56 protein-coding genes and 1 pseudogene (2 of these 57 cut by a window edge) are annotated in these 54,919 nt (G+C 74.6%); 28 read left to right on the top strand and 29 right to left on the bottom strand.

Annotation, left to right across the window (positions count from 1 at the left end):
• Positions 1–747: the 5' portion of an ABC transporter substrate-binding protein gene (locus ACGF5G_RS10915; RefSeq protein ID WP_393261269.1), read on the bottom strand. Its footprint begins 585 nt before the window's first position; 747 of the gene's 1,332 nt are visible here — the first part of the coding sequence; the start codon lies at positions 745–747; its stop codon lies beyond the left edge, outside the window.
• 168 nt (positions 748–915) lie between these two features.
• Here ACGF5G_RS10915 and ACGF5G_RS10910 point away from each other — a divergent pair, with 168 nt between their 5' ends.
• From ACGF5G_RS10910 to ACGF5G_RS10900, 3 genes are read left to right on the top strand one after another with little or no spacing between them, the layout of a single operon-like run.
• On the top strand, positions 916–1,749 hold the full coding sequence (locus ACGF5G_RS10910; protein WP_393261267.1) for a phosphoribosylaminoimidazolesuccinocarboxamide synthase: 834 nt from the start codon (positions 916–918) through the stop codon (positions 1,747–1,749).
• A 57-nt stretch (positions 1,750–1,806) separates the two neighbouring features.
• Complete coding sequence (locus ACGF5G_RS10905; protein ID WP_350703809.1) at positions 1,807–2,304, top strand: SigE family RNA polymerase sigma factor; 498 nt, start codon at positions 1,807–1,809, stop codon at positions 2,302–2,304.
• Complete coding sequence (locus tag ACGF5G_RS10900) at positions 2,301–3,452, top strand: hypothetical protein (protein ID WP_393261265.1); 1,152 nt, start codon at positions 2,301–2,303, stop codon at positions 3,450–3,452. The genes ACGF5G_RS10905 and ACGF5G_RS10900 overlap by 4 nt, the downstream gene beginning before the upstream one ends.
• Positions 3,453–3,485: 33 nt before the next feature.
• Here the strand turns inward: ACGF5G_RS10900 and glpK are convergent, their stop codons facing one another.
• Positions 3,486–4,970 carry a glycerol kinase GlpK gene (gene glpK, locus ACGF5G_RS10895; protein WP_393261262.1) on the bottom strand — a complete coding sequence of 495 codons (1,485 nt, stop codon included), beginning with the start codon at positions 4,968–4,970 and terminating at the stop codon, positions 3,486–3,488.
• Positions 4,971–5,061: 91 nt separating this feature from the next.
• Between glpK and ACGF5G_RS10890 the strand changes: the two genes are divergently transcribed.
• Positions 5,062–6,000: a ribose-phosphate diphosphokinase gene (locus ACGF5G_RS10890; RefSeq protein ID WP_393261260.1), complete on the top strand. Its 939-nt coding sequence runs from the start codon at positions 5,062–5,064 to the stop codon at positions 5,998–6,000.
• A 137-nt stretch (positions 6,001–6,137) separates the two neighbouring features.
• Here ACGF5G_RS10890 and ACGF5G_RS10885 read toward each other — a convergent pair whose 3' ends face one another.
• Positions 6,138–6,605: an ATP-binding protein gene (locus ACGF5G_RS10885; RefSeq protein ID WP_393261257.1), complete on the bottom strand. Its 468-nt coding sequence runs from the start codon at positions 6,603–6,605 to the stop codon at positions 6,138–6,140.
• A gap of 120 nt (positions 6,606–6,725) precedes the next feature.
• Here ACGF5G_RS10885 and macS point away from each other — a divergent pair, with 120 nt between their 5' ends.
• A complete protein-coding gene (gene macS, locus ACGF5G_RS10880; RefSeq protein ID WP_393261254.1) occupies positions 6,726–7,868 on the top strand; it encodes a MacS family sensor histidine kinase in 1,143 nt (380 codons plus the stop codon).
• Between the two features lie 43 nt (positions 7,869–7,911).
• Complete coding sequence (locus ACGF5G_RS10875) at positions 7,912–8,577, top strand: response regulator (protein WP_393261252.1); 666 nt, start codon at positions 7,912–7,914, stop codon at positions 8,575–8,577.
• 37 nt (positions 8,578–8,614) lie between these two features.
• On the opposite strand, the gene ACGF5G_RS10870 is transcribed toward ACGF5G_RS10875, so the two are convergent.
• The 3 genes from ACGF5G_RS10870 to ACGF5G_RS10860 all read right to left on the bottom strand — a co-directional run bounded on the left by ACGF5G_RS10870 (position 8,615) and on the right by ACGF5G_RS10860 (position 11,075).
• Positions 8,615–9,187, bottom strand: a complete 573-nt coding sequence (locus ACGF5G_RS10870) for a DUF5709 domain-containing protein (RefSeq protein ID WP_393261250.1) — start codon at positions 9,185–9,187, stop codon at positions 8,615–8,617.
• A 104-nt stretch (positions 9,188–9,291) separates the two neighbouring features.
• On the bottom strand, positions 9,292–10,017 hold the full coding sequence (locus tag ACGF5G_RS10865) for an ATP-binding protein (RefSeq protein WP_393261248.1): 726 nt from the start codon (positions 10,015–10,017) through the stop codon (positions 9,292–9,294).
• Positions 10,018–10,076: 59 nt separating this feature from the next.
• Complete coding sequence (locus tag ACGF5G_RS10860) at positions 10,077–11,075, bottom strand: SDR family oxidoreductase (RefSeq protein ID WP_393261246.1); 999 nt, start codon at positions 11,073–11,075, stop codon at positions 10,077–10,079.
• Positions 11,076–11,288: 213 nt separating this feature from the next.
• Between ACGF5G_RS10860 and ACGF5G_RS10855 the strand changes: the two genes are divergently transcribed.
• A complete protein-coding gene (locus ACGF5G_RS10855; protein WP_393261244.1) occupies positions 11,289–12,488 on the top strand; it encodes a glycosyltransferase in 1,200 nt (399 codons plus the stop codon).
• On the opposite strand, the pseudogene ACGF5G_RS10850 reads toward ACGF5G_RS10855, so the two are convergent.
• From ACGF5G_RS10850 to aroA, 4 genes and pseudogenes are all read right to left on the bottom strand, one after another.
• Positions 12,443–13,367 (bottom strand): annotated as a pseudogene (locus tag ACGF5G_RS10850) (hypothetical protein). The gene ACGF5G_RS10855 and the pseudogene ACGF5G_RS10850 sit on opposite strands and share 46 nt — an antisense overlap.
• Before the next feature lie 59 nt (positions 13,368–13,426).
• Entirely contained in the window at positions 13,427–14,245 is an 819-nt protein-coding gene (gene hisN, locus ACGF5G_RS10845; protein WP_393261241.1) for a histidinol-phosphatase, read from the bottom strand.
• Positions 14,246–14,273: 28 nt separating this feature from the next.
• Entirely contained in the window at positions 14,274–15,215 is a 942-nt protein-coding gene (locus ACGF5G_RS10840; protein ID WP_393261681.1) for a ribosome small subunit-dependent GTPase A, read from the bottom strand.
• A 165-nt stretch (positions 15,216–15,380) separates the two neighbouring features.
• Positions 15,381–16,682 (bottom strand): 3-phosphoshikimate 1-carboxyvinyltransferase, encoded by a 1,302-nt coding sequence (aroA, locus tag ACGF5G_RS10835; protein WP_350703784.1) that lies wholly within the window; start codon positions 16,680–16,682, stop codon positions 15,381–15,383.
• A 101-nt stretch (positions 16,683–16,783) separates the two neighbouring features.
• On the opposite strand from aroA, the gene ACGF5G_RS10830 reads away from it, so the two are divergent.
• From ACGF5G_RS10830 to rsrA, 5 genes are all read left to right on the top strand, one after another.
• Entirely contained in the window at positions 16,784–17,494 is a 711-nt protein-coding gene (locus tag ACGF5G_RS10830) for an SOS response-associated peptidase (protein WP_393261238.1), read from the top strand.
• 196 nt (positions 17,495–17,690) lie between these two features.
• Positions 17,691–18,083: a WhiB family transcriptional regulator gene (locus tag ACGF5G_RS10825; protein WP_350683209.1), complete on the top strand. Its 393-nt coding sequence runs from the start codon at positions 17,691–17,693 to the stop codon at positions 18,081–18,083.
• A gap of 82 nt (positions 18,084–18,165) precedes the next feature.
• Positions 18,166–18,780 (top strand): alpha/beta family hydrolase, encoded by a 615-nt coding sequence (locus ACGF5G_RS10820; RefSeq protein WP_393261235.1) that lies wholly within the window; start codon positions 18,166–18,168, stop codon positions 18,778–18,780.
• A 369-nt stretch (positions 18,781–19,149) separates the two neighbouring features.
• A complete protein-coding gene (locus ACGF5G_RS10815; protein ID WP_393261232.1) occupies positions 19,150–19,974 on the top strand; it encodes a sigma-70 family RNA polymerase sigma factor in 825 nt (274 codons plus the stop codon).
• Position 19,975: 1 nt separating this feature from the next.
• Entirely contained in the window at positions 19,976–20,263 is a 288-nt protein-coding gene (gene rsrA / locus ACGF5G_RS10810) for a mycothiol system anti-sigma-R factor (RefSeq protein ID WP_350703776.1), read from the top strand.
• Between the two features lie 102 nt (positions 20,264–20,365).
• On the opposite strand, the gene ACGF5G_RS10805 is transcribed toward rsrA, so the two are convergent.
• Positions 20,366–20,440 (bottom strand): 50S ribosomal protein bL37, encoded by a 75-nt coding sequence (locus tag ACGF5G_RS10805; RefSeq protein WP_369700219.1) that lies wholly within the window; start codon positions 20,438–20,440, stop codon positions 20,366–20,368.
• 314 nt (positions 20,441–20,754) lie between these two features.
• On the opposite strand from ACGF5G_RS10805, the gene ACGF5G_RS10800 reads away from it, so the two are divergent.
• Both ACGF5G_RS10800 and ACGF5G_RS10795 read left to right on the top strand, forming a co-directional pair.
• Positions 20,755–20,976 carry a biotin/lipoyl-binding carrier protein gene (locus ACGF5G_RS10800; RefSeq protein ID WP_176737378.1) on the top strand — a complete coding sequence of 74 codons (222 nt, stop codon included), beginning with the start codon at positions 20,755–20,757 and terminating at the stop codon, positions 20,974–20,976.
• A complete protein-coding gene (locus ACGF5G_RS10795) occupies positions 20,973–21,482 on the top strand; it encodes a GNAT family N-acetyltransferase (RefSeq protein ID WP_393261230.1) in 510 nt (169 codons plus the stop codon). The genes ACGF5G_RS10800 and ACGF5G_RS10795 overlap by 4 nt, the downstream gene beginning before the upstream one ends.
• Before the next feature lie 48 nt (positions 21,483–21,530).
• Here ACGF5G_RS10795 and ACGF5G_RS10790 read toward each other — a convergent pair whose 3' ends face one another.
• Positions 21,531–22,124 carry a TetR/AcrR family transcriptional regulator gene (locus ACGF5G_RS10790; protein ID WP_393261228.1) on the bottom strand — a complete coding sequence of 198 codons (594 nt, stop codon included), beginning with the start codon at positions 22,122–22,124 and terminating at the stop codon, positions 21,531–21,533.
• A gap of 110 nt (positions 22,125–22,234) precedes the next feature.
• Here ACGF5G_RS10790 and ACGF5G_RS10785 point away from each other — a divergent pair, with 110 nt between their 5' ends.
• On the top strand, positions 22,235–23,824 hold the full coding sequence (locus ACGF5G_RS10785) for an MDR family MFS transporter (RefSeq protein ID WP_393261226.1): 1,590 nt from the start codon (positions 22,235–22,237) through the stop codon (positions 23,822–23,824).
• Positions 23,825–23,830: 6 nt separating this feature from the next.
• On the opposite strand, the gene ACGF5G_RS10780 is transcribed toward ACGF5G_RS10785, so the two are convergent.
• Entirely contained in the window at positions 23,831–25,657 is a 1,827-nt protein-coding gene (locus ACGF5G_RS10780) for a tetratricopeptide repeat protein (protein ID WP_393261224.1), read from the bottom strand.
• 188 nt (positions 25,658–25,845) lie between these two features.
• Between ACGF5G_RS10780 and ACGF5G_RS10775 the strand changes: the two genes are divergently transcribed.
• Positions 25,846–26,877: an SIS domain-containing protein gene (locus ACGF5G_RS10775; protein WP_350704155.1), complete on the top strand. Its 1,032-nt coding sequence runs from the start codon at positions 25,846–25,848 to the stop codon at positions 26,875–26,877.
• A gap of 25 nt (positions 26,878–26,902) precedes the next feature.
• Entirely contained in the window at positions 26,903–28,462 is a 1,560-nt protein-coding gene (locus ACGF5G_RS10770; protein ID WP_393261222.1) for a histidine kinase N-terminal domain-containing protein, read from the top strand.
• A gap of 51 nt (positions 28,463–28,513) precedes the next feature.
• On the opposite strand, the gene ACGF5G_RS10765 is transcribed toward ACGF5G_RS10770, so the two are convergent.
• Positions 28,514–29,968 (bottom strand): glycosyltransferase family 39 protein, encoded by a 1,455-nt coding sequence (locus ACGF5G_RS10765; RefSeq protein ID WP_393261678.1) that lies wholly within the window; start codon positions 29,966–29,968, stop codon positions 28,514–28,516.
• A 408-nt stretch (positions 29,969–30,376) separates the two neighbouring features.
• Here ACGF5G_RS10765 and ACGF5G_RS10760 point away from each other — a divergent pair, with 408 nt between their 5' ends.
• From ACGF5G_RS10760 to ACGF5G_RS10745, 4 genes are read left to right on the top strand one after another with little or no spacing between them, the layout of a single operon-like run.
• Positions 30,377–32,092, top strand: coding sequence for a nitrite/sulfite reductase (locus ACGF5G_RS10760; RefSeq protein WP_393261219.1), 1,716 nt, complete (start codon positions 30,377–30,379; stop codon positions 32,090–32,092).
• Positions 32,089–32,247: a hypothetical protein gene (locus tag ACGF5G_RS10755; protein ID WP_350703763.1), complete on the top strand. Its 159-nt coding sequence runs from the start codon at positions 32,089–32,091 to the stop codon at positions 32,245–32,247. The genes ACGF5G_RS10760 and ACGF5G_RS10755 overlap by 4 nt, the downstream gene beginning before the upstream one ends.
• Complete coding sequence (locus ACGF5G_RS10750) at positions 32,244–33,029, top strand: phosphoadenylyl-sulfate reductase (RefSeq protein WP_393261216.1); 786 nt, start codon at positions 32,244–32,246, stop codon at positions 33,027–33,029. Before ACGF5G_RS10755 ends, ACGF5G_RS10750 begins: the two co-directional genes overlap by 4 nt.
• Positions 33,011–33,832 (top strand): sirohydrochlorin chelatase, encoded by an 822-nt coding sequence (locus ACGF5G_RS10745; RefSeq protein ID WP_393261213.1) that lies wholly within the window; start codon positions 33,011–33,013, stop codon positions 33,830–33,832. Before ACGF5G_RS10750 ends, ACGF5G_RS10745 begins: the two co-directional genes overlap by 19 nt.
• Before the next feature lie 97 nt (positions 33,833–33,929).
• Here the strand turns inward: ACGF5G_RS10745 and ACGF5G_RS10740 are convergent, their stop codons facing one another.
• On the bottom strand, positions 33,930–34,187 hold the full coding sequence (locus ACGF5G_RS10740) for a WhiB family transcriptional regulator (protein WP_007072794.1): 258 nt from the start codon (positions 34,185–34,187) through the stop codon (positions 33,930–33,932).
• A gap of 449 nt (positions 34,188–34,636) precedes the next feature.
• Positions 34,637–35,587, bottom strand: coding sequence for a diacylglycerol kinase family protein (locus tag ACGF5G_RS10735; protein ID WP_350703759.1), 951 nt, complete (start codon positions 35,585–35,587; stop codon positions 34,637–34,639).
• A 43-nt stretch (positions 35,588–35,630) separates the two neighbouring features.
• Between ACGF5G_RS10735 and ACGF5G_RS10730 the strand changes: the two genes are divergently transcribed.
• Entirely contained in the window at positions 35,631–36,020 is a 390-nt protein-coding gene (locus ACGF5G_RS10730) for a hypothetical protein (RefSeq protein ID WP_357698147.1), read from the top strand.
• Between the two features lie 54 nt (positions 36,021–36,074).
• Here the strand turns inward: ACGF5G_RS10730 and ACGF5G_RS10725 are convergent, their stop codons facing one another.
• Genes ACGF5G_RS10725 through sodN form a run of 3 tightly spaced genes read right to left on the bottom strand, consistent with a single transcriptional unit; the run spans position 36,075 to position 37,492 of the window.
• Entirely contained in the window at positions 36,075–36,482 is a 408-nt protein-coding gene (locus ACGF5G_RS10725) for an ATP-binding protein (protein ID WP_350703755.1), read from the bottom strand.
• Positions 36,483–36,506: 24 nt separating this feature from the next.
• Positions 36,507–37,091 carry a GNAT family N-acetyltransferase gene (locus ACGF5G_RS10720; protein WP_393261210.1) on the bottom strand — a complete coding sequence of 195 codons (585 nt, stop codon included), beginning with the start codon at positions 37,089–37,091 and terminating at the stop codon, positions 36,507–36,509.
• Positions 37,088–37,492, bottom strand: a complete 405-nt coding sequence (gene sodN / locus ACGF5G_RS10715) for a superoxide dismutase, Ni (RefSeq protein WP_357462334.1) — start codon at positions 37,490–37,492, stop codon at positions 37,088–37,090. The genes ACGF5G_RS10720 and sodN overlap by 4 nt, the downstream gene beginning before the upstream one ends.
• An 85-nt stretch (positions 37,493–37,577) precedes the next feature.
• Between sodN and ACGF5G_RS10710 the strand changes: the two genes are divergently transcribed.
• From ACGF5G_RS10710 to ACGF5G_RS10700, 3 genes are all read left to right on the top strand, one after another.
• The gene (locus ACGF5G_RS10710) at positions 37,578–37,928 is read left to right on the top strand and encodes a S24/S26 family peptidase (protein WP_393261207.1); all 351 of its coding nucleotides are present in this window, start codon (positions 37,578–37,580) and stop codon (positions 37,926–37,928) included.
• Positions 37,929–38,068: 140 nt separating this feature from the next.
• The gene (locus tag ACGF5G_RS10705) at positions 38,069–39,244 is read left to right on the top strand and encodes an NADP-dependent malic enzyme (RefSeq protein ID WP_393261205.1); all 1,176 of its coding nucleotides are present in this window, start codon (positions 38,069–38,071) and stop codon (positions 39,242–39,244) included.
• 106 nt (positions 39,245–39,350) lie between these two features.
• Complete coding sequence (locus tag ACGF5G_RS10700) at positions 39,351–40,313, top strand: zinc-binding dehydrogenase (protein WP_393261203.1); 963 nt, start codon at positions 39,351–39,353, stop codon at positions 40,311–40,313.
• 48 nt (positions 40,314–40,361) lie between these two features.
• On the opposite strand, the gene ACGF5G_RS10695 is transcribed toward ACGF5G_RS10700, so the two are convergent.
• From ACGF5G_RS10695 to ACGF5G_RS10685, 3 genes are all read right to left on the bottom strand, one after another.
• Positions 40,362–41,330: an alpha/beta hydrolase family protein gene (locus ACGF5G_RS10695; RefSeq protein WP_393261200.1), complete on the bottom strand. Its 969-nt coding sequence runs from the start codon at positions 41,328–41,330 to the stop codon at positions 40,362–40,364.
• 170 nt (positions 41,331–41,500) lie between these two features.
• A complete protein-coding gene (locus tag ACGF5G_RS10690; protein WP_393261197.1) occupies positions 41,501–42,031 on the bottom strand; it encodes a nucleotidyltransferase domain-containing protein in 531 nt (176 codons plus the stop codon).
• A gap of 80 nt (positions 42,032–42,111) precedes the next feature.
• Complete coding sequence (locus tag ACGF5G_RS10685; RefSeq protein WP_393261195.1) at positions 42,112–43,002, bottom strand: alpha/beta hydrolase family protein; 891 nt, start codon at positions 43,000–43,002, stop codon at positions 42,112–42,114.
• A 157-nt stretch (positions 43,003–43,159) separates the two neighbouring features.
• Here ACGF5G_RS10685 and ACGF5G_RS10680 point away from each other — a divergent pair, with 157 nt between their 5' ends.
• Positions 43,160–43,330: a hypothetical protein gene (locus tag ACGF5G_RS10680; protein ID WP_350703739.1), complete on the top strand. Its 171-nt coding sequence runs from the start codon at positions 43,160–43,162 to the stop codon at positions 43,328–43,330.
• A 14-nt stretch (positions 43,331–43,344) separates the two neighbouring features.
• Here the strand turns inward: ACGF5G_RS10680 and ACGF5G_RS10675 are convergent, their stop codons facing one another.
• The 7 genes from ACGF5G_RS10675 to ACGF5G_RS10645 form a co-directional block, all read right to left on the bottom strand.
• Complete coding sequence (locus ACGF5G_RS10675) at positions 43,345–44,463, bottom strand: acetate/propionate family kinase (RefSeq protein WP_393261193.1); 1,119 nt, start codon at positions 44,461–44,463, stop codon at positions 43,345–43,347.
• Positions 44,464–44,583: 120 nt separating this feature from the next.
• A complete protein-coding gene (gene pta, locus ACGF5G_RS10670; RefSeq protein ID WP_393261191.1) occupies positions 44,584–46,653 on the bottom strand; it encodes a phosphate acetyltransferase in 2,070 nt (689 codons plus the stop codon).
• A gap of 141 nt (positions 46,654–46,794) precedes the next feature.
• Entirely contained in the window at positions 46,795–46,974 is a 180-nt protein-coding gene (locus ACGF5G_RS10665) for a DUF6104 family protein (protein ID WP_393261189.1), read from the bottom strand.
• Between the two features lie 136 nt (positions 46,975–47,110).
• Entirely contained in the window at positions 47,111–50,845 is a 3,735-nt protein-coding gene (locus tag ACGF5G_RS10660) for a multifunctional oxoglutarate decarboxylase/oxoglutarate dehydrogenase thiamine pyrophosphate-binding subunit/dihydrolipoyllysine-residue succinyltransferase subunit (protein WP_393261187.1), read from the bottom strand.
• 281 nt (positions 50,846–51,126) lie between these two features.
• Positions 51,127–51,939: an ABC transporter permease gene (locus ACGF5G_RS10655; protein ID WP_350703731.1), complete on the bottom strand. Its 813-nt coding sequence runs from the start codon at positions 51,937–51,939 to the stop codon at positions 51,127–51,129.
• Entirely contained in the window at positions 51,936–52,871 is a 936-nt protein-coding gene (locus ACGF5G_RS10650; RefSeq protein ID WP_393261184.1) for an ABC transporter ATP-binding protein, read from the bottom strand. The genes ACGF5G_RS10655 and ACGF5G_RS10650 overlap by 4 nt, the downstream gene beginning before the upstream one ends.
• A 130-nt stretch (positions 52,872–53,001) precedes the next feature.
• A complete protein-coding gene (locus ACGF5G_RS10645; RefSeq protein ID WP_393261182.1) occupies positions 53,002–53,664 on the bottom strand; it encodes a hypothetical protein in 663 nt (220 codons plus the stop codon).
• 161 nt (positions 53,665–53,825) lie between these two features.
• Between ACGF5G_RS10645 and ACGF5G_RS10640 the strand changes: the two genes are divergently transcribed.
• Together ACGF5G_RS10640 and ACGF5G_RS10635 are read left to right on the top strand one after the other, a co-directional pair.
• Entirely contained in the window at positions 53,826–54,599 is a 774-nt protein-coding gene (locus ACGF5G_RS10640) for a GNAT family N-acetyltransferase (RefSeq protein WP_393261180.1), read from the top strand.
• On the top strand, positions 54,596–54,919 hold the start of the coding sequence (locus ACGF5G_RS10635; RefSeq protein ID WP_393261177.1) for a lysophospholipid acyltransferase family protein. Its footprint extends 720 nt past the window's final position; 324 of the gene's 1,044 nt are visible here — the first part of the coding sequence; the start codon lies at positions 54,596–54,598; its stop codon lies off the right edge, out of view. The genes ACGF5G_RS10640 and ACGF5G_RS10635 overlap by 4 nt, the downstream gene beginning before the upstream one ends.

The following is a 54,919-nucleotide window of genomic DNA, read 5'->3' as shown; positions in this document are numbered from 1 at the left end:
GAACCACTCGACCAGCGCGTCGGCGTCGAAGCCGAGCTGCCGGCCCCGGTAGAGCTCACCGCCCTGGCCGCGCAGCCAGTGCCAGAACGCGCGGTAGTCGCCGGAGGCGTCCATCGTGCCGGCCACCCGGCCCTCGCTGGCCCGGGTGACCCGTCGCGCCCAGGCGACGTACTCCGGCCAGGTCATCCCGCCGTCCGGCTCGGGCACGCCCAGCCGGCGCAGCAGCGTGCGGTTGTGGACCAGCGCGGCGGCCGTCTGCCCCGCCGCGACGCCCACCGTCCGCCCGTCGACCTGCCCGTAACGGACCAGGCCCGGCGGCAGGCTCCGCAGGTCCAGCCGGTGGTCGGCGACGTACCCGGTGAGGTCCAGGACGATCTCGCGGCGGGCGTACTCGGCGAGCATGCTGTCGTCGACCTGGATCAGGTCGGGCACGTTGCCGCCCGCGGCCTGAGTGGCCAGCCGGTCGTAGTAGCCGTCGACGCCCTGCCAGGTGATCCGGAAGCCGACGTGGGGGTTGCGGTCCGTGTAGAGCCGCAGCACCTGCTCGGTGAGCGCCGCCCGCTTCGCCCCGCCGTACCAGAAGACCGACAGCTCGACCGGGCCGCTCTCCGCCGGGGCCGCCTGCTCCTCGCTGCACCCGGTGAGCCCACCGGTGGCGAGCACCGGCGCCCCCAGCAGCGCGGCGAGCACCCGCCGCCGGCCCGGGTCCGCCCCGTGACGGGGCAGCGGGGAGCGGGCAGCGGGCACGGAGTCTCCTGGTGGACCGGGTGGGCGGGGCGGCCGGATCATTCACGCAGGCGGCGCGGGAGGGTGTCAACGTCCGTCCGGCCACACCGCCGCACCCGCGGTCGCCGGCATCGATGCCGTCCGCCACCGCCGGAGGCCGTACGCAGGTCGCGTGGTGTACTAGGCCGCGTGGAACTTCTGCACTCGGGCAAGGTACGGGACGTCTACGCCGACGGCGACGACCTGATCCTGGTCGCCTCCGACCGCATCTCGATCTACGACGTGGTGCTGCCGACGCCGATCCCCGACAAGGGCAAGCTGCTCACCACGCTGTCCCTGTGGTGGTTCGAGCAGCTCTCCGACCTGGTGCCGAACCACGTCATCTCCGCCACCGACGTGCCGGCCGAGTTCGCCGGCCGGGCGATCCGCTGCCGGCGGCTGGAGATGGTGCCCGTGGAGTGCGTCGCCCGGGGCTACCTGACCGGCGGCGGCCTCAAGGAGTACCAGCGCACCGGGGCCGTCTCCGGCGTGGAGCTGCCGCGCGGCCTGGTCGAGGCGTCCATCCTGCCCGAGCCGATCTTCACCCCGTCGACCAAGGCGCCGGTGGGGGAGCACGACGAGCCGATCACCTTCGCCGAGGTGGTGGACAAGGTCGGCGCCGAGACCGCCGAGCGGCTGCGCCAGATCACCATCGACCTCTACCGTCGGGGTGCCGAGCTGGCCGCCGACCGGGGCATCCTGGTCGCCGACACCAAGATCGAGCTGGGCTGGGCGCCGGACGGCACCCTGACGATCGGCGACGAGCTGCTCACCTCCGACTCGTCCCGGTTCTGGCCGGCCGAGTCGTACCAGCCGGGCCGGGCGCAGTTCTCCTACGACAAGCAGTACGTCCGGGACTGGGCGGTGGAGAGCGGCTGGGACAAGCAGGCCCCGGCGCCCGAGGTGCCGGCCGAGGTGGTCGAGGCGACCCGGGCCCGCTACGTCGACGTCTACGAGAAGCTCACCGGCAACCGCTGGGGCTGATTTCCCGACCGGTGCAGCACCTCGGCCACCCCACGGACTTTCCTGGGCGGAGGTGCCATGCAGCCGACGTTCGAGGAGTTCGTGACCGCCCGCGGGGGAGCCCTGCTGCGGTTCGCGCTGATGCTCACCGGGGACCGGCACCAGGCCGAGGACCTGGTGCAGTCGGTGCTGGCCAAGGCGTACGTGCGGTGGGCGCGGGTGGCCGGGATGAGCCGGCCCGAGGCGTACCTCAAGCAGGTCCTGGTCAACGAGAACCTGCGCTGGTGGCGGCGGCTCTCCTCGCGTGAGTTGCCGGTGGCCGCCCCCGCTGACGGGGCGGCCGGCCCGGACGACGCCGGCAGCCACGCGGCGCGCGACGCCGCCTGGGCGCTGCTGCGCCGGCTGCCGCGCCGCCAGCGGGCGGTGCTGGTGCTGCGCTACTACGAGGACCTCTCCGACACCCAGATCGCCGAGGTCCTCGGCTGCGCCCCGGCCACCGTGCGGTCGCAGGCTGCCCGGGCCCTCGCCACGCTCCGGGCCACGGTGCCCACGATCGATCGGGAGGCGCTGCCATGAGCCGGTACGACGTCGAGACGCTGGTCCGGGACACCTTCCTCAGCCACGAGGCCGAGGCCGACGAGGGCGGGGGAGACCTGACCGGGGCGGTGCGGGCGCGGGTGGCCCGGCGGCGTCGCCGGGCCCGGGCGGCCGGGGCCGGGGCGGCTGCCGTGGCGGTGCTCGTCACCGCGGGGGTGGTTCCGGCGCTCACCGGCGAGCGCCCGGCCCGGCCCTCGGCGGTCGACACGGCGGCGGAGGACCGGGCGGCGACCGCCGACTGGCGCTGGGAGAGCTCCCTCGGCGCGGAGATCCGGGTGCCGGCGCACTGGGCCGTCAACGACTCCGGCTGCGGGATGACCGACGCGCCGAGCGTGGTGCGGGGCAAAACCGTGGAGCGCGCTTGTTGGAGTCCCGAGCCGGCCGACAAGGAGATCGCCGTCCTCGACCAGTGGCCGATGGAACCGAGTCAGCCCGGCGGTGCCGGGTTCGTCCAGCGGGCGGTCGACGTGGGCGGGGTGCTCGCCGTCCGTGCCGAGGGGCGGCTGCCCGACGGGCGGTTCGCCGGCACCGTGACCGTGTCCGGGCGGCAGGTCGCGGTGACCGTGCGGACCCGGGACGAGGCCACCACCCGGCGGATCCTCGACAGCTTCCGGCTGGTGGAGACCGACCACGCCGGCTGCCCGACCCGGCTCGTGCCGGTCGCTCCCGCGCCGCTGCCCGGGCAGAAGTCGCCGGGCCCGCCGACGGCGCAGACCACGGAGGATCGGAAGCGCACGCCCTTCGTGCCGAGCGATCCGTCCTCGATCTCCGTCTGCTCCTACGGATCGCTGGACCCGTACGGGGAGCGGCGCGACCGGATCGAGGCGTCGGCCCGGCTCACCGGTGCCGAGGCGGTGGCGCTCGCCGCGGCGCTCAACGCCGCCCGTCCCGGGGGAAACCCCGCGCCTCCCGGTCTGGCCTGCGCGAGGCCGGACCCGGTCGGTTACGAGGCCCTGCTCCTCGTGCGGCACCAGGGCGACGAGGTGTGGGTGCGGGTCAACTGGAACGGCTGCACGCGGGGGCTGGACAACGGGGCGAGCCGGGCCCAACTGACCATGTCGCTGCTCAGGAACATCATGGGACCGATGAAGACTGGCTACTCCCTCTCCCACGACCTGCCCGACTGATCCCGACCGACGCCCGCGCCCGTCGCGGTGTCGTCAGTCGACCCAGTCCAGGGTGCGCTCGACGGCCTTGCGCCAGTTGCGCAGCTCGCGCTCGCGGTGCGCCGCATCCATGGTCGACTCCCACTGCGCGTCGGAGCGCCACTGGGCGCGCAGCGTCGCCAGGTCCGGCCAGAAGCCGACCGCCAGGCCGGCCGCGTACGCGGCGCCGAGGCAGGTGGTCTCGGTGATCCGGGAGCGGACCACCGGCACGTCGAGTACGTCGGCGAGGAACTGCATCAGCAGCCCGTTGGCGGTCATGCCGCCGTCGACCCGGAGCCGGCGCAGCGCCACGTCGGAGTCGGCGTTCATCGCGTCGACCACCTCGCGGGTCTGCCACGCCGACGCCTCCAGCACGGCCCGGGCCAGGTGCCCCTTGGTGATGTAGCCGGTCAGCCCGGCGATCACGCCCCGCGCGTCGCTGCGCCAGTGCGGGGCGAACAGGCCGGAGAAGGCCGGTACGACGTAGCAGCCGCCGTTGTCGTCGACGGTGCCCGCCAGCTCCTCCACCTCACCGGCGGTGGAGATCAGCCCGAGGTTGTCCCGCAGCCACTGCACCAGCGAGCCGGTGACCGCGATCGCCCCCTCCAGCGCGTACGCGGCGGGCTGGCCGTCGATGCGGTAGGCGACCGTGGTGAGCAGGCCGTGGGCGGAGGGGACCGGGCTGGCACCGGTGTTGAGCAGCAGGAAGCTGCCGGTGCCGTAGGTGCACTTCGCCTCGCCCGGCTGGAAGCAGGTCTGCCCGAACAGGGCGGCCTGCTGGTCGCCGAGCGCGCTGGCCACCGGCACCCCGGCCAGCACCCCGGTCGCCTCCCCGTAGACCTCGGCGGAGCTGCGGATCTCCGGCAGCATCGCGGCCGGCACGCCCATCGCGTCGAGCAGCTCCGGGTCCCAGTCGAGGGTGGTCAGGTCCATCAGCATGGTGCGGCTGGCGTTGGTCACGTCGGTCACGTGCCGGCCGGTCAGCTTCCAGATGAGCCAGCTGTCCATCGTGCCGAAGAGCACCTCGCCGGCCTCGGCGCGCTCGCGCAGCCCGTCGACGTGCGCCAGCAACCAGCGCAGCTTCGGCCCCGCGAAGTAGGTGGCCAGCGGCAGGCCGGTGCGGGAGCGGAACCACTCCTCGCCGTACGCCTGCGCCAGCTCGCGCAGCAGCGGCCCGGTGCGGGTGTCCTGCCAGACGATCGCGTTGGCCACCGGCCGCCCGGTGGCCCGGTCCCAGACGAGGGTGGTCTCCCGCTGGTTGGTGATGCCCACGGCGGCGAGCCCGGCGGCGTCGGTCCCGGCGGCCCGCAGCGCCTCCCGGACCACCAGCTCCACGTTGTCCCAGATCTCCTCGGCGTCGTGCTCCACCCAGCCGGGCCGGGGGAAGATCTGCCGGTGCTCCCGCTGCGCCGCGGAGACGATCTCCCCGGCCTGGTCGAAGACGATGCACCGCGAGGAGGTGGTGCCCTGGTCGATGGCGGCGACGTACTGGGGGGTCACGGCAGCACCGTACCCGGACCGGCCGCGCTCCGCCGACCGGCGCGGCCCCGATCGGGGCCCGGCCCGGGTGCCGTCCGTACGATGTGCGGACGTGCGCGACATCGCCGTTTTCAGTGGTACCGCCCATCCCGACCTCGCCGCCGAGATCTGTGCCCACCTCGGTGTGCCCCTGCACCCGGTGCGGGTGTCCCGGTTCGCCAACGACTGCCTGGAAGTGCAGCTGCAGGCCAACTGCCGGGAGCGCGACGTCTTCCTGATCCAGCCCCTGGTCCCGCCCGTGCAGGAGAACCTGGTCGAGCTGCTGCTCATGATCGACGCGGCCCGGGGCGCCTCCGCCGGCCGGATCACCGTGGTGCTGCCGCACTACGCGTACGCCCGGTCGGACAAGAAGGACGCGCCGCGCATCTCCATCGGCGGGCGGCTCGTGGCCGACCTGCTCACCTCGGCGGGGGCGGACCGGGTGCTGGCGATGACCCTGCACTCGCCCCAGGTGCACGGCTTCTTCAGCGTGCCGGTCGACCACTTGCACGCGCTGCGCGAGCTGGCCGCCCACTTCACCCGCTACGACCTGAGCAACACGGTGGTGGTCTCGCCGGACCTGGGCAACGCCAAGGAGGCCGCGGCGTTCGCCCGCCGGCTCGGCACGCCGGTGGCGGCCGGGGCGAAGCAGCGGTTCAGCGACGACCGGGTCAAGATCAGCGCGGTGATCGGCGACGTGGCCGACCGGGACGTGATCGTGCTGGACGACGAGATCGCCAAGGGCAGCACGGTGATCGAACTGATGGAGCACCTGCGCGAGCGGAAGGTCCGCTCGATCCGGCTGGCCTGCACGCACGGCCTCTTCTCCAGCGGCGCGCTCCAGCGGCTCAGCGAGCAGGAGGGCGTGCTGGAGATCGTCTGCACCAACACCGTGCCGATCCCGGCCGACAAGCGGGTGCCGAAGCTGGCGATCCTCTCGGTGGCTCCGGCGCTCGCCGAGGCGATGCGCCGCATCCACAACGGCGAGTCCGTCAGCGCCCTCTTCTCCTGACCCCCGCCCACCCCCGCCCTCCCCACTCCCGCGATCTTGCACTTGTCGCCCCGGCGAATCGGGCAAGGCGCGCATTTCGAGGGCCGAAAGTGCAAGATCGCCGGGCCGGGGTCGGGGAAGGGGCGGGAGGGCAGGGGTCAGTCGCGGCGGTGGCGGCCGATGTGTTCGGGGGCGCCGACGGCGGCGCTGATCCGTACGGTCGTGCCGGCGGCACCGGTCTCGACCTCCATGCTGTCGCTCAACTCCCGGGCCAACCAGAGGCCCCACCCGCCGGCGGTGTCCGGTGCGGGGCGGGCCCGGTCGCCGAGCCGCTGCGTGCTGATCCCCCCGCCGTGGTCGGAGACCTCGCAGACGAGCAGGCCCGACTGCCGCCACAGTCGCAGCCAGCCCCGGCCCCCGCCGTGCCGGACCGCGTTCGTGATCAGCTCGTTGACCGCCAGCACGAAGTCGTCCAGGCGCTGGCCGGCCAGCCCGGCGTGGTGCGCGCAGGACGTGACCGAGTGTCGCAACTCGGTCACCTGGGCCTGGTCGAAGGCTTCGGCGATCAGGAGGGAAGGTTCGATGGGCACAACCGTACGCGGTACCGGGGATTCTGCACTCGTCATGGCCCCGTCCCGACAGCGGATCACAGAACTTGTTGCGGAATTCCCACCGTACGCCAGCGCTTCCCGGCGTGCATCCGCCAGCCCGTCGGTCGCCGGGCGGGCTGTGGCATCGTGACGACCGTGCCGACGCCGCCCGGTGGTTTCGAGGTCCCGCTCTGGCGGGCCGTCGCCGTGTTCCGGGTGGCCTCCCTGGCGTACGTCTGCGTGCTGGCGCTCCGGGACTTCGACCGGTACGCCCACCCCCTGGCGGCCGGCGGCGTGGTCCTGCTGATGGCGGCCTGGACCGGGGTGACCGCCGTCGGCTACGCCCGCCCGGCCCGGCGGGGCTGGCCGCTGCTCGCCGCGGACCTCGCGGTCGTCCTCGGCATCCTGCTGGTCAGCCCGTGGGTGGTCGGGCGTGCGGCGCTCGCCGCCGGGGTGCCGACCCTGGCGGTGGCCTGGCTGGCCGGCCCGGTGCTCGCCTGGGCCGTCTCCGGCGGGCGGCGCCGGGGCACGGTGGCCGCCCTGGCGATCGGCGCGGCGGACCTCGTCACCCGCGAACGGATCGGCCAGTCCTCGCTCACCGGGGTGATCCTGCTGCTGCTCGCCGGGGCCGTCGTCGGGCACGTCGCCCGGCTGGCGGTGACCGCCGAGGAGCGGCTGCACCGGGCGGTGGAGCTGGAGGCGGCGACCCGGGAGCGGGAGCGGCTGGCCCGGGACATCCACGACGGCGTCCTCCAGGTGCTCGCCCTGGTGCAGCGGCGCGGCGCCCACCTGGACGGCGAGGCCGGCGAGCTGGCCCGGCTCGCGGGGGAGCAGGAGGACGCGCTGCGCGCCCTGATCGCCGGCACCGCGCCGGCCGGCGCCGACACCGACGGCGGGCCGGTGGACCTGCGGGCGCTGGTCGGCCGGTACGCCTCGGCGGCGGTCTCGCTCTCCGCGCCGGCCACCCCGGTGCCGCTGCCCGGGCCGGTGGCCCACGAGCTGGTGGCCGCGACCGCCGCCGCGCTGGACAACGTCGCCCGGCACGCGGACGGGCGGGCCTGGGTGCTGATCGAGGACGAGGGGGCGACGGTGACGGTCTCCGTCCGCGACGAGGGGCCGGGGTTCCCGGACGGCCGCCTGGCCGAGGCCGCCGCCGAGGGGCGGCTCGGCGTCGCGCGGTCCATCCGGGGCCGCCTCGCCGACCTCGGCGGCACGGTGCGGATCACCTCCGCGCCCGGTGCCGGTACCGAGGTGGAACTGACCGTCCCGAGGGGGAGCGACGGTGCGCGCGAGGAGTGAGCCGAGTCTGCGAGCCCCGCGGGTCGCGAACGAAGATGGGCTCATGACGGGTGTGCGCGTGATGGTGGTCGACGATCACCCGATGTGGCGGGAAGGGGTGGCCCGGGACCTCACCGAGGCCGGCCACGTCGTCGTCGCCACCAGCGGCGAGGGCCGGCAGGCCGTCCGGGTGGCCGCCGCCGCCCGGCCCGACGTGGTGGTCCTCGACCTGCAACTGCCGGACGTCTCCGGGGTGGAGGTGATCCGTGGGCTGCGCGCCGCGCTGCCGGAGGTGCGGGTGCTGATGCTGTCGGCCAGCGGCGAGCAGCAGAGCGTGCTGGACGCGGTGAAGGCGGGCGCCACCGGCTACCTGGTGAAGTCGGCCGCCCCGGCCGAGTTCCTGGACGCCGTGCGCCGGACGGCGGCGGGGGAGCCGGTCTTCACGCCCGGCCTGGCCGGCCTGGTCCTCGGCGAGTACCGCCGGCTGGCCGCCGCCCCGGTCGGGGCCGCCCCGACGGCCGGCCGGGACCCGGCGCCCCGGCTCACCGACCGGGAGACCGAGGTGCTGCGCCTGGTGGCCAAGGGAATGTCCTACAAGCAGATCGCCGACCGGCTCGGGCTGTCGCACCGTACGGTGCAGAACCACGTGCAGAACACGCTGGGCAAGCTCCAGCTGCACAACCGGGTCGAGCTGACCCGGTACGCGATCGAGCGGGGCCTGGACGACTGAAGGGCTGCCGGACCACGCCGACAGCCCTCCGGCCGCCTCAGACCGAGTGCGGCGGGCGCGTCTCGTGGATGGCCAACTCCTCGGCGCTCGCCCCGCCGCCGGCCGACCCGGCGTCGTACGCGACCGAGTCGGTCTCCTGGTCGGTGTGCGCCCCCTCGTCCGGTTCGACGAGCCGGCCGACCTGGGCGTCGGCGGTGGTGCCGAGCTTGCCGTGGTCGTAGAGGGAGACCGGCGAGTCCGGGTCGGAGGTGGGCCCCGGCTCGATCACGTCCGCGTCGAGCTGGGCCTGCGCCGCGGCCTCCTCGCTGTCGGCCTCGGCGGCGATGTCCGGGTCGACGGGGCCGGCCAGCGGGTCGTCGGCCGGGCGTTCGCGCTGCTCCCGGTCGAGCTTGTAGTCCAGCGACTCGCCGTCGAGCTGCTCCTCGGCGGTGGTCCCGTACCGGTCCACCGCCACCGGCGTCCGGTCGGCGGGTAGCTGTGCCGGCTCCGGTCCGTCCGCCTCGCGCCCGGTCAGGACGTCGTCGTTGGCGGTCGAGTCGTCGTCGGCGGTGTCGGGCAGGCCCTCCGCCTCCGGGTCGGACACGGGGGTCGGGTACTGGTCGTCGCGCATGGCTGACCACTACCCACTGCCCTCCCGGCGTAACCGGTGCCGGGCGTGGCCATCCGGGCGGAAGCGTCGCCTTCCGGGACGGACGGGGAGGATCGGGGCGGCGGTCAGCCGCCGAGGCCGGCCTCGTCCGCGGCGTGCAGGACGCACCAGACGACCTTGCCGTCCGGCACCCGGCTGCTGCCCCAGCGGCGGGCGACGGTGTCGATCAGCAGCAGGCCGCGCCCGCCGACGGTGTCCACCGGCGCCGGCCCGGCGAAGGTCGGCTGCCGCGACGAGTGGTCGCGCACGGCGAGGTGCAGGGTGCCGTCCCGGGGCGCCAGCCGCACCGTCATCGCGGTGTGCGCGTGGGCGACCACGTTGCCGACCAGCTCGGTGACCGCGATGCACCCCGGCTCGGCCAGCCCGTCCAGCCCCCAGCGGCGGCAGCCCTCGGTGACGAGGTGCCGGGCCTCCCGGGCGGCCTCCACGGCGGGTGGGAAGTCGGCGCTGACCACCGCGGCCATCGGCGCGGCGGCCAGCCCGGCCGTCGCCCCTTCCAGGGTCGGCCAGGCCGGCGCGCCGTCGACGGTGCCGGTCGGGTCGCAGAGGAGCAGGTCGGCGGCGGGCCAGTCGAGGACCTCCCGGCGCACCTCCGCGAAGATGCTCCGGGCGGCCGGATCGGGCATCTCCAGGCCGGTCAGGTCGGCCACCACCGGGCCGGGCCGGGCGCAGAGCCGGGCGAGCAGCCCGGCGCGCACCGTGTCGACCTCAAGCCGGTCGAGGACGCCGGTCAGCCGGACCACCCCGGACGACTCGTCCGTCTCCACCCGGCAGCGCACGTCGGTCGGCATGATCGTCCCATTGTGCCCTCCCGGGCCGGGCCCCGCACCGCTCCGCTCGGCCCGGCGCATCAGCGGTCCGTCCGCGCTCGGCGGGCCATCGCCGCCACCGTCCCGACGGCCGTTCCCGCCGCCGCCAGCCCGAGGGCGGCGGTCATCCGCACCAGGTGCCGGCGCCGGCCGTGCCAGCCGCCGTCGCGCCGCGCCGCCGCGCCGGCCTGGAAGACGTTGCCGGTGCTGTCGAGCCGCGGGGCCGGTCCGAACTGGGTGCGGTGGGCGTACCAGCCGAGGGCCCGTTCGGCCAGCGCCGGGGCCACCCGCCACTGCAGGCCGATCAGCCGGGCGGCCCCACCGGCGTACGCCTCGCGCCGCGGCCGGCGCAGCATCCGGACGATCGTCTCCGCCACCACCTCCGGCGGGTAGACCGGGGGCGGCGGCACCAGTTCCCGCCCGCTGTGGTTGGCGGCGTGCCGGAAGAACGGGGTGTCGATGGTGGCCGGCAGCACCGTGCAGATCGAGATGTTGCCCCGCCCCGTGACCCGCAGCTCCTGGCGGACCGTGTCGGCCAGGCCGCGGATGCCGTGCTTCGTGGCGTTGTACGCCGACTGGTAGGGCATCGCCACCTCGGCCAGCACCGAGGCGTTGTTGACCAGCACCCCGCCCCCCGCCGCGCCGAGGTGGGGCAGGGCGGCCCGGGTGCCGTACGCGGCGCCGAGCAGGTTCACCTCCAGCACCCGGCGGAACTCCTCCACCGGGATCTCGTCGAAGAGCCCGACCGCACTGACCGCGGCGTTGTTGACCCATCCGTCGATGCGGCCGAACTCGGCCACCGCGCGGGCGGCGAGCCGCTCGACGGCCGCCGGGTCGGTCACGTCGGTCGGCACGACCAGCGCCCGCCCGCCCAGCTCCCGGCACCGCTGCGCGACCTGCCCCAGGGCCGGCTCGCTGCGGGCGGCCAGCACGACGGCCGTGCCGCGGCGGGCGAGGGCGTACGCCGTGGCCGTCCCGATCCCGCTGGAGGCGCCGGTGAGCACCACGGTGGCGTCGGCGAGGCTGCGGGTGAGAGGCATTCCTGGGCGGTACCCCGGCTGGCAGGGGTCATGCGGCCGAATGTGGGTCGGATGACGGTCGGTGGGTGACGTGTGACCCGCCCGCGATGCTTGCCGTCACGCAAGCACCCGCCGGGCTCTTCCCGATCTGCCAGGTTTCGGCTCCCGAGGGTCTGGTTAATGGGACCCTCTGACCGAGGACCACCGCTCGAGAAGATCGCATGGAGGTGACCCATGCGCGTCGGCCTCGTCTGCGCGCACGCCGGCCCGCCCAGGCGTGCCGACGCTCCGACCGTCGGCACCCACCAGCACATCGCGAGGGTCGCCGCCGAACTGGCCGCGCGAGGCCACGACGTCCGGGTGTACGAACGGCGCGACGACCCGGGCCTGCCGGACACGGCGACGGTCGACGGCTACCGGGTGGAGCGGGTGCCCGTCGGCCCGGCCGCCCCGATTCCCACCGCCGAGCTGGTCCCCCACGTGGCCGGGTTCGGCACCTGGCTGGCGGACCGGTGGGCCGGCGACTGGCAGCCGGAGGTGGTGCACGGGCACTACTGGATCGGTGGGCTGGCCGCGGCGCACGCGGTGCGCGAGACCGACACCCCGGTGGTGCAGACCTTCCACTCCCTCGGTGTCGAGCAACTGCGCCACCTCGGCGGCCAGTACGACGGCCCGGGGGAGCGGATCCCGCTGGAGCGGGCGCTGACCCGGGCGGTGGACATCGCGGTCGCCCAGTGCAACGACGAGGTCGACGAGCTGACCCGGATGGGGCTGCAACGCGCCTCCGTGGCGATGGTGCCGGCCGGCGTCGACACCGAGCAGTTTCACCCCGACGGCGAGGCCGCGCCCCGCGACCAGCGGGCCCGGATCCTCTCCGTCGGACTGTCGGCCGGGCACGGCCAGGAGGACCTGATCCGGGCCATGCGGCTCGTTGGCGACGCCGAGCTGGTGATCGCCGGCGGCCCGCCCGCCGAGCAGCTCGCCGGCCACGCCGAGGCCCGCCGCCTGCGCGAGCTGGCCGAGCGGAACGGGGTGGCCGACCAGGTGTCGCTGGTGGGCGCGGTGCCGCACGAGCAGATGGCCACCTGGTACCGCTCGGCCGACGTGGTCGCCTGCACCCCGCACTACTCGTCCGCCGGGCGGGTGTCGCTGGAGGCGATGGCCTGTGGCGTGCCGGTGGTCGGCTACGCCATGGGCGGGATCGCCGACGCGGTGGTCGACGAGGTCACCGGGCGGCTGGTGCCGCCGGGCGACGTGCGCGTCCTCGGCGTGACCCTGCGCCGGCTGCTCTCCGACAACGCCGGACGGTTCGCGTACGGGCACGCCGCCGTCGACCGGGTGCGGTGCAGTTACACCTGGGAGCGGACGGCGGGCGCGCTGGAGCGGCTCTACGAGCGGGTGGTGCGCCGCCGCAAGCCGGTCGAGGCGGCCTGAGGGAGCGCCCGCCGGCCCCGTGCCTCAGAGCGGGCGGCCGACGCCGACCACGGCCCGGTCCCGTGCCCCGGCCACCGCGTGGTGGTGCTGGGGTTCGGCGTACCGGGTGAGGCCGATGACCGCGGCGAGGGTGACCAGGAACCCGGCCGCGGCGAGCCACTCCCGGCCGGGCCAGATCTTGTCGTTGAGCAGCAGCAGGCCGACGATCGCGGCGGGCACCGCCCCGGCGGCGTCCATCGCGGCCACGGCGGCCGTGGTCGAGCCCCGCTGCATGGCCAGGCCGAGCAGGAGCTGGCCGACGATCGAGTGCGCGATCAGCAGGTAGAGCAGCGGGTCCCGGACGAGCGCCTCCGCCGTGGAGGCCGAGGCCAGCGGTCGGGCGGCCACCGCGGCGGCGGAGAACGCCAGCCCGGCCAGCGAGCCGAGCGCCACCGAGCCCGGCGCCCCGTGCAGGCGTACGGCGAAGAAGCCGAGCACCGCGATCACGCCGAGCACCACCGCCAGGGCGATCATGCCGGCGGTGCCGAGTGGCTTGGACGGCGCGGGCCGGGCGGAGAGCACCAGCGCGGAGATCCCGGCGAAGAGCAGCACCAGCAGGGCCACCTCGGCCGCCGGCAACCGCCACTTCAGCACCAGCACGCCGAGCAGGGCGGTGACCCCGAGCCCGGCCGCGACGCTGGCCTGCACCAGGAAGAGCGGCAGGTCCCGCCGGGCCAGGAAGGCCAGCACGAACCCGGCGACCTGGCAGACCAGCCCGACCAGGTAGGTGCGGTGCCCGGCCAGCCGCAGCAGCAGCCCCGGGTCGAAGGTGTGGTGCACGGTGGTGCGGGCGGCGGCGACCGACTGGAGCAGGTTGGCGACGCCGTACGCGACGATCATCGCCGCGAGGAAGCACCACCCGGAGGAGACCACCTGGCGAGGATAGAGGTTGCCGGAGGTCAGTGCTCGGCTGGCCGACCCAGCCGGGCGAGGATGTCGGCGTGCAGCGGGCCGTTGCTGGCCACCGCGCTGCTCTCGGTGCCGGCGTCGCCCGAGGGCGCGGGCCGGCCGGCCAGGTCGGTGAACGTCCCGCCCGCCTCGGTGACGATCGGCACCAGCGCGGCGACGTCCCACAGCGACAGCTCCGGCTCCACCATCACGTCCAGCGCGCCCTCGGCGAGCAGCATGTAGCCGTAGAAGTCGCCGTACGCCCGGCTGCGCCAGGTGTCCCGCATGAGCTGGAGCATCGCGTCCAGCCGGCCGGCGGACTCCCATCCTGTCAGGGACGAGTAGCAGAAGCTCGCGTCGGCCAGGTCCCGGACGCCGGAGACCCGGATGGGTGCGCCGCCGGCGGCGTCCGGCCCCGCGTACGCGCCCTCGCCGAGCGCGGCCCACCAGCGGCGGCCGAGGGCCGGCGCGGAGACCAGGCCGGCGACCGGGCGGTCCCCCTCCAGCAGCGCGATCAGGGTGGCCCAGACGGGCACGCCGCGGATGAAGTTCTTCGTGCCGTCGATCGGGTCGACCACCCAGCGCCGGCCGTCCGGGCCGCTGGCCGGTTCTTCGCCGTACTCCTCGCCGAGCAGGCCGTCGGCCGGCCGGTGCGCGGCCAGCAGCGCCCGGATCTCCCGCTCCACGGCGGTGTCCGCGTCGGAGACGGGGGTCAGGTCGGGCTTCGCGTCGACCCGCAGGTCGAGCGCCCGGAACCGGGCCGTGGAGACGGCGTCGGCGGCGTCGGCGAGCAGGTGGGCGAGGGCGAGGTCGTCGGCGTACCCGGTCACGTGCCCCAACCTACCGACGGCCCGGGCCTCACGCCCCGGCGGGCGGGTCGCCCTCGCCCGCCCGGGAGGCGAGCAGCCGGCGGTACGAGGCCAGCCGGCGCGGGTCCGCCTTGCCGGCCGCCACCCAGGCGTCGAGCCCGCAGTCGGGAGCCTCCGGGGTGTGCGGGCAGTTGGCGGGGCAGTCGACCGTGCCCTCCACCAGGTCGGGGAAGCCGTGCAGCAGGCTGTCGGCGGAGACGTGTGCCAGCCCGAAGCTGCGCACCCCCGGAGTGTCGATGATCCAGCCGGCGGCGCCTCCGGGTCGCGGCGCGGCGGCGTCCCCGCCGTGCGCTGGATCCCCGGGCAGCGGGGGCAGCCGCAGCGCCACCGCGCTCGTGGAGGTGTGCCGGCCCCGGCCGATCGCGCTGACCGTGCCGACCGCCCGCGCGGCGTCCGGCACCAGCCGGTTGACCAGCGTCGACTTGCCCACCCCGGAGTGCCCCACCATGACGGAGATCCGGCCGGCGAGCAGGCTGCGCAGGGCGTCGAGGTCGGAGTCCGGCCGGATCAGCACGTACGGCAGCTCCAGTTCGGCGTAGTAGCCGAGCACCCCCTCGGGGCCGGCCAGGTCGGCCTTGGTCAGGCAGAGCAGCGGCTCGATGTCGGCGTCGTACGCGGCCACCAGGCAGCGGTCGATGAACCCGGTGCGCGGCGGCGGGTCGGCCAGCGCGCTGACGATCACCAACTGGTCGGCGTTGGCGACGACCACCCGCTCCAGCCGCCCCTCGGCGGTGGTCTCGTCGTCGTCGGCGGTGCGCCGCAGCACCGACGTCCGCTCGGCGATCCGGACGATCCGGGCCAGCGCCCCGGCCACGCCGGAGGTGTCCCCGACCAGGCCGACCCGGTCGCCGACCACCACCGACTTGCGGCCCAGCTCCCGGGCCCGCATGGCGGTGACCGTGGGCGCGTCCGGCTCCGCGTCGGGCAGCACGCACGTGTAGCGGCCCCGGTCGACGGCGATCACGAAGCCGTCGACGGCGTCCGCGTGCCGGGGTCTGGTGCGCGTACGTGGGCGCGACGACTTCCCGGGTCGTACCCGGACGTCGTCCTCGTCGTACTCCCGCCGTCTGGTCGCCAGGACCCGCCCCCCGTCGTGTCAGCTCTTGCCGGTCACCATCGCCGACCATAGTGCCGGGAACTCGGGCATCGTCTTCGAGGTACACGCCACGTCGCTCAGCTCGATGCCCGGAACGGCCAGGCCGGCCACCGCCGCCGCGTGCGCCATCCGGTGGTCGTGGTAGGTCTCGAACACCCCGCCGCGCAGCGGCCGGGGCCGGATCTCCAGCCCGTCGGGGGACTCCGTGATGTCCGCGCCGAGCGCGGCGAACTCCCGCGCCAGCGCGGTCAGCCGGTCGGTCTCGTGGCCCCGGATGTGACCGACGCCCGTGAACCGGGACGGCGAGTCGGCGAGCATGGCCAGCGCGGTCAGCGCGGGCGTCAGCTCGCTGACGTCGGAGAGATCGGCGTCGAGGCCGTGCACCGTGCCGGTGCCCCGGACGGTCAGCCCGGCGGTGGAGAGGGTCACCTCGCCGCCCATCCGGTGCAGCAGCGAGCGGAGCTGCTCCACCGGCTGCGCGCTGCTGCGCGGCCAGCCCTGGAGGGTCACCTCGCCGCCGGTGACCAGGGCCGCGGCGAAGAACGGCACGGCGCCCGACAGGTCCGGCTCGATCTCCCAGCCGCGCCCGGCCAGCGGGCCCGGCTCGACGACCCAGACGTCGGGGGTGCTGTCGTCGACGGCCGCGCCGGCGGCCCGCAGCATCTGCACCGTCATCCGCAGGTGCGGCGCGGAGGGCACCGGGGGACCCACGTGCCGGACCACCACGCCCCGGTCGAAGCGCGGGGCGGCCAGCAGCAGCCCGGAGACGAGCTGGCTGGAGGCCGAGGCGTCGATCACCACCTCGCCGCCGGCCACCCGCCCGCCGCCGAGCACGGTCAGCGGCAGGCTGCCGGTGGCGGGGGCGTCCACGCGTACGCCGAGGGAGCGCAGCGCGCCGATCAGCGGGCCGAGCGGCCGGGTGCGGGCCTGCGGGTCGCCGTCGAAGGTGATCCGCCCGTCGGCCAGGCCGGCCACGGGCGGGACGAAGCGCATCACCGTGCCGGCCAGGCCGACGTCGACGTGCGCGGGACCGACCAGCGGGTGCGGCCGGACCAGCCAGCGTTCGTCGTCGCTGATCGACATGTGCGCGCCCAGCGCGCGCAGCCCGGCGGCCATCAGCTCGGTGTCCCGGGCGCGCAGCGGCCCGGCCAGGGTCGAGGGACCGCTGGCCAGCGCGCTCAGCACCAGGGCTCGGGCGGTCATCGACTTGGAGCCGGGCAGGCGCAGCGTGGCCGTGACCGGGTCGGAGGCGGTCGGAGCGGTCCACGGCTGCGGCGGCCGGGTCGCGGTCAGGTTCCCCACGGTTACATTCTGCCGTGTCCGCCGGGGATGACGCCCGGCACCGTCCCGGCTCCCGGCCAGCGGGACAGCCGGGCGACGCCCGGCGGGTTAGCGTGTGCGGCATGTGCGGGAGGTACGCGACGACCCGGAGCGCGGGCGACCTGAGCGCGCTGTTCGAGTCCCATGACGAGACCGGCGGCCGGCTCGACCCCGACCACAACGTCGCGCCCACCGACCCGGTGCCGCTGGTGCGGGTCAGCCCGGAGGGCCACCGCGCGCTGTCGGTCGGGCGCTGGGGGCTGGTGCCGGCCTGGTCCCGGTCGCCCGCCGGCGCCGCCCGCATGATCAACGCCCGCGCCGAGACGGTCGCCACCAGCCGGGCGTACGCCGGCGCGTTCGCCCGCCGCCGCTGCCTCGTTCCGGCCGACGGCTGGTACGAGTGGGTCCGCTCGCCCGGCGGGGGCAGGCAGGCGTACTACATGACCCCGCTGGACGGCTCCGTGCTCGCCTTCGCCGGCATCTGGTCGGTCTGGGAGGGGCCGGGCGGCCCGCTGCTGACGTGCAGCGTGCTGACCACCGCCGCGCTCGGTGAGTTAGCCGAGGTGCACGAGCGCATGCCGCTGCTGCTGCCCCTGCCGCGGTGGGAGTCGTGGCTGGCGGCCACCGACGAGCCGGCGGGCCTGCTCGCCCCGCCCCCGCTCGACTGGCTGGCGCGGCTGGAGATCCGTCCGGTGGGGCCGGCGGTGGGCAACGTGCGCAACGACGGGCCGGAGCTGATCGCCAGGGTGCCGGTCGCCCGCGTCGCCGCGCCGGAGGAAGTGACGCTTTTCTGACAGCGGCGGCACATTGTCGGGCGTGATTTGCCAGAGTTGCGGGCGAAACGTCGCCTGCTCGTTTACCCGTATTTGCCGTAGAGGCTTGTCCCCGTGTCCGTAAGTGCGATAGAACACAGCGCCGGTAGTGGGCGCGACTCGCACGGGGCGGACGACGCTCACCGATCTTGCCGGTCCCACGGGGGAGGTGGGTGGATTGACACGGGCACGCATGCCCCGCCCGCACGAGGTGGCCGCCGCACGACGAGATCCGCGACTGCTGCGGGCGTTGCGGGAGCGGCGACAGGACGAGGCTTGGCGGACCAGAGGAACCTGTCAGAGTGTCGACCCGGAAACGTTCTTTCCGGCGCCGAACGAGCCGGCAGACGCGGCTGTCGCGCTCTGCCGAAGTTGCGACGTGCAGGGCTCCTGCCTGGCCTGGGCGCTGGACGTGGGCGACTGCCACGGCGTCTGGGGTGGCACGACCCCGCGCGAGCGGCGGGCGATGCTGGTCGCCTGGCGCGACGAGGTGCAACCGGATCCGGACGCCGCCGACGAGGCGGGTCCGCCGGTCCGGGACCGTCTGCTCACGCTGGTGCCGCTGAGCTGACCGTCGACTGAGCCGGCCGGGGCCGGCCCGCGATCACGCGGGCCGGCCCCGCGTCGTGTCCCGGACGCCCCAGAATGGGCTGGTGCCCGAGACCGACGAGCTACCCACCCCACGCGGGCCCGCCCGGGTCGCCACGGACCTGCCGACCGGTCCGCCGACCGCTGTGCTGGCGCTCGGCCACGGCGCGGGCGGTGACGTCGACGCCCCCGACCTGCTCGCGCTCCGCGACGCGGCGGCCGGCGCGGGCCTGGTGGTGGCACGGGTGACCCAGCCGTACCGCGTGGCCGGCCGGCGCGCCCCGGCTCCGGCCGGGCACCTCGACGAGGCGTGGACCGCCGTGCTCGCCGTGCTGCGGGAGCGGCATCCCGGCGTACCCCTGCTGGTGGGTGGGCGCTCCAGCGGCGCGCGGGTGGCCTGCCGCACCGCGCGGGCGGTCGGCGCCGCCGGGGTGGTCGCGCTCGCGTTCCCGCTGCACCCACCCGGCCGCCCGGAGCGGTCCCGGGCCTCGGAACTGGTGACCGGCCTGCCGACCCTGGTGGTCAACGGCGACCGCGACCCGTTCGGGGTGCCGGAGCCCGGGCCCGCGGTGCGCGTGGTCACCCGACCCGGGGAGCGGCACGACCTGCGGGGTGACCCGATCGGCACGGCCGCGGCGGTGCGCGACTGGCTGCGCGACCAGGGCTGGGCGCGGCCCTGACCCCGACGCGCGACCTTCCCGTCCCGCGCGACCTCCGTCCCCGCCGCTCGTGGGCGCGAGCCTCCGTCCCGGCCCCGCTGGGCGCGGCCCGGTTGGTGGGCGGCCGACGCGCGGGCGGGCGAGGACGCGCCCCGGGGGGAAGGGGTGACGCTCCGGCCGGCCGTGTCCGGTGGCCGCGGCGGGTCGTTGCATCGGATGGCGCCGGACGCCCGGTTCGGGCGGCGGCGCCGGTCCTCCCAGGCCCTTCCTGGTCCCAGCGTCGGCGTCCCGCCGAGGCCGGGACCAGGAACGGGAGGCCCGGCCGGAATGCCCCGCCCGTCCGTGCCGTTGCACCCCCCGGACGACATTTCTGGCGAGGGGGGTGACCGGGTGCCGATCGAGACGCAGGCCCGGGAACGGGACGAGCGGGGAGCGCGGCAGCTTCGGCAGTTGCTGGGCGCTCCGGACTGGCCCGCGACGGCGCCGCCGGTCGGCGTGGCCGCGGTGAGCACGAGCACACCCGCCGGAAGTGAATCTGTGGGCAGGCCTGTGCGCGTATCCTCGGCGGGAAAGCATCCGACGCGAGGGGATGTGCGGTTGACCACCGAGAAGACGGACGAGCGCAGGGCCCGCTTCGAGCGGGACGCGATGCCCTTCGTCGATCAGCTCTACGCTGCCGGCCTGCGGATGACCCGCAACCCGGCGGATGCGGAGGACCTGGTCCAGGAGACCTACCTGAAGGCGTACGCCGCCTTCCACCAGTTCGAGCAGGGCACGAACCTGAAGGCCTGGCTCTACCGGATCCTGACCAACACCTACATCAACTCCTACCGCCGCCGGCAGCGCCAGCCCATCCAGGCGCCGACCGACGAGATCACCGACTGGCAGCTCGCCGAGGCCGAGTCGCACACCTCCAGCGGGCTGCGTTCGGCCGAGACCGAGGCGCTGGACCGGCTGCCGGACAGCGACGTCAAGGAGGCCCTCCAGCAGTTGCCGGAGGAGTTCCGCCTGGCCGTCTACCTCACCGACGTCGAGGGCTTCTCCTACAAGGAGGTCGCCGACATCATGGGCACGCCGATCGGCACGGTGATGTCGCGACTGCACCGGGGCCGACGTAATCTGCGCAAGCTGCTCGAGCAGTACGCCGCGGAGCGGGGCTTCACCGCCGCGTCGTCGAAGAAGGGCTCAACCGCTGCCGCCGGCCGGGAGGTGTGACGTGAGCTGTGGGGAACCGCACGAGACGGACTGCCGTGAGGTGCTGGCGGAGGTCTACCTCTACCTGGATCTGGAGTGCGCCGAGGAGCGGCGCACGCTGATCCGCTACCACCTCGACGAGTGCGGGCCGTGCCTGCGCGAGTACGGCATCGAGCAGGAGGTGAGGGCGCTGGTCGCCCGCTGCTGCGGCAACGAGACCGCGCCCGACCAGCTGCGGGAGCGGCTCCGGGTCCGGCTGACCGAGCTGGTCGTGTTCGAGAACAGCGAGTCGCGGGAGCTGGCCGACTGAGGCCGGCACCGACAGCAACGCCGGTGGCCCGGGTCGGAGACGACCCGGGCCACCGGCGTTTCGCTGTCTGATCGACGCCGGGCCGTGGGCCCGGCCGCCGGATCAGGAGTTGGGGCGCTTGCCGTGGTTGGCGCCGCTCTTCTTCCGGGCCTTCTTCTTCCGGGCCTTCTTCGCCATGGTGACCTCCTCGTGATGGTCGGATCCGCCTGCGCACGACCTCGGCGCCGGTGCACGCACCGGTCCTCCCGGCGCCGGGTCCGACCCGCTGATGCTAGTGCTGCCGGCACCCGTCGTGGTGCGCCGGGGCGGCCGGCCGTACGCGCGCCGCGCGACACGCCAGCCGCCTCCCCGCGTCGCCGCACTCCGGCCGGGCGGGACGCCGCGGCACGCCCGACCCGACAGTGGATCATCCGGACGCGACCGCTCCACGCCCGGCGCGGGGCGTCCGCATGATTGGATACGTCGGCAGGCAACAGGCGAGAGAAGGGGCCGTGGAGATGGCCGAGGAGATCCGCGCCGAGATGGTGGCGAACGTCTGGAAGGTCGTCGCGTCGGCCGGGGACACCGTGTCCGAGGGGGACACGCTGGTGATCCTGGAGTCGATGAAGATGGAGATCCCGGTCGTCGCCGAGTCCGACGGTGTCGTCAAGCAGCTCGCGGTCAACGAGGGCGACGTCGTGCAGGACGGGGACCTCATCGCGGTGATCGATTGACCGGCCTCGCGGTGCGGCGGGCCGGGCCGGCCGACTTCGCGGCGGTGGCCCGGCTGACGGTCGCCGCGTACGAGGCCGACGGTCAGCTCAAGGGGGAGCACGGCTACGCCACCGTGCTCGCCGACGTGGCGGCCCGGGCGGAGCACGGCGAAGTCCTCGTCGCCGCCGACCAGGAGACCGACGCGGTGCTCGGATCGGTGACGTTCGTCCTCCCCGGCAGCCGGTACGCGGAGCTGTCCGGGGCGGGCGAGGCGGAGTTCCGGATGCTGGCCGTGGACCCGGCCGCGCAGGGCCGGGGCGTCGGCGCGGCCCTGGTCGAGGCGTGCGTGTCCCGGGCGACCGAGCTGGGCTGCTCGGCGGTGGTGATCTGCGTCCGCAGCGGCTTCGCCGCCTCCGCCCAGCGGCTCTACCGGCGCCGGGGCTTCGTGCGCGTGCCGGAGCTGGACTGGTCGCCCCTGGCCGGGGTGGAACTGCTCGCCCTCCGGCTGGAGCTCACCGGCGCCTGATCCGGCCCGGGCCAGGCCGGGGCGGCGTGTCCGCCGGGGCAGCGGGCGTCAGGGCGCCTCCGTCGCGGCGGCGTCGCGCCCGGTCCCGATGGGGGCGAGCAGCTCGTCGGCCATCTCCAGCGCGAGCGTCCTCCGCTCCGCGTCGGTGATGCCCGGCGTGCGGATCGCGAACCAACTGCTGTGCACGGCGAAGAGCGACAGGATCGCGCGGAGCTGCGCGGCGGGCGAGTCGTCTCCCCGGCAGAGCATCTCGGCCAGCCGCAGCATCCGGCCGCGCATCTGCTGCCCGGCGGCGAGACTCTTCAGCACGGTCTGGTTCTGCTCGAAGAACCGCATCACCGACGGCTCGTCGCCGGTGAACATGGCGTCGGCGTACCGGCCGATCACGGCGCGCCGGGTGTCCCGGCTCGCCGGCTGCGACTCGGCCCAGGCGATGAGGGCGTCCATCAGCTCCAGCCGGTCCTCGACGACGCTGCTGACGATCTCGTCCTTGCTCTTGAAGTGGTAGTAGAGCGCGGCCTTCGTCACGTTCAGCCGTTCGGCGATCTCGCGCAGCGAGGTCTTCTCGTACCCCTGCTCGGTGAAGAGCTCCAGCGCGACGGACTTGATGCGCTCCCGCGTGCCGCCTGTGCTCTCCCTCACGTCTGCCACCCAATTCGCTTGACCGGTCCTGCCGACAAACTTACCGTGCGGCTAGTAAGTTAACTAGCCGGGCGGCAAGTAAGTGCGGCACATCTCGGGGGAGCTTACCCATGACGCAGGCAAGCCAGGCACCGGCACGACCCAACGTGCGGGTCGTGCTCTTCGGCCTGATGATCGCCATGATGCTGGCGATGCTCGACAACATGATCGTCAGCACGGCGCTACCACGGATCGTGGGCGAGTTCGGCGGGCTCGACCACTTCACCTGGGTGGTGACGGCGTACGTGCTGGGCACCACGGTCTCGACCCCGATCTGGGGCAAGCTCGGCGACCTCTACGGGCGCAAGTCCGTCTTCCTCACCTCGGTGGTCGTCTTCCTGGTCGGCTCGGCGCTGTGCGGGATGGCCGGCTCCGACCTGTTCGGCGGGCCGGGCGACGGCATGGTCGAGCTGATCGCCTTCCGGGCGGTACAGGGCCTCGGCGCCGGCGGCCTGATGGTCGGCGTGATGGCGATCATCGGCGACCTGGTGCCGCCCCGGGAGCGGGGCCGCTACCAGGGCATGATCGCCGGCATCATGGCCATCGCCATGGTGGCCGGCCCGTTGGTCGGCGGCTTCATCACCGACCACCTCTCCTGGCGCTGGGCGTTCTACGTGAACCTGCCGCTGGGCGGCATCGCGCTGCTGGTCCTCGCCACGACCATGCACCTGCCGAAGTACCGCACCGAGCACCGGATCGACTGGCTCGGCGCCGGGCTGCTCTCGATCGGCATCACCGCGATCGTGCTCGTCACCACCTGGGGCGGCAACGAGTACGCGTGGGTGTCGCCGCAGATCCTCGGCCTGGCTGCGCTCGCCGCGGTCGCGCTGGTGGTCTTCGGTCTGGTCGAGCGGCGGGCCGCCGAACCGATCCTGCCGCTGGGGCTCTTCGCCAACCGCAACTTCGCGCTGATCTCCGTGATCGGCTTCCTGCTCGGCTTCGCGATGTTCGGCGCGATGAACTTCCTGCCGCTGTACCAGCAGACCGTGCAGGGCGCCTCGGCGACGAACTCCGGGCTGCTGCTGCTTCCGCTGATGTTCGGCATGCTGGTGGTCTCGCTGGTGGTCGGTCGCGCGATCACGAAGACCGGGCGGTACCGGATCTACCCGATCGCCGGCGGCGTGGTGATGACCGCGGGCCTGGCGCTGCTGACCCTGCTCGACGTGCACACCGGCAAGCTGGAGTCCTCGCTCTACATGATCGTGCTCGGCGTCGGCATGGGTTTCCTCATGCAGACCTCGATGCTCATCGCGCAGAACAGCGTGGCGCAGAAGGACCTGGGCGCGGCGAGCGGCGCCGCCACGTTCTTCCGCTCGATCGGCGGCTCGTTCGGCATCTCGCTGTTCGGCGCGATCTTCGCCAACCGGCTGGCCGACTCCCCGGCCGGCGGCGCGTTCAGCGGCGGCGGCGAGGCCGGCGCCGCGATGGACCTGGCGGAGCTCAAGGACCTGCCGGCGCAGGCGCGGGAACTGGTGCTCGGCGGCCTCGCCGACGCGATCTCGCACGTCTTCTGGTGGGCGGTGCTGTTCACCGTGGCCGTGCCGGTGCTGGCCTGGTTCATCAAGGAGATCCCGCTGCGGACCGCCAACGAGCCGCCGGCCCCGCAGGGCGCCGGCGAGGGCCAGGCCGAGGCCGCCCTCGGCAAGGCACCCGTCGCCTGACCCGCTTCAGGGCCGTCGGAGGCGGCCGGTGAGGCGGCGCCAGAGGCGGCGCAGGCCGGAGCGGGGGCGGGGAACCACGGCCCTGGCGACCAGGGAGGTCGCCAGGGCCGTCGTCGCCGCGTCCAGGGCCGGCGTCGCCAGGGCCAGGTGGGCCAGGGACACCGCGACGGGCACCGGGCGCAGCCGCGCCACCGCCGCGACGTCGGCCAGCCGCTCGGCCACCACCCGCGCCACGTCGGGGCGCACCGCCGGGTCGACCCAGGCGGCGGTGACCATGGCGAACAGCGCCGCCTCGGTGATCCAGTCCTCGACGCCCCAGACCAGGTCCAGCAGCACCCGGCGGCGGGTCGAGGTCGCCCAGGGCTCGTCCGTGCGGTGGTGCAGCAGGCCGAGGCAGGCCCACACCTGGACGCAGCGCACCCAGAGCGAGGGGTCCTGCCCCAGCACCCGGCCCAGCGCGGTGGGCGGCGCGTCCGGCGGGTGCGCCAGCAGGCCGACCAGGTCGGCCAGGTCCAGGGTGGCCAGCCCCACCGCCGCGTCGTACGCCGCCGGGGGGTGTGGCCACGCCGGGTGGGCGAGCTGCCGCAGCCGCGCGGTCGCTTCCGCCGAGGGCGCCGGCACCGCGGGCGTGACCGTCGTCCCGTCCCAGCGCCAGAGCCGCCGGGCGTCCGCCCGCCGGGGCTCGCGCGGGTCCGGCTCCGGCACGCCGGCCACCTCGACCCGCAGCGCCGGCACGGCCGCGGCGACGGTCCGCAGCGCGCTCGGCGGCGCGGGCGACTCCAGCAGCACGGCGGCGCCGACCCCGCCGTGGTCGTCGGCGACGGCCTGACGCAGCGCGTCCACCACCGCCCCGGCCGCCGGGGTCACCTGCCCGAGCCAGGCCCGGCTGCGGCAGCACTCGGCCAGGTCGCCGTGCTCGTGCGAGTCGTCCGGGTGGTCCCGCACGAAGTCGGCGAGCGCGACCAGGTGCGCCACGTCGCCGTCGCGCTGGTGCCGCAGCCGGTGGGCGGTGTGCACGGCGCAGTCGAAGGTGGGGTTCCGGGCGAGGGCCCGGTCGATCCAGTCGAGCGCCTCGTCGAGCCGCCCGGTGTCGGCGAGGGTGCCGGCGATGTCGGCGTACACGGCGAGGTCGTCGGGGTCGTGCGCGACGGCGCGGCCGAGTGCCGCCAGCGCCTCCCGGGTGCGGCCGGCGCTGCGGTACGCGTACCCGAGCCACACCTCGCCGATCTTCGACGGCTCCGCGCGTACGCCCCGGGCGGCCCAGCGGACCGCCAGGGCGACCTCGCCGACCCGCCGGGCCAGCGCGGACGCCGCGCCCAGCAGCAGGCCGTGCTCGGCGTGGACGGTGACCGCGTTGCGGGCCAGCGCCAGGTAGGGGGCCAGCGCCGCCCGGTCGGCCCGGGGCGCCGGGTCGGGCACGGCGGCGCAGACCTGCATCAGGATGCGGGCGGTCCGGTCCGGTTCGAGGCGTTCGGCGAGTTCCGGCGCGGTCACCCAGGGCACGCCGGCCCAGTCCGCCCCCGGGACGTGCCCGGTCGCGGCGACCAGCAGGTCCAGCCCCTCGGCGGGCCGGCCGGCGGCGGCCAGCAGGTGGGCGCGGGCGACCACGGCGCCGACGAAGGCGTGGTGGTGCAGCGGGAAGAGGTCCACGCCGCCGGCGCCGTCGGCGGCGGCGAGCCGGGCGAGCGTCTCGTGCACCTCGGGCAGGGTCGGGGCCTGGGCGAGCGCGGCGGCGACGTGCCCGGCCGCGTGCTCCAGGTCGCCGGAGTCCATGGCGAGCCGGGCGAGGGCAAGTTCCTCCGCCGCGGGCAGCGCCCGGTCGTCCTCGGCCACGGCGTCCTCTCACTCGTCGGTGCTCCCTTCGGCCGGGCAAGCCTAGGTGATGTTGCACCGACATGGTGATCAACTGCGCACTCCTGCTCGTTCGATTGCTCTGATCAGATCAAAGATGCAAGACTGAGCAGGAAACGCGCGGCAACCGCGCAGTGGGAGGAGTTTTCGTGACGCGTGCAGGGGCTGGCATGGCCGCCGACATCGACGAGCAGCCGGCGGGCTACGCCCGGCTGCTCTCCGCCGAACACGCCGGGCCGATCGCCCGGGTGGCGGCGGTCATCGCGGAGCGCCGACCCCGGCACGTGGTCTTCACCGCCCGGGGCACCTCCGACCACGCCGCCCTCTACGGGGCGTACCTGACCGAGATCCGGCTCGGCCTGCCCGCGGGGCTCGCCTCGCCCAGCGCCGTCACCGTCTACGGCGCCCGGCCGGACCTCTCCGACGCGCTGGTCGTCGGCGTCAGCCAGAGCGGCGGCTCGCCGGACCTCGCCGAGGTGCTGCGCACCGCCCGCGCCTCGGGCGCGCTGACCCTGGCCGTCACCAACGCGCCCGACTCCCCGCTGGCCGACGTCGCCGAGCTGAGCGTCGACATCGCCGCCGGGCACGAGCGCGCGGTGGCCGCCACCAAGACGTACACCGCCGAGCTGCTCGCCCTGCTGATGCTCGTCGAGGGCATCCGGGCCGGCGACGGCGCGCTGCCCGCCGACGAGCGCGACGCGCTCGCCGCCCTGCCCGAGCTGGCCGCCCGCACCCTGGACGACCCCACCCCGGCCCAGCTCGCGCCCCGCTACCGGTTCGCCGGCCAGCTCGTCACCACCGGCCGGGGGTACGCGTACCCGACCGCCCGCGAGGCCGCGCTGAAGCTGATGGAGACCTCCTACCTGCCGGCGCTGGCGTTCTCCGGCGCCGACCTGCTGCACGGCCCGCTCGCCATGACCGACCCCGACGTGCCGGTGCTCGCCGTGGTCGGCTCCGGGCCGGGCGGCCGGTCGATGGGCGAGGTGCTGCCCCGGCTCGGCGAGCGCCGCGCCGACGTGGTGGTGGTCGGCTCCGCCGACGTCGAGGGCGCCACCCGGATGGCCGTCCCCGAGGTCGACGAGCGGTACGCCCCGCTGCTGGACATCCTGCCGCTGCAGCGCCTGGCGCTGGCGCTGGCGCTGGCCCGGGGCGAGGACCCGGACGCGCCGCGCGGGTTGAAGAAGGTCACCGCGACGATGTGACGCCCGGCGTGGCACGCTGGTCAGCGTGTCCACGCTGCGCGACCTCGCCGAGGAGCACACCCGCCTCCGTCCGGCCGACATCGACCACCTGCACCGGATCGCCGGCGACTGGCAGTTGCTGTCCGACCTGTCCTTCGCCGACCTGCTGCTCTGGGTGCCCGTGGACGGTGACGGGACGTACCTCTGCGTCGCCCAGGTCCGGCCGACGACCGCCCCCACCGCGTACCTGGACGACCAGGTGGGGCGGATCGTCGGCGGGCCGGAGGTGGCCCACCTGGAGGTGGCCCACCGGCAGGGCCGGATCTGGCGGGAGGGCGACCCGGTCTGGTACGGCGACGTGCCCGCCCGGCACGAGGCGATCCCGGTCCGGCTGCGCACGACCGACGGCGAGGCCGGCGAGGTGGTCGCCGTGGTCGGGCGGGACACCAACCTCTCCACCGCGCGCACCCCGAGCCAGCTGGAGCTGAACTACCTCACCACCGCCGACGACCTGGCGCAGATGATCGCCGACGGCACCTTCCCGCCGCCGCGCCACCCGGGGGAGACCACCTCGGCGCCCCGCGTCGGCGACGGACTGGTCCGGCTCGACGCCGGCGGCAAGGTCACCTACGCCAGCCCGAACGCGCAGTCGGCGTACCGGCGGCTCGGCTACGCCTCGCACCTGGTGGGCGAGGACCTGGCGGCGCTGCACCGGCGGCTGGCCGGCGACCCGCTGGAGGGGACGGACGCGGCGAACGGCATCCTCGCCGCCCTGCGCGGCGAGGCGCCGCCCCGTCGGGAGATCGACGCCCGCGGCGCCACGATGCTCACCCGGGCGCTGCCGCTGATGCCCGCCGGGGTGCCGATCGGCGCGCTGGTGCTGGTCCGGGACATCACCGAGGTACGCCGCCGCGACCGCGCCCTGATCACCAAGGACGCCACCATCCGGGAGATCCACCACCGGGTGAAGAACAACCTCCAGACCGTCGCCGCCCTGCTGCGCCTCCAGGCCCGCCGGGTGTCCATGCCGGAGGCCCGGGTCGCCCTGGAGGAGTCGGTACGCCGGGTCGCCTCCATCGCGCTGGTACACGAGACCCTCTCCCTGTCCAGCGACGAGGCGGTCGAGTTCGACGGCATCGTGGACCGGGTGGCCAGCGCGGCGACCGAGGTGGCGGCGGCCGAGTCGACGGTCGGGATGCGGCGGACGGGCAGCTTCGGGGTGCTTCCCGCCGAGGTCGCCACGTCGTTGGTGATGGTCCTCAACGAGCTGCTGCTCAACGCCGTCGAGCACGGCTTCCCGGCGGCCGCCGAGGCGGCCGCCGCGCCGGACGCGGCCGGCGCGGTCGGCGCCGCGCCCGAGGTGGTGGTGTCGGCGCACCGGTTCCGGAAGATGCTGCACGTCTCGGTGACCGACAACGGGCGCGGGCTGCCGCCGGACTTCGACGCCGAGCGGGGCGGCAACCTCGGTCTGCAGATCGTCCGGGCGCTGGTGACCGGCGAGCTGCGCGGCACCATCGAACTGCGCGACGGCGCGAACGGCGGCACCGAGGCGACGCTCGTCGTGCCGCTGGCCCGCAGCGCCCCGGAGGGCCGCGCCGCCGGCTGACCCGCCGCGGGGCGGGCCCGGTCACCGTCGTCGTCCCGCCGCCGCGGCGGGTCAGCGGATGAGCAGCGCGACGGTCAGGCCGGGGCGGTGCCAGACCCGTTCGACGGTGTAGCTGGCGCGCAGCGCGTCGCCCTTGGCGCCCGGCACGGTGGCCAGCGGGTCGTCGCGGCGGCCGGCCACGACCAGCCAGACCCGCTGCGCGCCGGCCAGGCACTCGGCCGGCTGGGCGCACTCGGCGGCCCACAGGTCGCCCCGGCGGGCCTGGTCCTCGGTGGCCAGCACGTCCCGGGGGCGGCGGCCGCCCAGGTGGTAGTCGAGGCCGAGGTCGAGGAAGAGCCAGCTCTCGCGGGGCGAGTAGACGACGGCGTCCCCCGGCCGCTGACCGTCGGCGACGACCCGGGCCGCCCCCCGGTAGTCGACCGGGGCGCTGCGTGGCCACTCGTGCGTCCGCCGCAGCGCCGCCTGGTCGGGCAGGCCGAGCAGCCCGGCCAGGGCCACCACGGCCAACGCGGGCGGCAGCGGCACCGTCGCGAGCGCCGCGCCGGCCAGCAGGCAGCCGAACGGCACGACGAAGAACAGGTAGCGGGACACCCAGAGGGGCACGACGGCACCGGCGGCGAAGAGCAGCAGCACCGGCAGCAGCACGGCGCACCCGGGCAGCAGGGCGCGCCGGCCGAGCCGGGCCGCCCCGAGCGCCGCCAGCCCCACCAGCAGCCCGCCCACCACGCCGCTCTGCGCCACCCCGCCCGGCAGCGCCGTCAGGTCGGTCAGCCGGACCGTGTCCACCCAGTCGAGCTGCCGGGACCGCTGGCCCCTGGCCAGCAGCACCAGCGGGGTCACCAGCAGCGCGGCCGGCACCAGGGCGAGCGACCAGCGCAGCGGGCGGCTCGGCGGCCCCTCGCGGTGGGCGGCGAGCACCGCCACCGCGTGCGCGGCGAGCAGGGTGAGCGCGACCAGGTGGGTGAGCCCGAGGGCGGCCACGGCGGCGGCGTACGCGGCCCAGCGGGGCCACCCGGGCCGGGCCAGCGCCCCGACCAGGAGCAGGGTCGCCAGCACCGCGAAGAACGCCGCCAGCGCGTACGGGCGGGCCTCCTGGCCGTACCGCGAGGTGCCCGGGAGCACCGCGAGGAGCAGCCCGGCGAGCAGCCCCGCCCGGGTGCCGGCCAGCCGCTGCCCGAGTACGGCGGTCAACCCGGCGGTGGCGGCCATGGCCAGCGCGGCGGGCAGCCGCAGTGCGGCGACCGAGTCGCCCGCGAGCGCCACCCAGGCGTGCATGAACAGGTAGTAGGGGCCGGTGGCGGCGTCGATGGTGCCGGCGAGCCGGACCAGGTCCCCGGGTGACCGGGTCGCCGCGCTCCAGGTGGCCAACTCGTCGCGCCACGGTTGCGCGTGGCCGATCCCGGTCAGCACCACGGCCAGGGTGGCCAGCGTCGGGCCGACCCAGACCAGGCGGGGCGCGCGGACCGGCCCGCCGGGCGCGTCGCCGGCGGGCGGCGGCGCGGTCAGCCGGCCCGGACCGCCGGCAGACAAATCAGAAGAACCGGTCACATATCGCAGCGTCACACAGCCGTGCCGTGCCGTTGTGCCGGTCCACGGATCAGCCGCCGGCGTCGTTCCCGGAGCGCGTCGCCCGTGATGTGGGATCACGCACGCGCTCGTTGGCCGGCCCCCACCCGGTGTGGCAGCATGACTCCATGACCGCCGCCGTCGTCCGCCGCTTCGTGGCCCGCCGCCACGTCGACTACGGCCGCGTGCGCAGCGCCATCTGTCCGGCCCACTGACGACGCCCGACCAATCTGTCTCGGGCGCGCCCCCGCGCCGGCTGTTCCGACACCGTTGTCCCCAGCCCGTTCCGACGGGCCGGCCGCCGCGCCCGCGCATCCCGAGGCACCTCAGACAACGGAGGACGCCGCCATGGCGGTCAGCAGCATCCCGGCCCGGGCCGGCGATCCGACGGCCCCCCGACCGGCCCGGACCCCGCGCCGCCCGCGCGGCGAGGGCCAGTGGGCGCTCGGCCACCGCGAGCCGCTCAACGCCAACGAGCGGATCAAGAAGGACGACGACCCGCTGAACGTACGGGCCCGGATCGAGAACATCTACGCCCACCACGGGTTCGCCTCGATCGACCCGCAGGACCTGCGCGGCCGGTTCCGTTGGTGGGGCCTCTACACCCAGCGCAAGGCGGGCATCGACGGCGGGCGTACGGCCGTGCTGGAGCCGCACGAGCTGGAGGACGAGTTCTTCATGCTCCGGGTCCGGGTGGACGGGGGCGAGCTCAACCTGGCGCAGCTGCGGGTGGTGGCGGACATCTCCCGCGAGTTCGCCCGGGACACCGCCGACATCACCGACCGGCAGAACATCCAGTACCACTGGATCCGGGTCGAGGACGTGCCGGAGATCTGGCGCCGGCTGGAGTCCGTCGGCCTGCAGACCACCGAGGCGTGCGGCGACTGCCCCCGGGTCGTGCTGGGCAGCCCGGTGGCCGGCGTCGCCCGCGACGAGCTGGTCGACCCGACGCCGGCGCTCGACGAGATCGTCCGCCGGTACGTGGGCGACAAGCAGTTCTCCAACCTGCCGCGCAAGTTCAAGACCTCCATCTCCTGGCTGGCCGACACGCCCTACGAGACGAACGACATCGCGTTCCTCGGCGTGGACCACCCGGACCACGGCCCGGGCTTCGACGTCTGGGTGGGCGGCGGGCTGGCCACGAACCCGATGCTGGCCCAGCGGCTCGGCGTCTGGGTGCCGCTGGCCGAGGTGCCGGACGTCTGGGCCGGCGTGGTCGGCATCTTCCGCGACTACGGCTACCGCCGGCTGCGCAACCGCGCACGGCTGAAGTTCCTCGTCGCCGACTGGGGCGTGCCGAAGTTCCGCGAGGTGCTGGAGAAGGAGTACCTGGGCCGCGCCCTGCTCGACGGGCCGGCCCCCCAGCTGCCCGACAAGCCGGTGGACCACATCGGCGTGCACCCGCAGCGTGACGGGCGCAACTACGTCGGCGCCGCCCCGGTGGTGGGGCGGGTCTCCGGCGGGCAGCTCACGCGGCTGGCCGAGGTCGTCGAGGCGCACGGCAGCGACCGGGTGCGGCTCACCCCGTACCAGAAGCTGCTGGTGCTCGACGTGGCGCCGGAGCGGACCGACGCGCTGGTGCGGGCGCTGCGGGAGATCGGGCTGGAGGCGCAGCCGTCGGCCTGGCGGCGCGGCACCATGGCGTGCACCGGCATCGAGTACTGCAAGCTGGCCATCGTCGAGACCAAGGCCCGGGGCGAGGAACTGGTGGCCCGGCTGGAGGAGCGGCTGCGCGACTTCGACGCCGACATCTCCATCCACCTCAACGGCTGCCCCAACGCCTGCGCCCGCACGCAGGTCGCCGACATCGGCCTGAAGGGCCAGCTGGTGGTCGGCCCGGACGGTCGCCAGGTGGAGGGCTTCCAGGTCCACCTCGGCGGCGGGCTCGGCATGGCCGAGGGACAGACCGCCGGCTTCGGCCGCAAGCTGCGCGGCCTGAAGACCACCGCCGAGGAGCTTCCGGAGTACGTGGAACGCCTCGCCCGGCGCTACCTGGCCGGGCGGGAAGCGGGCGAGACGTTCGCCAACTGGGTGATCAGGGTCGACGAGGAGGAACTCCGATGAGCGAGACCCGTTCCGCGCCGCTGTACTGCCCCTACTGCGGCGAGGAGGACCTGCGGCCGAGCGAGGCCGGCCACGGCGCCTGGGAGTGCCACGCCTGCGCCCGGGTGTTCTCGGTGAGGTTCACCGGCCTGCTCGGCCGGGCGGTGGCCCGGTGAGCGGGGGCACGGGCGATCCGTCGGGCCTCGTCTCCGCGGCGGGCCTGGGCCTGGTCGGTGTCGGCGGCCCGAAGCCGGCCGACCCGGCGCGTCGCGACCCGGACGAGCTGCGTGCGCTGGCCGAGGAGGCCGGGCGGGAGTTGGAGGGTGCGCCCGCGCTGGAGATCGCCCGCTGGGCGACCGCGACTTTCGGCGACCGGTTCTGCGTCACCAGCTCGATGGCCGACGCCGTGCTGGCCCACCTGGTCTCGCGGGTCGCCCCCGGGGTGGACGTGGTCTTCCTCGACACCGGCCTGCACTTCCCGGAGACGCTGAGGGTCCGCGACGAGGTGGCCCGGACGCTGCCGGTGAACGTCCGGTCGATCCGGCCGCGGCTGACCGTCGGCCAGCAGGACGGCGAGTACGGCCCCCGGCTGTTCAACAAGTCCCCCGACGACTGCTGCCAGCTCCGGAAGGTCGAGCCGCTGGAGCGGGCGCTGGCCGGGTACGACGCCTGGGCCGCCGGGCTGCGTCGGGACGAGTCGCCGACCCGGGCGAACACGCCGGTGGTGACCTTCGACGCCCGCCGGGGCAAGGTCAAGGTCAACCCGATCGCGGCCTGGCGGCAGGCGGACGTGGACGCCTACGTCGCCCGCTGGAACGTGCCGGTGAACGAGCTGTTCAGGCAGGGCTACGGCTCGATCGGCTGCTGGCCCTGCACCCGCCGCACGAAGGCGGGGGAGGACCCGCGGGCCGGCCGGTGGGCCATGTTCGAGAAGACCGAGTGCGGCCTGCACGTCTGACCGGGCCGGGCCCGGCCGCTCCCGCACCGGGGGCGCCCGGGCAGTGGGGGGCGGCCGACCCCGTGGTCCTGGTCGCCCACGGCAGCCGGGATCCGCGGGCCGCCGAGGCGACCCTGGCGCTGGCCCGGGCGGTGTCGGCTGCCCGGCCCGGCACGCCGGTGCTGGCGAGCTGGCTGGACCACACCGAGCCGGGACCGGCCGCGGTGCTGCGGGACCTGGCCGACGCCGGGCATCCCCGGGCGGTGCTGGTGCCGTTGCTGCTCACCGCCGCGTACCACCGGCGGGTGGACATCCCGGCGGCGGTGGCGGCGGCCCACGCGGCGGGGCCGCCGATCGCGGTACGGGTGACCGACGTGCTCGGCCCCGCCGGCGGCGAGGTCGACGGCGGGCTGCTGGCCGGCCTGCGGCGGCGGTTGGGCGAGGCGGAGCCGGGGCGGTTCGACGGGCTGGTGCTCGCCGCCGCGGGCACGCGGGACGCCCGGGCGCGTGGGTCGGTGGGGCGGGTGGCCGCCGCGCTGCGCGCCGGTCTCGGGGTGCCCACCCGGGTGTCGTACGCCTCGGCCGCCCCGCCGGCCGTCGACGCGGCGGTGGCCCGGCTACGTGCCCGGGGCGCCCGGCGGGTGGCGGTGTCGGCCTACTTCCTGGCTCCCGGCCTCTTCCACGACGCCGTGGCCGGGGCGGCGCGGGAGGCCGGCGCGGTGGCGGTGTCCGCCCCGCTGACCGACGCCCCGGAGCTGGCCGACGTGGTCCTGCGGCGGGTCGACGCCGCCGTCGGGGTGGCCGGGGTCACGGCCCGACCGTGATCGGAAAGGCGCCCCGGTGGGTAGGTGAGCGGGGTGCGGACAGCGAGACGCCCCGGCGGGCGGACCCGGCCGGGGCGTGCAGCTGTGGTGCGTGGGATCAGGCGGAGTGAGCGCGCAGCACCCGGAGGCCACCGCGGCGCTTCACGGCGCGCCGCTCCTCCTCGCTCATCCCGCCCCAGACGCCAGCGTCCTGACCGGACTCCAGCGCCCACTGCAGGCACTGGTCGGTCACGGAGCAGCGCCGGCAGACGGCCTTGGCCTGCTCGACCTGCAGGAGAGCCGGTCCGGACGTCCCGATCGGGAAGAACAGCTCCGGGTCCTCGTCGCGGCAGACAGCATGGTGACGCCAGTCCATGGCGGCAACACTCCTCATTCTGGGTGGGTGGCAGATATTGCTTTGGTGCTTTTCCTATATGCATCCGCAGCGCCGACGGTGACGGTTCGCGTCCGCTTATTCGGCAGTGCGTGAGCAGGCTGTTGTTGGCCCCGCGGACCTGCTGGAACAGCTCAACCTGCCGAGCATATCCAGGCAATGTCCCGGTAACTCAAGTTCGCTTGTGAATACTTTCACGAACGCTCGGGATGTCAAGGGTGGCGCTCGGAAAAACTCCAGGCGGTGAGCAAGCCCACAACCCATTTGTCCGGATTCCGGCGTCTTCCCGGTTACCCGGCGTACCACAGCCGAGGATCAATATAGTACAGTCCGCGTGACATTGCTGACATTTCCGGCACCTGCCTCTCGGTGTGGCGGCCGCTCCGGTCGGTGCGGTCGTCGCCGCGTCGACCTACGGCAGTACCCGAGACCTAGCAGATTACTCTCAGTGCGGCGGGAATGGATGTGAATCTGACTTTCTCCCGCTCGCCGAGGTAGTCGCCGTCGAGCTGGAACGCCTGTGGGCGGGCCGAGAGCAGGGTGAACTCCGCGACGTCGTGCAGCCGCAGCACCTGGCGGCCGTGCGGGTCGGGCGTCCGGGCGAAGAACTGCGTCACCGTCCGTGTCGTACTGGCGACCCGGAGCTGCCGCAGCGCCAGCACGTCCAGGCCCAGGTCGAACGACGCCTCCGGGTTCGGGTTGACCTCCCGGTCGCCCAGGTACGTCCACGGCGCGGTGTTCTGGATGATGACCGTGGCCAGCTCGCCCTCCGCCGGCTCGCCCGGCCGCTCCAGGCTGATCGCCGGATGCCGACGGTCGGAGTTGAGGAAGTACTGGGCGACCGTGGCGCGGAAGTAGAGCGCGGGGGTGGAGACCCGGCCCCGCCGCCGGGCCTGCTCCACCCGGTGGATGACCGCCGCGTCGACGCCGAAGCCCGCGCAGAAGGTGAAGTAGCGGTCGTCGGCGCGGCCGAGCCCGATGGTCCGGTACCGGCCCAGCCGCAGGCCCTCCAGGATCATGCTGGCCCCGTCCGGCCAGTCCCTGGGCAGGCCGAGCGCCCGGGCGAAGACGTTGGTCGAGCCCCCGGGCACGGTCGCCAGGGCGGGCAGCCGCTCGGCCGGCGAGGCGGCGCCCGGCATGGTCGGCGGCTCGGCCGTCATCAGGCCGTTGACCACCTCGTTGACCGTGCCGTCGCCACCGAGCGTGACGACGACGTCGACGCCCTCCTCGGCCGCCTCCCGGGCGAGGTCGGTCGCGTGCCCGCGTCGCCGGGTGTAGCGCACGGAGAGGTCGACTTCGCTGCGCAGCGCCCGGACCAGCACGTCCCGGCTGCGCTCGCTCGTGGTGGTGGCCTTCGGATTGACCACCAGGACGGCCCGCATGGGCGGCACTGTACCGCGCGGCAGCCCGGGTATCGTGGCGCGCGTGACCATCGACTCGGACCCGATTCCCGTCACCCTCCGCTGGGCGGTCCGGCTGCTGTGGGGCGAGGCGGTCGCCGTGGGGCTGGTCGCCGCGTGGCTGGTCTGGGCCGATCTCACCGCCACCACCACCGACCTCACCTCGGCGTTGCTGGTGACCGCGTTCGCGGTCGGTGCGGCGGCGGCGCTCTGGGCGCTCGGCGGCGCGCTGGCCCGACGCCGGGCGGGCGCCCGCGCCCCGGCGATCGTGCTCCAGCTCATGCTGCTGCCGGTGGGGTGGTTCATGGTCCAGGGCGGGGTGGCCTGGCTCGGCGTACCACTGATGGCGCTCGGTCTCGGCGTCACCGCGCTGCTGGTGAGCACCCCGACCACGCGGGCCCTCGGCTTCGAGTGACGCCCCGCTGGCGGTGCCGGAGCGCCCGGCGGCGCACCGCCGGGGACGGGCGGCTCAGTATCCGGAGGCGCGCCGGGTGAGCAACGAGATGGTGGCCCGGCCGTCGGCGGCGCTCGCGGACGCCGACGTGGTGAGCGCGGTGAGCACCTTCCAGGCGAACGACGACTCCGCCGGCAGCGTGGCGCCCCGGACGGTCGGCACCGTCACCTCGACGGTGAGCGCGTCGTCGGTGACCGCGAACCGGCAGTCGAGTTCGGCGTCGCGGGTGGCGATGGCGAGCAGCATGGCGCACGCCTCGTCCACGGCGATGCGCAGGTCCTCGATCTCGTCGAGGGCGAACTGGAGCCGCGCCGCGAGCCCGGCGGTGGCGGTGCGCAACACCCCGAGGTAGCCCCCGTCCGCGGGCACGGTGAGGTGCACGACGTCGTCGTCGGTCGTCGGCTGCCCGGTCAGTTGAGTCACCACTCATCCCCCCGGTCGGGGACTCTACCCGCTCGGTCGCCCGGACGTGTGGGGGCCGCCACGTGCCTGCGCGGCCAGGCCGGCCAGGGCGTCCCCGCTGAGCCGGTAGGGGACCCACTCGGACATCTGCCGCGCCCCGATCGAGGCGTAGAAGCCGGCGGCCGGGTTCCAGTCGATCATCCACCACTCCAGCCGCTGGTAGCCCCGCTCCACGCAGATCGCGGCGAGGGTCGCCAGCAGCAGCCGCCCCGCGCCGGTGCCCCGGGCGGCCGGGCGGACGTAGAGGTCCTCCAGGTAGATGCCGTGCACCCCGGCCCAGGTGGAGAAGTTGAGGAACCACAGCGCGAAGCCCACCGGTTCGTCGTCGGCGTCGACGGCCACGTGCCCGTAGAGCGCCGGGGCCGGGCCACGACTGCTCCAGCTCGGCGCGTCCGACGCCGCGCCGCGACCTGGAGCAGACGCGAACAGGGCGGCGGTGAGCTGTTCCTCCGTGAGGTGGCACTCGTCGGCGGCGCGTTCGTACGCCGCCAGCTCGTGCACCATGGCGACGACGGCCGGCACGTCCCCGGGACGTGCCGGCCGGATCGTCGGCGGGCCGGCGAGGCTCACGCCTTCTTGGTCTCCCAGAAGATCTTGGAGATCTCGTCGATCTTCTGCAGCAGCTCGTCGGCCTTGGCCGGGTCGGTGCCGCCCTTCGCGCCGGCGGCGCCGGCCAGCTTGGTGGCCTCGTTGAAGAGCTGGTGCAGGTGCGGGTACTTCTCGAAGTGGGCCGGCTTGAAGTAGTCGGTCCAGAGCACCCACAGGTGGTGCTTCACCAGGTCGGCGCGCTGCTCCTTGATCAGGATGGCGCGGGTGCGGAACTCCGGGTCGGTGTTGGCCTGGTACTTCTCGCAGATCGCCTTCACCGACTCGGCCTCGATCCGGGCCTGGGCCGGGTCGTAGACGCCGCAGGGCAGGTCGCAGTGGGCGCTGGCGGTCACGCGGGGCGTAAGGATGCGTGGAAGTCGCATCAGGATCCTCCATGGGAAGTTTGCGATGATCCAACACGACATTACTCCTGGACGCGTGCCGAGAGGCCGGGTGGAGGTGAAACCGATGGGGGCGGCTCACCCGGCAGGGGCACCCCGGCTGCGGTGGCCGCTGACCGCCGTGCTGGTGACCGGTCCGTCCATGTCGCCCACGCTGCGGCACGGCGACGCGGTGCTGGTCCGCCCCGGCGGGCGGGCCGTCCGCCCCGGCGACGTCGTGGTCGCGGTGTTCCGCAGCCGCCCCGAGCTGCTCGTGGTCAAGCGCGCGGTCCGCGCCGAGGACGGCGGCTGGTGGCTGGCCGGCGACAACGACCTCGTCACCGACGACTCCCGGGCGTACGGGGTGGCCGACGTGCGGGGCCGGGTGGTGGCGCGCTACTGGCCCCGCCCCGGACGGGTGCGTCGGCGTCGGTTATGACCCCGCTCACATCCGGGTGATGGTGGCGACACTATGCTCGGGGCGTGCCCGGGTGACCCCCGCACCGCGTGTCGCCGCTGGGCGCCTCACCTCGCGCCCGCGCCGGCCGCTCCGTCTGCTCGACAGATCCTGGAGTCACCATGTCATCGTCCACCGTGGACCCCGCTGATCCCGTCTTCCGGCTGCACCGGGGCGGCAAGATGGCCATCGCCTCGACCGTCCCGCTGACGAGCCGGGAGGACCTCTCCCTCGCGTACACCCCGGGGGTGGCCCGGGTCTGCGAGGCGATCGCCGCCGACCCGAGCGTCGCCGACGACTACACCTGGGCCGCGCACACCGTGGCCGTCGTCACCGACGGCTCGGCCGTACTCGGGCTGGGCAACATCGGCCCGCGCGCGGCGCTGCCGGTGATGGAGGGCAAGGCGGTGCTGTTCAAGCAGTTCGCCGGCGTCGACGCCGTGCCCGTCTGCCTGGACACGCAGGACGTGGACGAGATCGTCGCGGTGGTGCGGGCGCTGGCGCCGTCGTTCGGCGGGATCAACCTGGAGGACATCAGCGCCCCGCGCTGCTTCGAGGTGGAGCGCCGGCTCGACGAGGCCCTGGACATCCCGGTCTTCCACGACGACCAGCACGGCACCGCGATCGTCGTGCTCGCCGCGCTGCGCAACGCCGCCACCCTGCTCAACCGCAAGCTCGGCGACCTGCGGGTGGCGGTCAGCGGCGCCGGCGCCGCCGGGGTGGCGGTGACGAAGATGCTGGTCGCCGGCGGCGTGGACCCGGACCAGGTGGTGGTCTGCGACTCCAAGGGCATCATCGGCCGGCACCGGGCCGGGCTGACCGGCACGAAGGCCGAGCTGGCCGCGATGACGAACGCCGACGGCCGCGAGGGCGACATCGCCGAGGCGCTGCGCGGCGCGGACGTGCTGATCGGCGTCTCCGGCGGGCAGATCCCGGAGCAGGCGGTGGCGGGCATGGCGGCGGGGGGCATCGTCTTCGCGCTGGCCAATCCGACGCCCGAGGTACACCCCGAGGTGGCCGCCCGGCACGTGGCCGTCGTCGCCACCGGCCGCAGCGACTACCCCAACCAGATCAACAACGTGCTGGCGTTCCCGGGCGTGTTCCGGGGCGCGCTGGACGCCCGGGCCACCCGCATCACCGACGGCATGAAGGTGGCCGCCGCCGACGCCATCGCGGGCGTCGTGGCCGAGTCGCTCACCGCCGAGGCGATCGTCCCGTCCCCGCTCGACCCCCGGGTCGCCCCCGCGGTGGCCGAGGCGGTCGCCGAGGCCGCCCGCCGCGACGGCGTCACCCGCTGAGGTGTAAGGAAGGGCCCCTTCCTATCGCTATGCGATAGGAAGGGGCCCTTCCTTACACCCGTTGCACGGCGAGCAGCCCTTCTTGTCGGCCGTTCGGCTTGTTACCGTGCCGATCATGCGTGCCGCCTTCGCCTCCCGCCTCGACGACGCCAACCCGCTCGCCGCGCTCACCGTCGGCGAGCAGCCCGAGCCCACCCACCTGGCCGACGACTGGGTGACCGTGCAGGTGCGGGCCAGCTCCCTCAACCACCACGACCTCTGGTCGCTGCGCGGCGTGGGGCTGCGCGCGGAGCAACTGCCGATGATCCTCGGCTGCGACGCCGTCGGGGTGGACCCGGACGGCAACGAGGTCGTCGTCTACCCGGTGGTCGCCACCCCGGGCGACCCGCGCGGCGTCTCCATCCTCTCCGAGCACTTCCCCGGCACGCTGGCCGAGCGGGTCGCCGTGCCCCGGTCCAACCTGGTGCCGCTGCCGGCGGGCCTGGCGGCGACGGACGCGGCCTGCCTGCCGACCGCCTGGCTGACCGCGTGGCGGATGCTGACCACCGTGGGTCGGGTCGACGACGCCGACGCCGTGCTGGTCCAGGGCGCCGGGGGCGGCGTGGCGACCGCGGCCGTCGCGCTCGCCGCGGCGATGGGCAAGCGGGTGTACGCGACCAGCCGCGACGCCGGCAAGCGGGAGCGGATCGCCGAGCTGGGCGCCACCGCCGTCGAGCCCGGCGCGCGGCTGCCCGAGCGGGTCGGCGTGGTGATCGAGACGGTCGGGGCGGCCACGTTCGACCACTCGCTGAAGTCCGCCGCGCCGATGGCCCGGATCGTGGTCTCCGGCGCGACCGCCGGGCACGAGCCGAAGGTCAACCTGCGCCGGGTCTTCGCCATGCAGCTGGAGATCCTGGGCACCTCGATGGGCACCCCCGACGAGCTGTCCGCCCTGCTCGCGTTCTGCGCCGAGCGGGGGGTGCGCCCGGTGGTGGACACGGTCGTCCCGTTCAGCCGGGTCGCCGACGCCTTCGCCCGCCTGCACTCCGGCGACGTCTTCGGCAAGGTCGTCGTCGACCACACCGCCTGACGGCCCCCGGCGGCCGCGCCCGCTCGCCGTCCGGCGGGGCGCGGCCGCTCAGAGGCGGTTGTCGAGGGTGGCGATGTCGTGGCGGGCAGCGTCGGTGGGGATGCGGCGCTTGGCGGCCTCGTCGCCGTAGAGGGACCAGCGCAGGAACTCGACCGTGGTGTCGGAGACCACCCGCAGGGCGTCGCCGTCGCTGAGCAGGGCCCGGCCGTGGTCGCCCTTCGGCAGGCTCAGCATGGCCTTCGGCCAGGGCACCTTGTCGTAGGCGGCCTTGCCGGCGGCGTACTCGACCACCTCGTCAGCCTCGCCGTGCACGAAGAGCTGCGGCGCGGCGGCGCCCGCGAAGGCGGTGCCGACACCGAGCGCGGTGCCGGCGAAGACCACGCCGGCGTCCAGCCGCTCGTCGCGGCCGGCGGTGAAGAGGCCGATCGTGGTCACCCCGCCGGCCGAGTGCCCGGCCGCGGCCACCCGGTCGGTGGCCAGCCGGCCGCGCAGCGGGTCGCCGCTCCGGCCGTCGAGGGCGAGCACCTGGGTGAGCGCGTACGACACGTCGGCGGGCTGGTTGAGCACGTCGAGCACGTTGCCGTCGCCGCCCCGCGCGGTGTGCGGGAAGGTCGGGGCGGCCACCACGAACCCGGCCGCAGCCCAGCGGGTCAGCAGCTTCTCGTAGTCGGCCGGCCGCCCGTTCAGGCCGTGGCTGAACATGACGACGGGAAACTTCCCCCTCGCGGCCGCCGCTGAGCGCTCCGGCTGCCCGCCGGCCTCCCCGGCCGCGGGGTACCAGACGGTCACCGGCAGCGGCCGGTCCCCGTCGCGGTTCAGCTCGAGCTGTCGTACGCCGACGGCGAACGCCTTCTCGGGGGCGGTGCCGGCGGGCACCAGCGGCGCCGGGGTGCTCGCCTTCGGCGATTCGACGGGAGCGGCCGGGCGGGCGACCGGACCGGCGTCGGCGGAGCAGCCGACCAGACCGGCGGCGAGCAGGGCCGTGGCGAGCAGAGCGGGGGTGGCGCGACGCGACATGGCTCCGATTGTGCCTCGCCGCGCCACCCGCCCCACCCGGGATCGACGCAGCGCACCGGCCGCGTGACCGGCTCGTGCCGGCTCGTGGCGGCTCGTCCGACTCGGGTGCCGGACGCGCGACCGAGGCGAGCCCGGTCGCCCGGTTCGCCGGTCGCCCGGGCGTCAACCGGTCACGAACGGGCGTCGGCGACGGCGGCGCGCAGGCGCGCCAGGTCGGCGGCGTCCTTGGGGCGGCGGGGGCGCCCCGGCATCCAGACGGGAAACATCTCCTTGAACTCGATCTGGGCGGCCACCGAGATCACCGGGACGGCCAGCGGGCCGATCCGGCCGGGCGGACCGGTCAGCATGCCGTCGGGCAGCGGGGTGCCCGCCCACGGGCCGGCGCCCACCACCACCCGGCCGGCCGCGTCCCGCGCCAGGTACGCGACGCTCACCTCGACGTCGTCGCGGATCAGGTCGAGCTGGAGGTGGACCGGCATCCTCGGGTCTGGCCGCCAGCCGTGCGCCCGCAGCAGGCCGGCCAGCCGCTCCGCGTCGGCGCGCCAGCAGTACCAGTCGACGTCGACGTGCGGCCGGGTCACCTCGCCCAGGTGGAAGTCCATCGCCCAGCCGCCCCGCAGCCACACCTCGACGCCGGCTGCCGACGCCAGCCCGGCCAGCTCGGCGATGCCGTCGAGTTGTCGCCCCGCCAGACCGTCCACGGCCGCACGGTAGCCCGGCGGCCCCCGCCGCGCCAGAGCGTCACCCGTACCGGAGGCGTCCAGGGCGGCCGGTGCGGCGGTCAGCGGGCGGGGCGGGTCTCGAACGCCGTCACGCCGGGGGAGCGGGCGCCGCCGGGCAGGCGCCGGCCGGCGTCCGGGTCACCGTAGAGGGTCCAGCGGAGGAAGTCCGTGGTGGTGGCGAGGACCTGGTCGAAGCCGGGCCGCCCCGGGGTCAGGTACTCGCCGTGGCCCTGACCGAGCAGGCTCAGGAAGGCGGCCGGGCCGGTCGTGCGGTCGTACGCGGCCCGGCCGACCGACGCCGGCACGATCGGGTCGGCCGTGCCGTGCACGAACAGCAGCGGCGCCGCCGGGCCGGCGAAACTGCCCGCCATGCCGCCGCCGGCGATGACGATGCCGGCCCGCAGCCGCCCCGACCGTCCCGAGGTGAACATCCCCGCCGTGGTGAAGCCGCCCGCCGAGTGGCCGGCGGCGGCGAACCGGGTGACGTCGAGGTGCCCGGCGAGCGGGTCACCGCGCCGGGCGTCGAGCCGCACCAGGTGCCGGACGAGGCGCCAGCCGTCGGCCGGCTGGTGGCGTACGTCGGCGCGGCTGAACCGGGGCGCCCCGCGCCGGGTGTGCGGGTAGGCCGGGGCGGCCACCACGAAGCCGGCGGCGGCCCAGCGCCTGGTCAGCCCGGCGTGCAGCTCGGGAAGGCTGTGCAGCCCGTGGCTGTAGACCACCACCGGGAACCGGCCCGCCGCCACCGCGTCCCCGTCCGCCGGGTACCAGACGGTCACCGGGAGCGGCCGAGCCGAGGTGGGGTCGACGGTGAACGTCCGCACCCCGACGGCGTACGTCGTCTCGGGGGCCGGACGGCCCGGCGGCGCGCCGCTCCCGGGCGCGGCGGTGGCCGGCGCGCAGCCCGCCAGCAGCGCCGTCATCAGCACGGCGACCAGCCGCTTCACCCCCACCGTTCCACGGTAGGTGCCGGGTCGTCCGGACCGTCCCCACCGTCCGGCCGGACACTCCCGTCGGCCGGGCGGATCCCGTCCACCGGCCGGCCCGACCTGGAGTCGGGCGGCGCGTGACGGACGACGGGGCGGTAGCGACTTGGCTAGGGTCACCGGCATGCCTGAGAACCACACGGACCCGAGCGGCAACACCGCGGCGTTCCGCGCCTTCGCCAACACCGCCGAGCCCGAGGCGCCGGCCGGCGCCTCCCGCACGCCGCTGCTCGTCGGCGCCGGGGCGGTCGCGGTCGTACTGGTCGCCCTTCTCGCCTGGCTCGCCCTGAGCTGACGCCCGGGCCCGGGTCAGCCGGCGGCGCCGACCACGGCCCGCGTCTGGAGGGCGATCTCGCGCTCCTCGTCGGTGCCGAGGACGAAGACCGTCACCTCGGCACCCTCAGGGGAGATGACCCGGTCGCCGCTGCCGGCGTTGCGCTCCGGGTCCACCGCGATGCCGAGCCGGTCCAGGCCGGCCAGCGCGGCGGCGCGCACCGGCGCGGCGTGCTCGCCGACTCCGGCGGTGAAGACGATCGCGTCCACCCGCCCGAGCAGCGCGTAGTACGCCCCGACGTAGCCGGTGATCCGCCGGCAGTAGACGTCGAAGGCGAGCGTGGCCGCCGGATCGCCGTCCGCCCGGCGCCCGAGGACCTCGCGCATGTCGTTGGCGCCGGTCAGCCCGAGCAGGCCGCTGCGGTGGTTGAGCAGGTCGTCGATCTCGTCGACGGAGAGCCCGCCCTCCCGGCGCAGGTGGAAGATGACGGTCGGGTCGAGGTCGCCGCTGCGGGTGCCCATCACCAGGCCCTCCAGCGGGGACATCCCCATCGAGGTGGCCACGCTCCGGCCGCCGGCGACCGCGCAGGCGCTGGCCCCGTTGCCCAGGTGCAGGGTGATCGTGTTCACCTCCGCGTACGGGCGGCCGAGCAGCTCGGCGGCGCGCCGGGACACGTACGCGTGCGAGGTGCCGTGGAACCCGTACCGCCGGATGCCGTACCGCTCGGCGGTGTCCCGCTCGACCGCGTAGGTCGCGGCGGCCTCGGGCAGCGTGGTGTGGAACGCGGTGTCGAAGACGGCGACCTGCGGCACGTCCGGCAGCGCGGCCAGGGCGACCTCGATGCCGGTCAGGTTGGCGGGGTTGTGCAGCGGCGCGAGCGGGATCAGGTCGCGGATCGCGGCGAGCACCGCGTCGTCGAGCAGGACGGGCTCGCCGAACCGCTTGCCGCCGTGGACCACCCGGTGCCCGACGGCGGCCAGCCCGGCCAGGTCGAGCCCGGCGAGGATCTCCCGGACGGCGGTCTCGTGGTCGGCCGGGCCGCCGCCCGGCTCGCCGACCCGCTCCACGGTGCCCCTGTCGAGCACCCGGTCGCCGTCGAAGAGCCGGTACTTCACCGACGACGATCCGCAGTTGAGCACGAGCACCCGGCTCACGGGCGCCTCCTTCCGGCGGCGGCCGGGCCGACCCGGGCACTCATGACGACACTCCGCTTCGCTGCGTGCCGCCATGAGGCACCGTCGCCCTGAGCCTGCTGATTCGCTCGCTTCGCTCGCTCATGACGACTCCTCGGCCGCGGCCTGGATGGCGGTGATCGCCACGGTGTTCACGATGTCCGGCACGGTGGCTCCCCGGGACAGGTCGTTCACCGGCCGGCGCAGGCCCTGCATCACCGGCCCGACGGCCACCGCCCCGGCGGAGCGCTGCACCGCCTTGTACGTGTTGTTGCCCGTGTTCAGGTCGGGGAAGACGAAGACCGTGGCCCGGCCGGCGACCGTGCTGCCGGGCAGCTTCGTCGCCGCGACCGCCGGGTCGATCGCCGCGTCGTACTGGATCGGCCCCTCGACCAGCAGGTCGGGGCGGCGCTCCCGGACCAGTTTCGTGGCCGCCGCGACCTTCTCCACGTCGGCGCCCGCCCCGGAGCTGCCGGTGGAGTAGGAGAGCATGGCGACCCGCGGCTCGATGCCGAACCGGGCGGCGGTGTCCGCCGAGGAGATGGCGATGTCGGCGAGCTGGGCGGCGTCCGGGTCGGGGTTGACCGCGCAGTCGCCGTAGACCAGCACCCGGTCGGCCAGCAGCATGAAGAAGACGCTGGAGGCGACCGAGACCCCCGGCACCGTACGGATGATCTCGAAGGCCGGCCGGATCGTGGCGGCGGTGGTGTGGGTCGCCCCGGAGACCATCCCGTCGGCGTGCCCGGTCTGCACCATCAGGGTGCCGAAGTAGTTCGGCTGGGCGACGATGTCGTGCGCCAGCTCGGCGGTGACCCCCCGGTGGGCGCGCAGCTTCGCGTACTCGACGGCGAACTCGTCGCGCCACTCGCTGGTGACCGGGTCGACCACCCGCGCGCCGGTGATGTCGATGCCCAGCTCGCGGGTCCGCCGCACGACGTCGTCGGGACGCCCGAGCAGGGTGATGTCGGCGACGCCCCGGCGCAGCAGGATCTCCGTCGCCCGCAGGATCCGCTCCTCCGCCCCCTCGGGCAGCACGAGGTGCCGGCGCCGCGCCCGGGCCCGGTCGATCAGGTCGTTCTCGAACATCAGCGGGGTGACCCGCCCGGAGCGGCTGACCCGCAGCCGGCGGGCCAGGTCGTCGGTGTCCACGCAGCGCTCGAACGCGCCGAGCGCGGCCTCCACCTTGCGCGGGTTGGCCGCGCTGGGGCGGCCCTCGATCCGGCTGGACGCGGCCACCGTGTCGTAGCTGTCGCTGGGCACCGAGAGCACCGCAAGGCCGGGCTTCAGCGCCTCCACCAGCCGCATCGCCCGTGGGTCCGGCTGCTCGCCGAGGGTGAGCACCAGGCCGGCCAGCGAGACCTGGCCGGCCACGTGCGCCGCGCTCGTGCCGATCAGGAGGTCGTCCCGGTCGCCCGGCATGATCACCAGGGCGCCCTCGGTCAGGTGGTCCAGCAGCGTCGGCACGTGCGCCGCGCCGACCACGTAGTCGAGCACGTCGCGGCCGAGCGCGTCGTCGTCCCCGGCCAGCAGCGTGGCGCCGAGCGCCGCCGCCACCTCGGCCACCGTCGGCGCCGACACGGTCGGCACCTCCGGGATGGCGTACGCGGGGACCGGCAGGTCCGGCAGGGCCATCGGGCCGGGCACCCGGTTGGCGACGACCGCCAGCACCGTGGCCCCGAGGTCCTCCAGATCGTGGTACGCCCCGCGCGCCGCCGCCGCGATCGCCGCCGGCTCCTGCCCGAAGCCGTCGACCACGGGCACCACCACGCTGCCGAACTCGGTGGCCAGCCGGGCATTGAAGGCCAGCTCGCGGGGCCCGGCGCCGTCGCCGCCGTCGGCGAAGTCGCTGCCCACCACGACCACCGCCGGGCAGCGCCGCTCGACCTCCCGGTAGCGCGTGACGATGTCGGCGATCAGTTCCTCCCGCCGCCCGTCGGCGACCAGCGCGGTGGCCTCGGCGTACGTGGTGCCGCTGAGGTCGGCCAGCGGCAGCCCGATCCGGTACCGGTCGCTGAGCAGGGCGAGGATCGGGTCGGGGCCGTGCCCGCCGACCAGCGGCCGGAACGCGCCGATCCGCTCGACCTGCCGGGACAACAGCTCCGCCAGCCCGAGCGCGACGGTCGACTTGCCACCGCCGGATCCCACGCTGGTCAGGTACACACTCCGAGCCACGCACCCACCCTAAAAGATCGCGCCTCCCCCGACCCGGGACCTTAGCCCCACCCGCCCGGGCCATTGATCATGAAGTTGTTGTCGCCCGCCTCGGCGTGTCGCGACAACAACCTCATGATCAACGCAAGGTGACGGGTCGGATTACTCGTCGTCTTCGTCGTCGAGGCGGGCGAGCCAGGTGGCGAGGCGCTCGATCGGGGTCTCGAACTCGGGGTTCAGGTCGACGAAGTCGCGGAGGCGCTCGCCGAGCCACTCGACGCTGACGGACTCCTCGCCCCGCCGCTGCACCAGTTCCTCGATCCCACGGTCCGTGAAGTACATGCTGTCCGTTCCTCGCTCGTCGGTCTGCTGTGTGTGGGCGTTCGGGCCATCCGGGACGGACGCCGGCCGGGACGCCGACGGGGCAGAGACCGTCAGCGCGACGGTCCCTGCCCCGGTTGTCGGTGCGGTGCTCAGGTCACGGGCGGGGGAGAGCCGCCTCGATCAGGGCGGTCTGCTCGACGTCGTGCATCTTCGCCGAGCCGACGGCCGGGGCGGCCGCGGCCGGGCGGGAGATGCGGCGCAGCCGGACGTCGGCCAGGTGCTCCAGCAGGTTGAGCGCGACGAACGACCAGGCGCCCTGGTTGGCCGGCTCCTCCTGCACCCAGGCGTAGTCCTCGGCGTTCGGGTACGCCGCCAGCGCGGCCCGGATCTCCTCCACCGGCATCGGGTAGAGCTGCTCCAGCCGGATGATCGCGGTGTCGGTGATGCCGCGTTCCTGCCGGGCCTGGAACAGGTCGTAGTAGACCTTGCCCGAGCAGAGCAGCACCCGCTTCACCGACTCCGGCGCCGGGGCGCCCGGGTCGCGCAGCACCGGCTGGAAGGTGCCGGTGGTGAACTCCTCGACGGAGGAGACGCAGAGCTTGTGCCGCAGCAGCGACTTCGGCGTGAACACCACCAGCGGCTTGCGCTTCGGCGAGAGCGCCTGGCGCCGCAGCAGGTGGAAGTAGTTCGCCGGGGTGGTCGGGATGGCCACCCGCATGTTGTCCTCGGCGCACATCTGCAGGAACCGCTCCGGGCGGCCGGAGGTGTGGTCCGGGCCCTGGCCCTCGTGGCCGTGCGGCAGCAGCAGGGTGACGGCGGAGCGTTGGCCCCACTTCACCTCGCCCGAGGAGATGAACTCGTCGATCACCGACTGGGCGCCGTTGACGAAGTCGCCGAACTGCGCCTCCCAGCAGACCAGCGCGTTGATGTTCTCCACCGAGTAGCCGTACTCGAAGCCCATCGCCGCGTACTCGCTGAGCAGGGAGTCGTGCACGAAGAACCGGGACCGCTCGCCGTCGCCGGTCAGCGACTGCAGGGGCAGGTGGTCCTGGCCGGTCTCGGCGTCGACCACGGCGGCGTGCCGCTGCACGAAGGTGCCCCGGCGGGAGTCCTGACCGGCGAGCCGGACGGTGACCCCGTCGTGCAGCAGCGAGCCGAACGCGATGATCTCGCCGAAGCCCCAGTCGATGTTGCCCTCGACGGACATCTTGGCCCGCCGGTCGAGCAGCTGCTGGATCCGCTTGTGCGGGGTGAAGCCCTCCGGCAGGTTGACGTGCGCCTCGCCGATGGCCCTGACGACGCCGGCGTCGGTGGCGGTCTCCACCTGCGGCTCCGGCTCGTCCTCCCGCTTGGGGCGGCTGAGCTGGCGCGGCATGGTGGCCGCGTCGCGGGTGGCCTTGAAGACCCGCTCCAGCTGCGACTGGTAGTCGCGCAGCAGCTCCTCCGCATCCTCCACGGTGATGTCGCCGCGCCCGATCAGCTCCTCGGTGTAGAGCTTCCGGACGGACCGCTTCGAGTCGATGATCTTGTACATCTGCGGGTTGGACATCGACGGGTCGTCGCCCTCGTTGTGCCCGCGCCGGCGGTAGCAGACCATGTCGATGACGACGTCCTTGTTGAACGCCTGCCGGTACTCGAAGGCCAGCCGGGCGACCCGGACCACGGCCTCGGGGTCGTCGCCGTTGACGTGGAAGATCGGCGCCTGGATCATCCGGGCGACGTCGGTGCTGTAGAGGCTGGAGCGGCTGTACTCCGGGGCGGTGGTGAAGCCGACCTGGTTGTTGACCACCACGTGCACGGTGCCGCCGGTGCGGTAGCCGCGCAGTTGGGAGAGGTTGAGCGTCTCGGCCACCACGCCCTGGCCGGCGAAGGCGGCGTCGCCGTGCACCGCGAGCGGCAGCACGGTGTAGCCCTCCAGCTTGAGGTCTATCCGGTCCTGCTTGGCCCGGACGATGCCCTCCAGCACCGGGTCGACGGCCTCCAGGTGCGACGGGTTCGCCACCACCGAGACCTTGACCGAGTGGTCGCCGTCCGGCGTGGTGAACTTGCCGTTCTGACCGAGGTGGTACTTCACGTCGCCGGAGCCCTGCGTGGAGCGCGGGTCCAGGTGCCCCTCGAACTCCGAGAAGATCTTCTCGTACGGCTTGCCGACGATGTTCGCCAGCACGTTGAGCCGGCCGCGGTGGGCCATGCCGATGACGACCTCGTCCAGCCCGCCCTCGGCGGACGCCTCCAGCACCTCGCCGAGCAGCGGGATCAGCGACTCGCCGCCCTCCAGCGAGAAGCGCTTCTGCCCGACGTACTTGGTCTGCAGGAAGGTCTCGAACGCCTCGGCGGCGTTGAGCCGGTTGAGCACGTGCTTCTGCTCGTCCGGGGACGGCTTCTCGTACTTGCGCTCGATCCGCTCCTGGATCCAGCGCCGCTCCTCCGGGTCCTGGATGTGCATGTACTCGATGCCGACCCGGCGGCAGTACGAGTCGCGCAGCACGCCGAGGATGTCGCGCAGCTTCATCCGCTGCTTGCCGGCAAAGCCGTTGACCGGGAACTCGCGGTCCAGGTCCCACAGGGTCAGCCCGTGCTGGAGGACGTCCAGGTCCGGGTGCTTGCGGATCTCGAACTCGAGCGGGTCGGTGTCGGCCATCAGGTGCCCGCGCACCCGGTAGGCGTGGATCAGCTCGTGCACCCGGGCGGTCTTGTTGATCTGGCCCTCGCTGTTGACCGCGACGTCGCGCATCCAGCGCACCGGCTCGTACGGGATCCGCAGCGAGGTGAAGATCTGGTCGTAGAAGCCGTGCTCACCCAGCAGCAGCTCGTGCATGACCTTGAGGAACTCGCCGGACTGCGCGCCCTGGATGATCCGGTGGTCGTACGTGCTGGTCAGGGTGATGACCTTGCTGACCGCCAGCTCGGCCAGGGTGGCCTCGGACATGCCCTGGTAGGGGGCCGGGTACTCCATCGCGCCGACGCCGATGATCGCGCTCTGCCCCTGCATGAGCCGCGGCATCGAGTGCACGGTGCCGATGCCGCCGGGGTTGGTCAGCGAGATCGTGGTGCCGGAGTAGTCCTCCATGGTCAGCTCGTTGCGGCGGGCGCGCCGGACCACGTCCTCGTACGCCTGCCAGAACTGCCGGAAGTCCATCTGCTCGCAGCCCTTGATGGACGGGACCACCAGGTTGCGGCTGCCGTCGGGCTTGACCAGGTCGATCGCGATGCCCAGGTTGACGTGCTCGGGCCGGACCATGACCGGCTTGCCGTCGACCTCGGCGAAGGAGTTGTTCATCTCCGGGTGGGCGACCAGCGCCCGGACCATCGCGTACCCGATGAGGTGGGTGAAGCTGACCTTGCCGCCGCGCCCACGGGTGAGGTGGTTGTTGATCACGATGCGGTTGTCGACCAGCAGCTTGGCCGGGACGGCGCGCACGCTGGTGGCGGTCGGCACGGCGAGCGAGGCGTCCATGTTCTGGACGATCTTCGCCGCCACGCCGCGCAGCGGCGTGGTCTGCGGGCCGGTGGCGGTCGGCTTGGTCGGCGCGGGCTTGGCCGGGGCGGCCTTCGCGGCCGGCTTGGCCGGGGCGGCCTTGGCGGCCGGCTTCTCCGGCTTGGCCTCCGGCTTCTTCTCCGCCGGCTTGGCGGCGGCCGGCTGCGCGACCGTGGTGGTCGCCTCCTGCTGCCCGGCGGGCTCCGGCTTGGCGGCCGGCTTCGGGGCCTGCTGCTCGGCGCGGGGCGTGCCGGCGCCGGGCGCCGGACGGTAGTCCGCGAAGAAGTCGTGCCAGGCCGAATCGACGCTGGTGGGGTCGGCGAGGTAGCGCTGGTACATCTCCTCGACGATCCACTCGTTCGGGCCGAAACCCGCCAGTGGGTTCTCCTGCGAAGTCTGCTGGGTCGACACGGCCGGTAATCGCCTCTTTCACGCGGGTTTGTGTGTCACGCGGTGTCCCCGTGCCGCCCTGTCTGCGAGCGCCCACGAGACGGCTCCCAGGCTACGCCGTGCGGATGCCGCAGGCATTTCCGCCTCCGCTGCGTGGTCCGTTTCACAGAAGATGCCAGAAGTTGGCCAAACGCTGCGTGTTCCGCCGACTGCTGGTAAGGCCCGTCGTGTCGCCGTCGCCCGGTACGACGGGGGCGGGGGTGGTGCCCGGCACCACCCCCGCCCCCCGTCCTCCGAACCCGTCAGGAGATGTCGCGCCGGCGGGTGATCGCGACGCCGACCACCCCGCTGACCACCGCGTAGCCGATCAGCACGAGCGCGCCGACCCACCACTCGGGGGTGAAGTCCGTCTGGCCCTCGCTGACCATGACGGTCGAGGCGACGGCCGGCCAGATCACCTGCCACTTGGCCACGGCCTGGTTCTCCAGCACGTTCGCCAGCAGCATGAACAGCAGCCCCACCACCTGCGTGCCGACCAGGTAGAGCACCGCGGCGGTGATCACCGCGCCGAGCTGGTTGGTGATCAGCGTGCCGATCCCCACGCCGAGGACCGTCCAGATCGCGTACGCCAGCAGGTTGAGCAGCAGCGCCCGCTGCACGGCCCACTCGTCGAGCAGGGTTCCGTAGTCGTTGATCGACAGGAAGACCGCCCCGGCGGCCAGGTCGATCACGGTGGTCACCAGCCAGAACCCGAAGCCCAGCAGGCTCGCCGCGACGAGCTTGCTGAGGATCACCGACGTGCGCCGCGGCGTGGACAGGAACGTCGTGGTCGCCGTCTGGTGGAAGAACTCGTTGGTGACCATCAGGATGCCGATCAGCATCACGAACATCAGGCCCAGGTACTGCCCGGAGGTGTAGAGGTTGGCGGCCTGCGCCGCCGCGGACGCCATGTCGCCGGTGACGCCCAGGCTCTCGCCCTTGCCGCTCAGCGTCTCGTCGGCGACCCAGGCGTTGAACGCGAACGCCAGCGCGATCGACAGGAACGCGCCGATGGCCAGCCACCACCACGTGCTGGTGGTGCGGATCTTGAGCAGCTCGGATCGGACGAGGTTCATCGGATGCCCGCCTTTCCGGCCGTCAGCTCCAGGAAGACCCGTTCCAGGTCGGGCCGTTCCGTGGTCAGTTCGTGTAGTTCGACGCCGGCGGCCAGGGCGACCCGGCCCACGGTCGGGGCGTCCACCCCGCCCACCAGCAGGGCGCCGTGCTCGTCGACGTCGACGGTGGCCGGGCCGTCCTTCAGCGCCACGGTCAGCGCGTCGGCCTGCGGGGTGCGCACGCGCACCCGGATGCCCTGCGCCATCGACCCGATCACGTGCTCGACCGTGCCCTGCCGGACGAGCTGGCCGGCGGCGATGATCACCACGTCGTCGGCGAGCAGCTGCATCTCGGACAGCAGGTGGCTGGAGACCAGCACGGTGCGGCCCTCGTGCGCGAGGTTCTTGAGGAACCCGCGCATCCACCGGATGCCCTCCGGGTCCAGGCCGTTGGCCGGCTCGTCGAGGATCAGCACCCGGGGGTCGCCGAGCATCGCGGCGGCGATGCCGAGCCGCTGCTTCATGCCGAGCGAGTAGCCCTTGAACTTGCGGTTCGCCGCCGGCGTGAGCCCGACCAGCGCCAGCGCCTCGTCGGCCCGCTGCTTCGGCAGCCCCGCCGCCGCGCAGAGCACCCGCAGGTGGTTGATCCCGGTGCGGCCCTTGTGCGCGCTGGACGCCTCCAACACCGCGCCGACGTGCCGCAGCGGGTCGGTCAGGTCGGCGTACCGGCGGCCGCTGATGGTCGCCTGCCCGCCGGTCGGGGTGACCAGGTTCAGCAGCATGCGCAGGGTGGTGGTCTTGCCGGCGCCGTTGGGGCCGAGGAACCCGGTCACCCGCCCCGGCTCGACCGTGAAGGACAGATTGTTCACGGCCCGGACGTTCTTGTACTGCTTCGTCAGGCCGGACACCACGATCTGACCGTCACTTGTGGGGCTTCGCTGCCCGTCAGTCATTGCTCTCCTTCGTGCGGGGCGTCGGGGTACGCCGTGACACAGCGTGGCGGGCGGGCGCAACGAGGTCAATCAGGCGCGCTCCGTAGATCCACCTCCGCCTCAGGCAGGAGGCCCTCCTCCCCAGGAACGACTACCCGCCGGCCGCCGACACGGCGATCCAGGTCGCCCGGGCCCAGGCAAGGAGGGTGCCGTCGGGGGCGTACAGGCTGGTGTGCACGAGCGCCTTGCGGCCCTCGCCGTCGACCATCGCGCCGGTCACCACGCACTCGTCGCCCGGCTCGGGCAGCGCCGCGACCACCGCCGCGATCCGGCCGAGGACGTACGGTCGGCCGGGGGCGATGACGGCCCAGCCGCCGGGGCAGTCCAGCGCCGCCCAGACCGTGGCGGGGGTGACCGATTCCGGCGCGCGGAACGGCGCGGCGGTCCGGCCGTCCGGCAGCCGGCCGGGGAAGATCCGCAGGCCGTCGGGGCGGTCCGGGCCGCAGACGTAGCAGCCCGGGAAGGGGTGGTCCACCAGTCCGGGGTACGCCGCCGACGCGGCCCGTGCGGCCGGCAGGTCCACCGGCGGCACGACCGCGCGGGGATCCTCCGTGGGGCGGACCTGGGCGACGACCAGGCCCTCCGGGTCGCGGACCTCCCCGTCGACGAGAGTGAGCAGGGTCTCCAGCGGGGGCGGGCGGCGCAGCGTCACCTCGACCGGCCCCGGGGCGCCGGACGCGGCGGCGAAGACCCCGGCGCTCCAGCCGCCGTTGCCCGAGCCGGGCGGCCCGTTGTGGCGCGACTCGATGATCATCAGACACCTCCCGCGGCGCGGCGTCCGGCCCCGTCGCCGGCCCGCCCCCGGCAGCCTCGCACGCCCGCCGGCCGGCCCCGCCACGGGTCGCCGACCGCCGTTCACCTCATCGACACTCCTCACCCCAACGCCCGGCAACCCGGGCCGCCTACACAGGTGCCATGGCCGTTCTGCACGCCGCTGGCGCACCCCTGACGACCAGCGGATACACCCTGCTGATCGCCGACGACCCGAGCGAGGTCGCGGCCGCGCAACGCCTCCGTCACGAGGTGTTCGCCACCGAGCTCGGCGCCACCCTCCGCCCCGACGCCGCCGGACGCGACGTCGACGAGTTCGACCCGTACTGCGACCACCTGATCGTCCGGCAGGAGAGCACGGGCGAGGTCGTCGGCACGTACCGGCTCCTCCCGCCGGGCCGCACCGACCGCCGGTACGCCGAGACCGAGTTCGACCTCGCGGCGCTCGACCCGCTCCGGGAGCAGTTGGTCGAGGCCGGTCGCTCCTGCGTGCACCCCGACCACCGCTCCGGCGCCGTTATCAACCTGATGTGGGCCGGCATCACCCGCGACCTGCACCTGCGGGGGTCGCGCTGGCTCGGCGGCTGCGCGTCGGTGCCGGTGGCCGACGGGGGTGGGGCCGCCGCCGCGGTGTGGGACGAGGTCCGGGCCCGGCACCTGGCCCCGCCGCCGCTGCGGGTGCGTCCACGCCGCCCCTGGTTCGCCGAGCCGGGCGCGACGACCGGGCCGGCCGACGGTCCGGCGGGGCGGGGCGTGCTGCCGCCACTGCTGCGTGGCTACCTGCGCCTCGGCGCCTGGGTCTGCGGGGAACCCGCGTACGACCCGGAGTTCGGGGTGGCCGACTTCTACGTGCTCTTCTCCCTGGACCGGATGAACCCCCGCTACCTGCGGCACTTCCTGGGCGGGGCCGAGCGGTGAGTGCGACACCTCTCTGGCTGCCCGCGTCGGGCTGCGGGCCGGCCTGCCTCCCGGTCGCCGACGCGGCCGGCGCCGCGCCGGCGACCCGGCGCGCGGCCCGGCTGCTGGCGGTGCTCGGGATGCTGTTGGCGGGCACGGTGCTGGCCGCGCTGCTGCCGGTGCTGCCGGCGAGGGAGCGGGCCGTGGCCGTGCGCGGCTGGGCCCGGGGGGCGCTGCGCGCCCTCGGCGTACGCCTGGTGGTGCGCGGCCGTGCGCCGCGGCGGCCGGCGTTGCTGGTGGCCAACCACGTCTCCTGGCTGGACGTGCTGGCGCTGCTGGCC

It is taken from the genome of Micromonospora sp. NPDC047730 (assembly GCF_043204765.1).
Lineage (GTDB): Bacteria > Actinomycetota > Actinomycetes > Mycobacteriales > Micromonosporaceae > Micromonospora.
The sequence above is the reverse complement of the archived record's forward strand: the minus strand, read 5'-3'. Positions and strand labels throughout refer to the sequence as shown.

What these genes read in the sequence shown, in the direction of transcription:
- ACGF5G_RS10905 (WP_350703809.1), top strand. Translation starts at nt 1,807, where the DNA reads ATGCAGCCGACGTTCGAGGAGTTCGTGACCGCCCGCGGGGGAGCCCTG.
- ACGF5G_RS10900 (WP_393261265.1), top strand. Translation starts at nt 2,301, where the DNA reads ATGAGCCGGTACGACGTCGAGACGCTGGTCCGGGACACCTTCCTCAGC.
- ACGF5G_RS10885 (WP_393261257.1), bottom strand. Translation starts at nt 6,605, where the DNA reads ATGACGAGTGCAGAATCCCCGGTACCGCGTACGGTTGTGCCCATCGAA.
- ACGF5G_RS10875 (WP_393261252.1), top strand. Translation starts at nt 7,912, where the DNA reads ATGACGGGTGTGCGCGTGATGGTGGTCGACGATCACCCGATGTGGCGG.
- ACGF5G_RS10870 (WP_393261250.1), bottom strand. Translation starts at nt 9,187, where the DNA reads ATGCGCGACGACCAGTACCCGACCCCCGTGTCCGACCCGGAGGCGGAG.
- ACGF5G_RS10865 (WP_393261248.1), bottom strand. Translation starts at nt 10,017, where the DNA reads ATGCCGACCGACGTGCGCTGCCGGGTGGAGACGGACGAGTCGTCCGGG.
- ACGF5G_RS10860 (WP_393261246.1), bottom strand. Translation starts at nt 11,075, where the DNA reads ATGCCTCTCACCCGCAGCCTCGCCGACGCCACCGTGGTGCTCACCGGC.
- ACGF5G_RS10855 (WP_393261244.1), top strand. Translation starts at nt 11,289, where the DNA reads ATGCGCGTCGGCCTCGTCTGCGCGCACGCCGGCCCGCCCAGGCGTGCC.
- ACGF5G_RS10830 (WP_393261238.1), top strand. Translation starts at nt 16,784, where the DNA reads ATGTGCGGGAGGTACGCGACGACCCGGAGCGCGGGCGACCTGAGCGCG.
- ACGF5G_RS10785 (WP_393261226.1), top strand. Translation starts at nt 22,235, where the DNA reads ATGACGCAGGCAAGCCAGGCACCGGCACGACCCAACGTGCGGGTCGTG.
- ACGF5G_RS10775 (WP_350704155.1), top strand. Translation starts at nt 25,846, where the DNA reads ATGGCCGCCGACATCGACGAGCAGCCGGCGGGCTACGCCCGGCTGCTC.
- ACGF5G_RS10760 (WP_393261219.1), top strand. Translation starts at nt 30,377, where the DNA reads ATGGCGGTCAGCAGCATCCCGGCCCGGGCCGGCGATCCGACGGCCCCC.
- ACGF5G_RS10755 (WP_350703763.1), top strand. Translation starts at nt 32,089, where the DNA reads ATGAGCGAGACCCGTTCCGCGCCGCTGTACTGCCCCTACTGCGGCGAG.
- ACGF5G_RS10740 (WP_007072794.1), bottom strand. Translation starts at nt 34,187, where the DNA reads ATGGACTGGCGTCACCATGCTGTCTGCCGCGACGAGGACCCGGAGCTG.
- ACGF5G_RS10735 (WP_350703759.1), bottom strand. Translation starts at nt 35,587, where the DNA reads ATGCGGGCCGTCCTGGTGGTCAATCCGAAGGCCACCACCACGAGCGAG.
- sodN (WP_357462334.1), bottom strand. Translation starts at nt 37,492, where the DNA reads ATGCGACTTCCACGCATCCTTACGCCCCGCGTGACCGCCAGCGCCCAC.
- ACGF5G_RS10710 (WP_393261207.1), top strand. Translation starts at nt 37,578, where the DNA reads ATGGGGGCGGCTCACCCGGCAGGGGCACCCCGGCTGCGGTGGCCGCTG.
- ACGF5G_RS10705 (WP_393261205.1), top strand. Translation starts at nt 38,069, where the DNA reads ATGTCATCGTCCACCGTGGACCCCGCTGATCCCGTCTTCCGGCTGCAC.
- ACGF5G_RS10695 (WP_393261200.1), bottom strand. Translation starts at nt 41,330, where the DNA reads ATGTCGCGTCGCGCCACCCCCGCTCTGCTCGCCACGGCCCTGCTCGCC.
- ACGF5G_RS10680 (WP_350703739.1), top strand. Translation starts at nt 43,160, where the DNA reads ATGCCTGAGAACCACACGGACCCGAGCGGCAACACCGCGGCGTTCCGC.
- ACGF5G_RS10665 (WP_393261189.1), bottom strand. Translation starts at nt 46,974, where the DNA reads ATGTACTTCACGGACCGTGGGATCGAGGAACTGGTGCAGCGGCGGGGC.
- ACGF5G_RS10655 (WP_350703731.1), bottom strand. Translation starts at nt 51,939, where the DNA reads ATGAACCTCGTCCGATCCGAGCTGCTCAAGATCCGCACCACCAGCACG.
- ACGF5G_RS10650 (WP_393261184.1), bottom strand. Translation starts at nt 52,871, where the DNA reads ATGACTGACGGGCAGCGAAGCCCCACAAGTGACGGTCAGATCGTGGTG.
- ACGF5G_RS10645 (WP_393261182.1), bottom strand. Translation starts at nt 53,664, where the DNA reads ATGATCATCGAGTCGCGCCACAACGGGCCGCCCGGCTCGGGCAACGGC.
- ACGF5G_RS10640 (WP_393261180.1), top strand. Translation starts at nt 53,826, where the DNA reads ATGGCCGTTCTGCACGCCGCTGGCGCACCCCTGACGACCAGCGGATAC.